52 protein-coding genes, 1 tRNA gene and 1 other RNA gene (2 of these 54 only partly in view) are annotated in these 57,071 nt (G+C 73.3%); 30 read left to right on the top strand and 24 right to left on the bottom strand.

Going from position 1 to position 57,071, the window contains the following annotated elements; genetic code table 11:
* Nucleotides 1-120: the final stretch of a response regulator gene (locus QI554_RS16930; RefSeq protein WP_425527998.1), read on the top strand. The gene continues 543 nt to the left of window position 1, outside the view; the window shows 120 of its 663 coding nt (coding positions 544-663); its start codon lies beyond the left edge, outside the window; it ends in the stop codon at nt 118-120.
* On the opposite strand, the gene QI554_RS16935 is transcribed toward QI554_RS16930, so the two are convergent.
* The gene (locus QI554_RS16935; protein WP_281470812.1) at nt 103-1,401 is read right to left on the bottom strand and encodes a sensor histidine kinase; all 1,299 of its coding nucleotides are present in this window, start codon (nt 1,399-1,401) and stop codon (nt 103-105) included. The two genes, QI554_RS16930 and QI554_RS16935, sit on opposite strands and share 18 nt — an antisense overlap.
* Nucleotides 1,394-2,731 (bottom strand): ABC transporter permease, encoded by a 1,338-nt coding sequence (locus tag QI554_RS16940; RefSeq protein ID WP_281470813.1) that lies wholly within the window; start codon nt 2,729-2,731, stop codon nt 1,394-1,396. Before QI554_RS16940 ends, QI554_RS16935 begins: the two co-directional genes overlap by 8 nt.
* A 300-nt stretch (nt 2,732-3,031) precedes the next feature.
* Here QI554_RS16940 and QI554_RS16945 point away from each other — a divergent pair, with 300 nt between their 5' ends.
* Nucleotides 3,032-3,586, top strand: coding sequence for a toxin-antitoxin system HicB family antitoxin (locus QI554_RS16945; protein WP_281470814.1), 555 nt, complete (start codon nt 3,032-3,034; stop codon nt 3,584-3,586).
* Nucleotides 3,587-3,782: 196 nt separating this feature from the next.
* Complete coding sequence (locus QI554_RS16950; RefSeq protein ID WP_281470815.1) at nt 3,783-4,625, top strand: DUF4097 family beta strand repeat-containing protein; 843 nt, start codon at nt 3,783-3,785, stop codon at nt 4,623-4,625.
* A gap of 12 nt (nt 4,626-4,637) precedes the next feature.
* Here the strand turns inward: QI554_RS16950 and QI554_RS16955 are convergent, their stop codons facing one another.
* Nucleotides 4,638-6,302, bottom strand: a complete 1,665-nt coding sequence (locus tag QI554_RS16955; RefSeq protein ID WP_281470816.1) for an MFS transporter — start codon at nt 6,300-6,302, stop codon at nt 4,638-4,640.
* Between the two features lie 187 nt (nt 6,303-6,489).
* Here QI554_RS16955 and QI554_RS16960 point away from each other — a divergent pair, with 187 nt between their 5' ends.
* From QI554_RS16960 to QI554_RS16970, 3 genes are all read left to right on the top strand, one after another.
* A complete protein-coding gene (locus QI554_RS16960; protein ID WP_281470817.1) occupies nt 6,490-7,395 on the top strand; it encodes a LysR family transcriptional regulator in 906 nt (301 codons plus the stop codon).
* Nucleotides 7,396-7,464: 69 nt separating this feature from the next.
* Nucleotides 7,465-8,337, top strand: a complete 873-nt coding sequence (locus QI554_RS16965; protein WP_281470818.1) for an SAM-dependent methyltransferase — start codon at nt 7,465-7,467, stop codon at nt 8,335-8,337.
* Between the two features lie 47 nt (nt 8,338-8,384).
* A complete protein-coding gene (locus QI554_RS16970; RefSeq protein ID WP_281470819.1) occupies nt 8,385-9,224 on the top strand; it encodes an alpha/beta fold hydrolase in 840 nt (279 codons plus the stop codon).
* Between the two features lie 98 nt (nt 9,225-9,322).
* Here the strand turns inward: QI554_RS16970 and QI554_RS16975 are convergent, their stop codons facing one another.
* A complete protein-coding gene (locus tag QI554_RS16975) occupies nt 9,323-12,988 on the bottom strand; it encodes an AfsR/SARP family transcriptional regulator (RefSeq protein ID WP_281470820.1) in 3,666 nt (1,221 codons plus the stop codon).
* 128 nt (nt 12,989-13,116) lie between these two features.
* Here QI554_RS16975 and QI554_RS16980 point away from each other — a divergent pair, with 128 nt between their 5' ends.
* From QI554_RS16980 to QI554_RS16990, 3 genes are all read left to right on the top strand, one after another.
* A complete protein-coding gene (locus QI554_RS16980) occupies nt 13,117-13,899 on the top strand; it encodes an SDR family NAD(P)-dependent oxidoreductase (RefSeq protein ID WP_281470821.1) in 783 nt (260 codons plus the stop codon).
* A gap of 139 nt (nt 13,900-14,038) precedes the next feature.
* On the top strand, nt 14,039-15,310 hold the full coding sequence (locus QI554_RS16985) for an MFS transporter (RefSeq protein WP_281470822.1): 1,272 nt from the start codon (nt 14,039-14,041) through the stop codon (nt 15,308-15,310).
* Entirely contained in the window at nt 15,307-16,440 is a 1,134-nt protein-coding gene (locus QI554_RS16990; RefSeq protein WP_281470823.1) for an alkene reductase, read from the top strand. Before QI554_RS16985 ends, QI554_RS16990 begins: the two co-directional genes overlap by 4 nt.
* A 77-nt stretch (nt 16,441-16,517) precedes the next feature.
* On the opposite strand, the gene QI554_RS16995 is transcribed toward QI554_RS16990, so the two are convergent.
* From QI554_RS16995 to QI554_RS17005, 3 genes are all read right to left on the bottom strand, one after another.
* Nucleotides 16,518-17,747 carry a cytochrome P450 gene (locus QI554_RS16995; RefSeq protein ID WP_281470824.1) on the bottom strand — a complete coding sequence of 410 codons (1,230 nt, stop codon included), beginning with the start codon at nt 17,745-17,747 and terminating at the stop codon, nt 16,518-16,520.
* The gene (locus tag QI554_RS17000) at nt 17,737-18,552 is read right to left on the bottom strand and encodes a cyclodityrosine synthase (protein ID WP_281470825.1); all 816 of its coding nucleotides are present in this window, start codon (nt 18,550-18,552) and stop codon (nt 17,737-17,739) included. The genes QI554_RS16995 and QI554_RS17000 overlap by 11 nt, the downstream gene beginning before the upstream one ends.
* Nucleotides 18,553-18,889: 337 nt before the next feature.
* A complete protein-coding gene (locus QI554_RS17005) occupies nt 18,890-19,210 on the bottom strand; it encodes an STAS domain-containing protein (RefSeq protein WP_281470826.1) in 321 nt (106 codons plus the stop codon).
* Nucleotides 19,211-19,571: 361 nt separating this feature from the next.
* Between QI554_RS17005 and QI554_RS17010 the strand changes: the two genes are divergently transcribed.
* Nucleotides 19,572-20,573, top strand: a complete 1,002-nt coding sequence (locus QI554_RS17010; RefSeq protein WP_281470827.1) for a tellurite resistance/C4-dicarboxylate transporter family protein — start codon at nt 19,572-19,574, stop codon at nt 20,571-20,573.
* Here the strand turns inward: QI554_RS17010 and QI554_RS17015 are convergent.
* From QI554_RS17015 to QI554_RS17030, 4 genes are all read right to left on the bottom strand, one after another.
* Nucleotides 20,494-21,174, bottom strand: coding sequence for a hypothetical protein (locus tag QI554_RS17015; RefSeq protein ID WP_281470828.1), 681 nt, complete (start codon nt 21,172-21,174; stop codon nt 20,494-20,496). The genes QI554_RS17010 and QI554_RS17015 overlap by 80 nt on opposite strands.
* Entirely contained in the window at nt 21,171-21,782 is a 612-nt protein-coding gene (locus QI554_RS17020; RefSeq protein ID WP_281470829.1) for an RNA polymerase sigma factor, read from the bottom strand. The genes QI554_RS17015 and QI554_RS17020 overlap by 4 nt, the downstream gene beginning before the upstream one ends.
* 78 nt (nt 21,783-21,860) lie before the next feature.
* On the bottom strand, nt 21,861-22,196 hold the full coding sequence (gene trxA / locus QI554_RS17025; RefSeq protein ID WP_281470830.1) for a thioredoxin: 336 nt from the start codon (nt 22,194-22,196) through the stop codon (nt 21,861-21,863).
* A gap of 128 nt (nt 22,197-22,324) precedes the next feature.
* On the bottom strand, nt 22,325-22,726 hold the full coding sequence (locus tag QI554_RS17030; protein WP_281470831.1) for a MerR family transcriptional regulator: 402 nt from the start codon (nt 22,724-22,726) through the stop codon (nt 22,325-22,327).
* Nucleotides 22,727-23,410: 684 nt separating this feature from the next.
* Here QI554_RS17030 and QI554_RS17035 point away from each other — a divergent pair.
* Nucleotides 23,411-24,307: a GNAT family N-acetyltransferase gene (locus tag QI554_RS17035; protein ID WP_281470832.1), complete on the top strand. Its 897-nt coding sequence runs from the start codon at nt 23,411-23,413 to the stop codon at nt 24,305-24,307.
* Nucleotides 24,308-24,343: 36 nt separating this feature from the next.
* Here the strand turns inward: QI554_RS17035 and QI554_RS17040 are convergent, their stop codons facing one another.
* On the bottom strand, nt 24,344-25,174 hold the full coding sequence (locus tag QI554_RS17040) for an NAD(P)-dependent oxidoreductase (RefSeq protein WP_281470878.1): 831 nt from the start codon (nt 25,172-25,174) through the stop codon (nt 24,344-24,346).
* A gap of 230 nt (nt 25,175-25,404) precedes the next feature.
* On the opposite strand from QI554_RS17040, the gene QI554_RS17045 reads away from it, so the two are divergent.
* Complete coding sequence (locus QI554_RS17045) at nt 25,405-25,770, top strand: winged helix-turn-helix transcriptional regulator (protein WP_281470833.1); 366 nt, start codon at nt 25,405-25,407, stop codon at nt 25,768-25,770.
* Nucleotides 25,771-25,780: 10 nt separating this feature from the next.
* On the opposite strand, the gene QI554_RS17050 is transcribed toward QI554_RS17045, so the two are convergent.
* Entirely contained in the window at nt 25,781-27,175 is a 1,395-nt protein-coding gene (locus tag QI554_RS17050; RefSeq protein ID WP_425527995.1) for an RNA polymerase sigma factor, read from the bottom strand.
* Complete coding sequence (locus QI554_RS17055) at nt 27,148-27,567, bottom strand: YciI family protein (protein ID WP_281470834.1); 420 nt, start codon at nt 27,565-27,567, stop codon at nt 27,148-27,150. Before QI554_RS17055 ends, QI554_RS17050 begins: the two co-directional genes overlap by 28 nt.
* 206 nt (nt 27,568-27,773) lie before the next feature.
* Here QI554_RS17055 and QI554_RS17060 point away from each other — a divergent pair, with 206 nt between their 5' ends.
* On the top strand, nt 27,774-31,151 hold the full coding sequence (locus QI554_RS17060) for a S8 family peptidase (RefSeq protein ID WP_281470835.1): 3,378 nt from the start codon (nt 27,774-27,776) through the stop codon (nt 31,149-31,151).
* Nucleotides 31,152-31,245: 94 nt separating this feature from the next.
* Here the strand turns inward: QI554_RS17060 and QI554_RS17065 are convergent, their stop codons facing one another.
* The 5 genes from QI554_RS17065 to QI554_RS17085 all read right to left on the bottom strand — a co-directional run bounded on the left by QI554_RS17065 (nt 31,246) and on the right by QI554_RS17085 (nt 34,121).
* Entirely contained in the window at nt 31,246-31,590 is a 345-nt protein-coding gene (locus QI554_RS17065; protein WP_281470836.1) for a nuclear transport factor 2 family protein, read from the bottom strand.
* 124 nt (nt 31,591-31,714) lie between these two features.
* Nucleotides 31,715-32,566, bottom strand: a complete 852-nt coding sequence (locus QI554_RS17070; RefSeq protein WP_281470837.1) for a class I SAM-dependent methyltransferase — start codon at nt 32,564-32,566, stop codon at nt 31,715-31,717.
* Nucleotides 32,559-32,918 carry a VOC family protein gene (locus QI554_RS17075; protein WP_281470838.1) on the bottom strand — a complete coding sequence of 120 codons (360 nt, stop codon included), beginning with the start codon at nt 32,916-32,918 and terminating at the stop codon, nt 32,559-32,561. Before QI554_RS17075 ends, QI554_RS17070 begins: the two co-directional genes overlap by 8 nt.
* Nucleotides 32,908-33,087, bottom strand: a complete 180-nt coding sequence (locus tag QI554_RS17080; RefSeq protein WP_281470839.1) for a ribbon-helix-helix protein, CopG family — start codon at nt 33,085-33,087, stop codon at nt 32,908-32,910. Before QI554_RS17080 ends, QI554_RS17075 begins: the two co-directional genes overlap by 11 nt.
* Before the next feature lie 56 nt (nt 33,088-33,143).
* Entirely contained in the window at nt 33,144-34,121 is a 978-nt protein-coding gene (locus tag QI554_RS17085; RefSeq protein ID WP_281470840.1) for a helix-turn-helix transcriptional regulator, read from the bottom strand.
* A 117-nt stretch (nt 34,122-34,238) separates the two neighbouring features.
* On the opposite strand from QI554_RS17085, the gene QI554_RS17090 reads away from it, so the two are divergent.
* On the top strand, nt 34,239-34,634 hold the full coding sequence (locus QI554_RS17090) for a RidA family protein (RefSeq protein ID WP_281470841.1): 396 nt from the start codon (nt 34,239-34,241) through the stop codon (nt 34,632-34,634).
* 57 nt (nt 34,635-34,691) lie between these two features.
* Here the strand turns inward: QI554_RS17090 and QI554_RS17095 are convergent, their stop codons facing one another.
* Entirely contained in the window at nt 34,692-35,651 is a 960-nt protein-coding gene (locus tag QI554_RS17095) for an Lrp/AsnC family transcriptional regulator (RefSeq protein WP_281470842.1), read from the bottom strand.
* A gap of 127 nt (nt 35,652-35,778) precedes the next feature.
* On the opposite strand from QI554_RS17095, the gene QI554_RS17100 reads away from it, so the two are divergent.
* On the top strand, nt 35,779-37,323 hold the full coding sequence (locus QI554_RS17100; RefSeq protein WP_281470843.1) for an MFS transporter: 1,545 nt from the start codon (nt 35,779-35,781) through the stop codon (nt 37,321-37,323).
* Between the two features lie 75 nt (nt 37,324-37,398).
* Here QI554_RS17100 and QI554_RS17105 read toward each other — a convergent pair.
* Nucleotides 37,399-37,486 (bottom strand) — tRNA-Ser (locus QI554_RS17105).
* A 108-nt stretch (nt 37,487-37,594) separates the two neighbouring features.
* On the opposite strand from QI554_RS17105, the gene ffs reads away from it, so the two are divergent.
* The 10 genes from ffs (at nt 37,595) to QI554_RS17155 (ending at nt 47,494) form a co-directional block, all read left to right on the top strand.
* Nucleotides 37,595-37,691: signal recognition particle sRNA small type (gene ffs / locus QI554_RS17110), an RNA gene on the top strand.
* A 41-nt stretch (nt 37,692-37,732) separates the two neighbouring features.
* Nucleotides 37,733-39,952, top strand: coding sequence for a DNA polymerase III subunit gamma and tau (locus tag QI554_RS17115; protein WP_281470844.1), 2,220 nt, complete (start codon nt 37,733-37,735; stop codon nt 39,950-39,952).
* 497 nt (nt 39,953-40,449) lie between these two features.
* Entirely contained in the window at nt 40,450-40,800 is a 351-nt protein-coding gene (locus QI554_RS17120) for a YbaB/EbfC family nucleoid-associated protein (RefSeq protein WP_281470845.1), read from the top strand.
* 53 nt (nt 40,801-40,853) lie between these two features.
* Nucleotides 40,854-41,453, top strand: a complete 600-nt coding sequence (recR, locus tag QI554_RS17125; protein WP_281470846.1) for a recombination mediator RecR — start codon at nt 40,854-40,856, stop codon at nt 41,451-41,453.
* Nucleotides 41,446-42,075 carry a DUF5063 domain-containing protein gene (locus QI554_RS17130; protein ID WP_281470847.1) on the top strand — a complete coding sequence of 210 codons (630 nt, stop codon included), beginning with the start codon at nt 41,446-41,448 and terminating at the stop codon, nt 42,073-42,075. The genes recR and QI554_RS17130 overlap by 8 nt, the downstream gene beginning before the upstream one ends.
* A 217-nt stretch (nt 42,076-42,292) precedes the next feature.
* Nucleotides 42,293-43,561, top strand: a complete 1,269-nt coding sequence (locus QI554_RS17135) for an aspartate kinase (protein ID WP_281470848.1) — start codon at nt 42,293-42,295, stop codon at nt 43,559-43,561.
* A complete protein-coding gene (locus QI554_RS17140) occupies nt 43,558-44,634 on the top strand; it encodes an aspartate-semialdehyde dehydrogenase (protein ID WP_281470849.1) in 1,077 nt (358 codons plus the stop codon). Before QI554_RS17135 ends, QI554_RS17140 begins: the two co-directional genes overlap by 4 nt.
* A 349-nt stretch (nt 44,635-44,983) precedes the next feature.
* Entirely contained in the window at nt 44,984-45,583 is a 600-nt protein-coding gene (locus QI554_RS17145; protein ID WP_425527999.1) for a SigE family RNA polymerase sigma factor, read from the top strand.
* Nucleotides 45,580-46,620, top strand: coding sequence for a hypothetical protein (locus tag QI554_RS17150; RefSeq protein ID WP_281470851.1), 1,041 nt, complete (start codon nt 45,580-45,582; stop codon nt 46,618-46,620). Before QI554_RS17145 ends, QI554_RS17150 begins: the two co-directional genes overlap by 4 nt.
* 46 nt (nt 46,621-46,666) lie before the next feature.
* A complete protein-coding gene (locus tag QI554_RS17155) occupies nt 46,667-47,494 on the top strand; it encodes an SURF1 family protein (RefSeq protein WP_281470852.1) in 828 nt (275 codons plus the stop codon).
* 80 nt (nt 47,495-47,574) lie between these two features.
* Here QI554_RS17155 and QI554_RS17160 read toward each other — a convergent pair whose 3' ends face one another.
* Nucleotides 47,575-49,461: a S9 family peptidase gene (locus QI554_RS17160; RefSeq protein WP_281470853.1), complete on the bottom strand. Its 1,887-nt coding sequence runs from the start codon at nt 49,459-49,461 to the stop codon at nt 47,575-47,577.
* 164 nt (nt 49,462-49,625) lie between these two features.
* Here QI554_RS17160 and QI554_RS17165 point away from each other — a divergent pair, with 164 nt between their 5' ends.
* Nucleotides 49,626-50,492, top strand: a complete 867-nt coding sequence (locus QI554_RS17165; protein ID WP_281470854.1) for a (2Fe-2S)-binding protein — start codon at nt 49,626-49,628, stop codon at nt 50,490-50,492.
* An 86-nt stretch (nt 50,493-50,578) separates the two neighbouring features.
* Here QI554_RS17165 and QI554_RS17170 read toward each other — a convergent pair whose 3' ends face one another.
* Together QI554_RS17170 and QI554_RS17175 are read right to left on the bottom strand one after the other, a co-directional pair.
* Nucleotides 50,579-51,235 carry a sigma-70 family RNA polymerase sigma factor gene (locus tag QI554_RS17170; protein WP_425527996.1) on the bottom strand — a complete coding sequence of 219 codons (657 nt, stop codon included), beginning with the start codon at nt 51,233-51,235 and terminating at the stop codon, nt 50,579-50,581.
* A 205-nt stretch (nt 51,236-51,440) separates the two neighbouring features.
* Nucleotides 51,441-52,238 (bottom strand): hypothetical protein, encoded by a 798-nt coding sequence (locus QI554_RS17175; RefSeq protein ID WP_281470856.1) that lies wholly within the window; start codon nt 52,236-52,238, stop codon nt 51,441-51,443.
* A 619-nt stretch (nt 52,239-52,857) separates the two neighbouring features.
* Here QI554_RS17175 and QI554_RS17180 point away from each other — a divergent pair.
* The 4 genes from QI554_RS17180 to QI554_RS17195 all read left to right on the top strand — a co-directional run.
* On the top strand, nt 52,858-53,055 hold the full coding sequence (locus QI554_RS17180; RefSeq protein WP_281470857.1) for a hypothetical protein: 198 nt from the start codon (nt 52,858-52,860) through the stop codon (nt 53,053-53,055).
* A 19-nt stretch (nt 53,056-53,074) separates the two neighbouring features.
* On the top strand, nt 53,075-53,974 hold the full coding sequence (locus QI554_RS17185) for a DsbA family protein (RefSeq protein ID WP_281470858.1): 900 nt from the start codon (nt 53,075-53,077) through the stop codon (nt 53,972-53,974).
* A gap of 55 nt (nt 53,975-54,029) precedes the next feature.
* Nucleotides 54,030-54,968, top strand: coding sequence for an isopenicillin N synthase family dioxygenase (locus QI554_RS17190; protein ID WP_281470859.1), 939 nt, complete (start codon nt 54,030-54,032; stop codon nt 54,966-54,968).
* A 122-nt stretch (nt 54,969-55,090) separates the two neighbouring features.
* On the top strand, nt 55,091-57,071 hold the 5' portion of the coding sequence (locus tag QI554_RS17195; protein ID WP_281470860.1) for a nitrate reductase subunit alpha. 1,721 nt of this gene lie beyond the right edge of the window; 1,981 of the gene's 3,702 nt are visible here — the first part of the coding sequence; the start codon lies at nt 55,091-55,093; the stop codon falls past the right edge of the window.

Below are 57,071 nucleotides of genomic sequence, written 5' to 3' on the forward strand. Positions count from 1 at the left end.
GTCGAGAAGCACGCGGCGGCGATCTTCATGAAGTTCGACCTGCCGCCGACCCCGCACGACAACCGCCGGGTGAAGGCGGTGCTGACCTACCTGACCGAGACCTCAGACGCGGGACGGTAGTTCGACGGTGACCACCGTCGGGCCGCCCGCCGGGCTGACGACGCGCAGCGTGCCGTCGACGGCGGCCAGACGCGCCGCGAGCCCGGCGAGGCCGGTGCCGGATCCGCGTTCCGGGGCGGGGCCGTCCGCCCCGCGTCCGCCGACGACCGCGCCCCCGTGCCCGTCGTCCCGCACCACGACGCGGACCCGGTCGGCGTCCGCCTCCACACCCACGGCCGCCTGCGTCGCGCCGCTGTGCTTGGCGATGTTGGTCAGCAGCTCCGCGACGCAGAAGTAGACGACGCGCTGCACGGACGGGTCGGGCGTCGCGTCCAGCAGGACCGCGACGTCGACCGGTACGCGGCAGCCGGCGGCGAGCGTCGTCACGGCGGTGTCGAGGCCGGCGTCCAGCGCGACCGGGTAGATGCCGCTGGTGATGCGGCGGAGCCCGGTGATCGCGCCGTTCGTCTGGTCGCGCGCGCGGTCGAGGAGCGCGCCGAGCCGGTCGTCGTCGCGGAGTTCGCGCGCGTCGGAGGCGAGCGCCAACGTGATGGCGATCGCGACGAGTTCGGCCTGCGTGCCGTCGTGCAGGTCGCGTTCGATCCAGCGCAGCCGCTCGGTGTTCTCGGCGGCGAGCGTGCTGCGCGCCTCGCTCAGCACCCGGACGCGGCGCTGCTCGGCGGTCGGCTCCAGCAGGTGTGCCAGCCAGCGGTTGACCGCGCTCATGCCCCGGACCGCGGCCGGCCACAACGCGAGCACCAAGGCGGACACGGGCACCGACGTCACGAACGACCACCACGGCGTGTCCTCGCCCATCAGGTGGACCCACAGCGGCAGTCCGCCGATCCAGAGCGCCGCGCCGGGCAGCGCGAGCGCGGCCAGGAACGTCAGCGCCGCGACCGGGAGCCGCGCGGCGAGGTACAGCAGCGTGCGCCAGCCGACCGGGTCGGTCAGGCCGACGCGTACCCAGGAGACCAGTCCTTGGGACGCCGCGAGCGGCGCCGGGGGTTCGAGCTCGGCACGCAGCAGGCGGGCGAGCAGCCACCGGTGGGCGGCGCCGATCCCGCGTGCGCCGCGCAGGCCGAGTGCCACGAGAGGGAGGCCGATCAACGTGATGGCGAGGATGGCGCCCGCGTACAGGAGCGCGGCCACATAAACGCCGCAGACCAGCGCCAAAGGCAGTCCGATCGCGGCGAACACGACGTCACCGGGCGGCAGCCGCAGCCAGGCCCGGAGGCGGCCCGCCGGAACGCCGGGGCCCTCGCCCGGCGTTGGGCGCGCGCTTGCCGTGGGGTCAGCCACCGGTCGCCACCTGGACCGGCGTTCCGGTCAGCGCGCGTACGCCCGCGGCGAGGACGCCGAGCGCGGTCAGCGCGCCCGCGACCGCCAGCACGACCAGATAGGCCCCGACCGGCACACTCGGCAGCGGCCCGCCCGGCAGCGTCACGCTGAACGCCGTGGCGGCGGCCAACGCGACGCCGGTTCCGACCGCGACCCCCAGCAGCGCTGTGAGGAGCGTCTCGACGGCGAGCATGCGGACGAGCTGCCCGCGGGTCGCGCCGACGAGCCGCAGCAGCGCGAACTCGCGGCGCCGGTCGGCGGTCAGCGCGGCCAGTGTGTTGACGGTCGCCACCCCTCCGAAGCAGGCCAGCAGCACCAGTTCGACCTGGCGCAGCCATACGTCGCCGGGGGAGTCCACGTCGGCCAACGCCGTGCCCGCGAGCGAAGCACGGCCCACCGTAGCGCCGATGAACAGGAAAGTGCCGGACAAACCGGTCAGCAGCGCGGCGGGGACGACGGCGGAGGACAGCCGGTACGCGTACCCGCGCAGGTTCGCGTCCGCCAACCACCCCACCCGCGGGGCGACCGCGCGCACCGGCACGCTCAGCAGCCCGGCGCCCTTCGCGAGCACCGGGCCCAGCAACGCGACCGCCATCATGAGCATGAGCGCCGCGAGCAACGCGCCCTGCCCGGCCTTCTCGGGCGCCTGTTGGCTGACGAACGCGCAGAACGTGCCCGCGCCGCCGAGCGCGAGCGTTCCCGCGCACGCTCGGACGGGGCTGAGGCCGCGTCCCGCCAGTGCCTCGACCGGCCTCGCGCGTGCGACCCGCCACACCGCGACGGCGGCGGCCACCGCGCCGATCAGCAGCGTGACCGCCGACCCGGCGAGCATGGCCGGCGGGGACGGGGGAACGGCGATGCCGGGTGCGGCGAGGCCGCGGTCAGCCAGCGACGCCACGAACCGTCGTGCGCCGTACGACCCGACGAGCCATCCCGGCGGGCTGACGACGGCGACGAGCAGCAGCACCTCGGCGCGCACCAGGCGCCGCACCTGGCGCGGCGTCGCGCCGACCGCGCGGAGCAGCGCCAGGTCGCGCTGTTGCTGCCGGACCGCGAAGCCCAGCGTGTTGGCGACGACGAACAGCGCGGCCAGCACGGCGATCTCGCCGAACGCGCCGCCGAGCAGCGCGAGGCTCGGGTGACCGCCCGGGGCGGGCGGCGCGTCGGTGGCGATCAGCGTGCCGAACAGCGTGACGGAGGCGACGGCGAGGAAGAACGCGGTCGCGGCGCCGAAGAAGGTCGCGGGACGCAGCCGCAGTTGGCCGAGCGCGAGCACAAGGGTGTGCGGCACCCGCGGCATGTGCCGCGCGGGCGGTGTGTCGTCTTCAGGGCGCCGCGCATGCATCTCTCGTGGCGGCCGTCGGCGGGCCGGTGTCTTGCGGGGCAGGGCGCGGGTCTCCATGCCCTCAGCCTCGCCGGACGCGACGCCGGTTCCGATCGTGCGGTCACCCGGAGCGGGGGTTCGGAAAACCGCCCGCTGTGGGGACTAGTGGGGACTGGCGCCATGGTGGCGCCACTTTCGGAGGCTTGGCGCATGAATGGCGCCACAATGCTGCTTGACGTGGCGCCATCATGGCGCCATGATGGTGTCATGAACCTCACGCAGTACGTCGACAACCTCCGCCACGAGCTCGCGGTGGCCGCCGAGACCGGCGGCGACCAGGCGCGGGCGCTGGCGGACCGCCTGACCGCGCCGCTCGAGTCGGCCATCCGGCTCACGCTGCTCGACGCGCTGACCGCGGCCGCCGACGAGATCACCCGCGATCTCGCGCCGGGCTCCGTCGATGTGCGGCTGCGCGGCCTCGAACCGAACTTCGTGGTCACGCTCCCGCCCATCGACAGCCTCCCGAACGAGGGCTTCCCGCACACACCGGTCGGCGCCCCGGCCCCTCCGCCGCCACCCCCGCCGCCGCTGCCCCCGGTGCCGCCGTCCCCGGAGGCCGAGGAGGGCGGGGTGGCACGGATCAACCTGCGCGTGCCGGGCCACCTCAAGGCCCGCATCGACGACGCCGCGGCGCAGGAGGGCCTGTCCGCCAACGCGTGGCTGGTCCGCGTCATCGGCGCCGCACTCGACCCGGGGGACCGCGGCGGCCGGCCCCGGCGCGGCCCGTTCGGCGGCCAGAGCTACACCGGCTGGGTCAGGTAGCGGCCGTCCGCGCCTGAACCGCGCACCGCACCGTCGAGCCACTCACCAACGAGCCACTCGCCACCGAGCCGCTCAGCGCCACCGAGGCTCTCCGTACCACCGCGCACTCGGCACCACCGGGCACTTCGCACCACCCGACATCCCGACCCCGCGCAGGCGTGCGACACGCCGGCGTTCGACGAGAGTTGATATCGCCATGCCTTCGTTCACCACCCCCAAGCCCATCCAGGCCGTCGTCAAGGTCGAGGCGGGCGACGTCCACATCGCCGCCGACGAGGAGCGCGCCGAGACGGTCGTCCACGTCCGCCCGAGCAACAGCGCCCGCGACGCCGACGTGAAGGCCGCCGAGCAGACCACGGTCGTTTATGAAGACGGCGTCCTGACCGTCCGCGCCCCCAAGCAGCGCGGCATGTTCGGCCGCACCGGCTCGGTCGAGGTCGACATCGCCGTCCCGGCCGGCTCGCAGCTCGACGCCTCCTCCGGCGCGGGCGAGTTCACCGGCACCGGCCGGCTCGACACCGTCCGGCTCAAGAGCGGCGCCGGGCACATCAAGCTGGAGCGCACCGGCCCGCTGTCGATCAGCACCGGCGCCGGGCACATCACCGTGGCCAGCGTCGCCGGGGCCGTCGACATCAGCACCGGCTCGGGCACCGTCGACCTGCACGACGTCACGGGCGACCTGGTCGTGAAGAACTCCAACGGCGACACCCGCATCGGCGAGGTCCTCGGCGGCGTCCGGGTCAAGGCCGCCAACGGCGACATCTCCATCGCCCGCGCCCACGCCGACGTCGACGCGAAGACCGCCAACGGCGGCATCCGCGTCGACGAGGTCACGCGCGGCTCGGTCCGCCTCGAGACCGCGGTGGGCCAGGTCTCGGTCGGCATCCGCGAGGGCAGCTCCGCGTGGCTCGACCTCAACACCACACTCGGCGGCGTCCGCAACTCGCTGACCGAGGCCGCCAGCCCGGAGAAGTCCGCGGAGACCGTCGAGGTCCGCGCCCGCACGCAGTTCGGCGACATCGTCATCTGGCGTGCCTGAGCGGTACTGCGGTCAGCCGCCCGCCGGCGCCTCGGCCGCGGACCGCCGGTCGGCGACCAGCCCGACCGCGTTCACGACCGCCGCGAGCAGCGCCGCGGCGAGCGGGACGAGCAGCGCGGCGCGGTAGCCGTCCAGCGGCCCGCCGGCCCCGTCGGCGAACGCCACGTCGACCGCCGCGGCGGCCGACAGCCCGAGTGCGGCACCGAACTGCAGCGACGTGTACAGCAGCCCGCCCGCCAGACCCTGCTCCTCCTCGGCGACGCCGTCGGTCGCCACGATCGTCAGCGGCCCGTAGACCAGCGCGAACGCCAGCCCGAGCAGCACCAGTCCGGGCAGCATCACCAGATACGACCAGTCCGCGCCGAGCGGTGCGAACACCGCGTACCCCGCGGCGGCGGACAGCAGCCCCGCGAAGATCGTCCTCGGGTTGCCGAAGCGCTCCACCAGCCTCGGCACCAGCGTCGGCGACAGGAACGCGTCGAGGCCGATCACGACCATCGCGAAGCTGGTCTGCACCGTCGACCAGCCGCGCAGCTCCCGCAGGTACAGCACGACGACGAACTGGAAGCCGAAGAACGCCCCCGCGAACAGCAGGGCCGTGACGTTCGCCCGCACCAGCCGGCCGCTCCGCAGGATGCCGAGCCGCAACAGCGGGGTGTCGCCCCGGCGTTCGGTCCGGTGCTCGACGGCGACGAACACCGCGAGCAGCACCGCCCCGGCGCCCACGGTGAGTGCTGTGGCCCAGGCGGAGGCGTGCGCGGCCCGCTCCACACCGAGTACCACCAGCACGTTCGCGCCCGTCACGGTGAGTCCCCCGAGCACGTCGACGCCCTGGCCGTTCCGCTCGGGGTGCGGAGCCTTGGGGACGAGGGCGAGCGCGCCGGCCAGGACCAGCGCGGACAGCACGACCGGCGCGAAGAACACCCAGCGCCAGCCGAGCGACGTCAGCAGGCCTCCGGCGACCAGCCCGATCGAGAACCCGCCGGCCGCGGTGCCCGAGTAGATCAGCAGCGCCCTGTTGCGCCGAGGTCCCTCGGGGAATCCGGTCGTGATGATCGACAGGCCGGCCGGGGTCATGAACGCAGCCGCGACGCCGGTGACGAACCGGGCCGCGATGAGCGTCCAGCCCTGGTCGGCCAGCCCGCCGAGGCCGGAGAACACCAGGAACACGGCGAGCCAGAACACGAACATCCGGCGCCGCCCGAACAGGTCGGCGGCGCGGCCGCCCACCAGCATGAATCCGCCGTAGCCGAGCACATATGCGCTCATCACCCACTGGAGCTGACCCGTGGACAAGCCCAAGTCCGCCCGGATGGACGGCAGTGCGACGTTGAGCATCGCCACGTCGATGCCTTCGAGGAAGATCGCACCGCACAGCACCAGGAGCACGCCCCACTCCCGGGCGCGGAACCCGGCGGGGGCGGCGGACTCGGACCCGGCGGGTCCGGGCGGGCCGGTCCGGGCGTGGTGTGTGTCGGCGGCGCCCCGGCCGTCGGCCGGCTCGGGCCCGGTCCGGCGGGCCGCCGTCGGCGGGGCCTGGTGGCCGGGTGGTGCGGCGGGCTGGCGGTGAGCGTCCCCGTCGGCGTCGAGGGGGTCGGACGCGGTGGTGGTCCTGAGCGGCCCGCCTACGGGGTCGCGGCCGTCGGGTCGTGGCGGGTCGGCGTGTGTCGTGCTCATATGGCGGCGTCCTCGCGGTCGTTCAGCGGTGGTTTCCGGTTCAACAACCCTCGCCGGGGGCGCCGCGCGGGAACAACGCCGAAGAACTGACCGTTCATGCAGCTCAGCTGCACGATCCGGAGCTTGCAGCGACGACCGCGGGCCGCCACCGGGCCGGGGCGGCGTGCGGCCGACGAAGGGAGCACCGGTGGAACGCGACGAGCTGGACTGCTTCCTGATCCTGGCCGAGGAACTGCACTTCGGCCGCACCGCCGAGCGCATGCGCCTGTCGCGCTCGCGCGTCAGCCAGCTCGTCCAGCGCCTGGAACGCCGCGTCGGCGCACCGCTGTTCGCCCGCACCAGCCGCCGCGTCGCGCTCACCGCCGTCGGCCGCGGTCTCCGCGACGACCTCGCGCCCCTGCGGCGCGCCCTCGACGACGCCGTCGACCGCGCCCGCGCGGTGGCACTCGGCTACGACGCGGTGCTGCACGTCGGCTTCTCCACACCGCTCGCCGGAGACATCGTGCTCAAGGCAGCCGACGCGCTGCGGGTCAGCCACCCGGGACTCGCCGTGGAGATCTGCGAGGTCCTGTTCACCGACCCCTACGGGCAGCTGCGCAGCGGAGAGTTCGACGTCCAGCTCGTCGAACTGTCCGCACCGGAGCCCGGCCTCGGCCAGGGACCGGTCCTGGCCCGGGACGCCCGTGTCCTCGCCGTCGCCGCCGGCCATCCCCTGGCCGGACGCGCCGAGGTGACGATGGAGGACCTGGCGGACGTCCCGCTGCTGGGCATCGCGGCCGACGTCCCCGCGCACTGGCGCGACGCGCACGCTCCCGACGCCACACCCTCGGGGCGCCCCATCGGCCGCGGCCCGGCCGTCACGAACATGCAGGAGGCGTTGATGATGGTCACCGCGGGCCGCGGCGCGCTCCTGACCGCCGCGCACACCGCCGACTACTACACCCGTCCCGGCGTCACCTATGTGTCCTTCGCCGATGTCGAGCCGATCGGCTACGGCCTGCTCTGGCGTGCCGCCGAACACACGCCCGCGATAGGCGCGTTCGCGCAGGCCGCGGGTGCGGCCGCCCGGGAGAGTGCGACCCTGATCGGGTAGCGTTCGCCACAGGCGGTGGTGGGGACGGCCGCCGGAGTCAGAGGTCTGGGAGTCCGGGAGGAAGACGGCATGTCCACCACGGGGGAACCGCGCGACATCTGGCAGCTGCCGCGCCTGGACGAGGTCGACAGCTACGTGCCGCCGGGCATCGACGTGACACGTCCGCACCCGGCCCGCATGTACAACTACTACCTCGGCGGCAAGGACAACTTCGCCGCCGACCGCGAGGCCGCCGAGCAGGTCATCGCCGCCGCGCCCAGCGCCCGCCCGTCGGCACGCGGCAACCGGCTCTTCCTCCGCCGCGCCGTGCGCTACCTGGCCCGGCGCGGCGTCCGCCAGTTCCTCGACGTCGGCACCGGCATCCCGACGGTCGGCAACACCCACGAGGCCGCCCAGGAACTCGCCCCCGACGCACGGGTCGTCTACGCCGACAACGATCCGATCGTCCTGGTCCACGCGCGGGCGCTGCTGCGCGGCACGCCCGAAGGCCGCACCTCGTACGTCGAGGCCGACGTCCGCAAGCCCGGCACGATCCTCGCCCACCCCCAGGTCCGCGGCGTCATCGACTTCGGCAAGCCGGTCGCCGTGCTACTGGTCGCGCTGCTCCACTTCGTCCGCGACGAGGAGGACCCGGCGGCGCTGGTCGCCGAACTGCGGGACGCGCTCGTGCCCGGCAGCTACCTCGTGCTGACGCACACCAGCGCCGACTTCGACGCCGAACGCGCCCGCGGCGGCGCCCAGATCTACAACCGGGCCACCGCGCCCGCCGTCCTGCGCGAACGCGCCGAGATCCTCCACCTGTTCGACGGCTTCGACCTGGTGGAGCCCGGTCTGGTGCCGCTCCCCGAATGGGACCCGGACGACGACCCGTACGACGGCGCCTACGGCGAGTACGACGAAAGCCTCGTGTGGCTGTACGGAGGAGTGGGCCGCAAGAACTGACCGGCCCGCGTCGCGCCGGCGGGGGCACGCAGATCGGAGGGAACGCTGTGGACGTCGTCGTGTCGGGTGGTGTCCGGATCTCCTACGACCGGGTCGGCGCCGGCCCACCCGTCGTGCTCTCCGGCGGCCTCGGAATGCCGCCCGGCGTCTGGGACTTCTGCGGGCTGCGTGACGCGCTCGTCGGCGCCGGGTTCGAGGTCGTGACGTACTCCGCGCGCGGGGTCGCGCCGTCCGACGCCCCGCCCGCGCCGTACGCGGTCGCGGACCTCGCGGGCGACCTCGCGGGCCTGATGGACGCGCTCGGGGTCACCGGCGCCACCGTGGTCGGCTACTCCCTCGGCAGCCTCACCACCGAACTCCTCGCCCGCACCCGGCCCGACCTGGTGCGCTCCCTCGTGCTGCTGGCCGGCGCGGGTCCGCTCAGCGGCGTCCTGGAGGCCACGCTGCGCGCCGAGGAGGAGCTCATCGCCCTGACCGGCGGCATCCCGCCCGCGTACGCGACGCTGACCGTGCTCACCAGCCTGCTCCCGCCCGACACGCTCACCCAGGACGACGCCCGGCTGCGCGAATGGCTGGCTCTGCTCGGCGAGCCGAGTGACGTGTGGACCTCGGCCGACGGCGAGATCGGCCAAACCGCGGCGGCCCGCGACTGGATGCGCGACGGCGACCGGATGGCGGCGCTCGCGGAGATCCGAGTGCCCGCGTTGGTGCTGGCGTTCGAACACGACACGTACTTCCCACCCGCGGGCGGAGAGGCGGCCGCGGCACTGCTGCCGCAGGGCGAGTTCGTGCGCGTGGCCGGGGGAGCGCACGGCGGGTTGTTGACGCATGCGAAGGCGACGGTGGAGCAGATCGTCGGGTTCGTCAGCCGGACGGGCGCTGCCTGACGCGGCACGGGTCGAGCAGCTTCCGGGAGCCCGAACCGCGTTCCTGAACAGGGCCGTTCGTCATGGCCCCGTTGCGGGAGCGTGCGTCGACCGGGGGGTCACCCAAGCCGCGTGCGTGCGAGCTGTGCGGCGTCCTCCGGCGTCAGCTTCGCGCCCTGCCGGAACGCCTCGTCGAACGCCTCCGCGCCCAGCACTTCGCGGGTGCGGGCGGTGATGCGGTCGACGTCGCCGCGTTCCGCGTCCGGCAGCGGGGCGCCCACGCCGCGCCGGGCGGCGTCGGCGGCGCCGAGCAGCTGGGCCGCTGTCGTCGCACCTTCGTCGTCCCGGGTGAGGGACGCCGCCCCGGCCAGGCCCTCCAGCGACAACGCGAACGCCCGCGGCTCGGCGAGGTCGAACGCGTACTTCAGGCCGCGCAGCTGGCGGGCGAGGGCGGTGGCACGGTCACCACGCAGTTCGGAGGTGAATCCGAGCTCGGCGTGCCGCAGGTGGTCGCCGGCCGGGGACACATACCGCTCGAGCATGCTCAGCAGGCGCGCCTCGGCCGCGTCGAGATCACCGGACCGGCGCGCGCCGAGAGCGAGGCCGGTCTCGGCCGCCGCCTCCCCGAAGCGGTAGCCCTGGGCGGCGGCCAAACGCCGTGCCCGCTCGTGGAGTGCGGCGGCCTGCGGCCAGTCTCCGGCCAGCAGCGCGAGGCGGCCGAGCCCGGACAGCCGTGCGGAGACCTCGGCGTGCAGACCGAGCTCCTCGGCGAACGCCAGCCCCTGCCGCTGGCGTCGTTCGGCCGTCGCGTAGTCGCCCATGATCTGGGCGTGCGCGGCCAGCGGGGAGACCGTCTGCAACTCACCCCAACGGTCTCCGAGTTCACGGAACGCATCGGCCGCGCGCAGCCCGTCGTGCTCGAGGGCGGTCAGGTCGCCGGTGAACAGCCCGTGCATCGCGCGCAGCGCATGGCCTGCGGCGACACCCCACCGATCCCCGGCCGCCGCGAACACGGCCACCGCCGCGTCGTTCAGCTCCGCGCTCGCGGCCATGTCGCTCGCGCTGAACTCCCCGTAGGCGCACAACCAGAGCGCGCGGCCGCGACGCGGCTGGTCGGCGACGGGCCGGTCGTCCTTGGCGGCGAGGGCGGGGCGTTCGCCGGTCATCAGGGCGAAGGCGCGTTGCAGAAGAGCGAGTTCGGGGTCGTCCGGGGACGCCGCCTGGGCCGCGTCCAGCCGCCGCCGGGCCTCGATGAGGCGGCCGCGCAGCAGCCACCACCAGCAGAGGGAGACGGTCAGCCCGGTCGCGGCGGCCGGGTCGGCACCCTCCAACGCCTCGTCCAACGCGGCGCGTAGGTTCGCCGCGTCGGCGTCGAGCCGGGCCAGCCACTCCTGTTGGCCGGCACCGCGCAGGTGGGGTTCGGCGGTCTGCGCGAGCTCTCGGTAATAGCGCAGGTGCCGGGCGCGGGTGTCCGTTTCGTCGGCCATCTCGTGCAGCCGTTCGAGTGCGTAGGCGGACACCGTCTCCAGCAGCCGGTAGCGCGGCCCGGCAGGTCCCTCGACGACCACCACCAGCGAACGTTCGACGAGCCGGGTCAACAGATCGAGGACGTCCACGTCGTCGACGCCGTCGCCCGCGCACACCGCCTCGGCGGCGTCGAGCGTGCAGCCGTCGCGGTGCACGGCCAGCCTCCGCAGGACGATGCGCTCGGGCGCGGCGAGCAACTCCCAGCTCCAGTCGATGACCGCCCGCAGCGTCCGCTGCCGTGCGGGCGCGTCGCGGCGTCCCGACGTCAGCAGCCTGAACCGGTCGCCGAGCCGGTCGGCCAGCCCGCGCACACCGAGCGCGCGCACCCTGGTCGCGGCGAGCTCCAACGCGAGGGGAATGCCGTCCAGGCGTCGGCAGATCTCCGCCACCGCGTCGTCCTCGGCCGTGAAGCCCGGCGCGACGGCGGCCGCCCGCGTCAGGAACAGGGCCTGTGCCTCGGCGGAGTCCAGCGGCTCCACGAGCACGACGGCCTCGCCCGCGACCGCGAGCGGCTCCTGACTGGTCGCCAGAATCCGGACGCCAGGCGCCGTGCGGAGCAGCAACGAGGCCAACTCCGCGGCGGCGTCGACGACGTGCTCGCAGTTGTCGAGGACGAGCAGGACGGAGCTGTCGCGCAGCGCCTGCGCGAGGCGGTCGGCGGGCGCGGTCGGCATGCCGATCCGGGGGACACCCGCCGGGGTGTCGTCGCGGAGCCCGACCGCGAACGCGATCTCCCCGGCGAGTTCGGCCGCGTCCCCGTGCCGCCCGGCGAACTCGACGAACCAGACCCCGTCGCGGAATCCGGGCATCGTGGGCGTGGGCCGGGCGGCGCCGCCAGGCGTGCCGCGCGGGTCTGTCGGACCGCCGAACTCCGCTGCCGCGACGAACGTGTCGAGCGCGGGGTCCGCCGAGTGCCGGAGTTCGGCGGCCGCGGTGTGCGCCGCCGTAGACCCGAGGGCGCGGTGGTGCGTGGTGACGGTGCCATCGGTCGTGCTGTGTGAGACCCGCTGAACGTCGGACTCCGCGTCGATGCCACCATGCGGCGCGCCGCCGGCCGACGGGCCTGGTCGGCCGCCCCCTACGGCCGACTCCGTGCCGGACGGGGAGGCCTGTCGAACGTCGGGCTCCGCGTCCGTGCCGCCGCGTGGCACGCCGTCCGCGGGCGGACCTGGACGGCCGTCCCCGACGGTCAACGACGCGCCGGACGCCAGCCGTTGTGCGGCCTCGAGCGCGAGCCGGGTCTTGCCCACGCCGCCGGGGCCGGTGAGCGTGACGAGCCGTGCTCCGGCCAGCACCCGCGTGACCTCGGCGAGCGCCGCGTCGCGGCCGACCAGCGGGGTCGACGTGGCCGGGAGGTTGGAGGGCGGACGGGCGGGCGCGGGAGGCGTAGGCGTGCTCGCGACTGCGGTCGCGCTCGCTGCGGCCGCGGAACCGGGAACGGAGCTGTGCACCCCCGTGGCCCCACCCCCGCTCGCCATGCCCGCAGTGGCTCCCCGCGCGGTCGGAGCGTCCAGCGCCGGGTCCTGCCGCAGGATCGCCTCGTGGAGGGCGGTCAGCTCGGGACCGGGGTCGAGGCCGAGCTCGTCGGCCAGCCTGTCGCGCAGATCCGCGTACGACGCCAGCGCCTCGCTCTGCCGTCCCGCCCGGTACAGCGCCCGCATCTGCACGGCGCGCAGCCGCTCGCGCAGCGGGTACCGGGCGACCAGGTCGGCGAGCTCACCGGTGAGGAGCACGTCGTCGCCGGCCTCCAGCCTGGCCTCGGCGTGCTCCTCGACCACCGCGAGCCGCTGTTCCTCGAGCCGGTGTGCGGAGGCGCGCACGAACTCCTCGTCGGCGAAGTCGGCGTAGGCGCGGCCACGCCACAGCGCGAGGGCCTCGCCGAGCCGCGCGGCCCGTGCGGCCGGGTCGGCGAGCGTACGGGCGTCGGCGGCCAGCACGCGGAAGCGCTCGGCGTCGACGCCGCCCTCGGACCCGTCGGCCGTCGGATCGACCACGAGCCGGTAGCCCGGCACCTGGCGCACCACCCGGTCGCGGCCCAGCACGCGCCGCAGCTGCGACACCTTGGCCTGCAAAGCGTTCGCGGGGTTGCCGGGCGGGTCGTCGCCCCACAGGTCGTCGATCAGCCGGTCGGTGGAAACCGTGCGGCCCTCGTGCGTCAGCAGGATCGCCAGGAGCGCGCGGACCTTCGCCTCGGGGACCGTGACCGGTACCCCGGCGGCGTCCCACACCGCCAGTGGACCAAGCACCCCGAACCGCATGCCTGCACGCTACACAGCCGCCCTGAGCGCACCGTCAGTGGATCATCAGCCGACCCGAAGCGCGTGCGAGCAGAGTCGTCCTCGTCGGAAAGAACACACCACGTCGGTGCGGCCGGAGGGAGCGGATCATGGCGAAGTACGCGGGCCGGAAGGCCGTCGTCGTCGGCGGTGCCACGGGCCTGGGGCTGGCGATCGCCAAGCGCCTCGTCGAGGGCGGCGCCCGGGTGCTGCTCACCGGCGGCGCGCCGGACGAGTTCGCGGACGCCGCCGCCCAGCTCGGTCCCACCGCGCGCATCACCGCGTGCGACCCGGCCGAGCCGGACGCCGCCGACGCGCTCGCCGGGGTCGTCGAAGGCGCCTTCGGGGCCCTCGACATGCTGTTCGTCACCACCGAGGCCGACCCCTCGGGCCAGGCCGCCGGGTCCGGCGACGTCCACGGCGACCGGCCGTTCGCCGTCGCCGCGAAACGCGCCTTCTACGCCGCCCGGGCGCTCGCGCCGCTGGTGGCCGACGACGGCGCGATCGTCTTCACCACGTCGGGCGCGGACGCCTGCCGGCCGGGAACGCCCGGCGCCGGCGTCCACGCGATGACGGCGTCGGCGACGCGCGCCCTCGCCCGGGTGCTCGCGGCCGAACTGGCGGACCGGGGCGTACGCGTCAACGCCGTCGCACCCGGCGCCATCGACACCGCGCGGGAGACCGAACCCGCCTCGTCCGGGGCGCGTGACGCCACGCGGAGCCGACGCGTCACGACCCCGCTGGGCCGCCGCGGCTCCGTCGAGGAGGTGGCCCGCGCCGCGCTGTTCCTGGCAGCCGACGCGACGTTCACCACCGGCACCGTGCTGGCGGTCGACGGCGGACTCGCCTCCTGCCCGGACCCCGACTTCGGGCCGTCAGCGGCCCTGGGCTGACCCGCCCGGGCCGAGCCGCATCCCCCGGTCCACACCTCCGCGAGGCGGCCGTGCCCGTCCGCCTGCGCTCACTCGCCACTCGCCACTCGCCACTCGCCCTCGCCACTCCCCGCCACCCGTGACCAAGGGACATCCCGCCATGTCTTCCACCGCGCACGCGTCCACCTCGAGCACCAAGGCCTCCGCGCCGGTCTCCCCCACCTCCTCGACACGCCCCGCGGCCCCGCCCCCGCCTGAACGCCGACGCCTTCCGCTGCCCGCGCTGCTGGCCCTCTCCACCGCGGTCTTCATCACGAGCCTCACCGAGACCCTGCCGGCCGGCCTGCTGCCCGCGATGAGCGGCGACCTCGGGGTCGGGGAGTCCGCGGCCGGGCAGACCGTGACCGTCTATGCCGTCGGCACCGCGCTGACCGCGATACCGCTGACCGCCGCCACCTCCGCGTGGCCGCGCAAGCGGCTGCTGCTGGCCGCGATGGCCGGCTTCGCCGCCGCGAACACCGTGACGGCGGTGTCCTCGTCCTACGCGGTCACCATGGGCGCCCGCTTCGTCGCGGGTGTCGCAGCGGGCCTGGCCTGGGCACTGCTCGCCGGATACGCACGGCATCTCGCGCCTCCGCACCTCCAGGGCCGGGCGGTCGCCGTCGCGATGGCTGGCATCCCGGTCGCGTTGTCCCTCGGTGTTCCGGCCGGGACGTTCCTCGGCGAAGCGGTCGACTGGCGTGCGGCGTTCCTGATCATGACCGGACTGACCCTCGGGCTGCTCGCCTGGATCGCGGCCCTGGTCCCCGACCAGCCCGGCCGTCCACACGCGGACGGCATGCCGATGCGGGCCGCGCTGCGGGTGCCCGGTGTCACGCCGGTCCTGGTCGTCACGCTCGTGTTCGTCCTCGCGCACACCCTGCTCTACACGTACATCGCCACGCTGCTGGACGAACTCGGCCTGGGCGGCGACACCGACGTCGTGCTGCTGGTGTTCGGCGCCGCGTCCCTGCTCGGGATCTGGCTGGTCGGTGTGTTCATCAACCGCAGGCTGCGCGCCCTGACCGTGGCCAGCACCGTGCTGGTCGCGGTGGCCGCCACCGCCCTCGCACTGTGGGCGGACAGCACCCCGGTGGTGTTCGCCGCGGCCGCGCTGTGGGGGCTCGGCTGGGGCGGCGTCCCGACACTGCTCCAGACCGCCGCCGGCGAGGCGGGCGGAGACGCCGCCGACGCCGCACAGGCCGCCCTGGTCTCCGTGTGGAACGCGGCGATGGCCGGCGGCGGACTCGCCGGAGGCCTGCTGCTCGACCAGTTCGGGTCCCGCTCGATCGCCTGGACCGCCCTCGTCCTCCTCGTCCCCGTCCTCGCCGTCGTCCTGGCGGCCCGCACCCACGGCTTCCCCGCCCGTCGTTCCGAAGGGACCGCGTCATGACCGCCAACGCCACCACCACCGACCTGTTCCAGCCCGCGCGTCTCGGCCGACTCACCCTCCCGAACCGGCTCGTGATGGCCCCGATGACCCGCAACCGGGCGGCCGCCGACGGCACTCCGGAGCCGATCATGGCCGAGTACTACGCACAGCGCGCCGACGCAGGCCTGATCATCGCCGAGGCCACCACCCCCAACGCGGTCGGCGCGACGTACCCCAACATCCCGGCCATCTACAGCGCTTCGCACGTCGCGGGCTGGCGCCAGGTCACCGGCGCGGTGGGCGGCGCGGGCGGCCGCATGTTCCTCCAGCTCCAGCACGGCGGACGCATCGGCCACCCCGCCACCAGCGGCCACCAGCCGCTCGCGCCGTCGTCGGTCCCGTTCCCCGACGCCATGCACACCCCGGAAGGCTCCCTTCCCGCCGTGCCGCCGCGCGCCATGACGGTCGACGAGATCCGTTCCACGGTCGCCGACTTCGCCCAGGCCGCCAGGAACGCGGTCGCCGCCGGGTTCGCCGGCGTCGAGGTGCACGCCGCGAACGGCTACCTGCTGCACCAGTTCCTCGGCCAGGACACCAACCGGCGCACCGACGCCTACGGCGGCCCTGTGGAGAACCGCATCCGGTTCACCGTCGAGGTCGTCCGAGCGGTCGTCGACGCGATCGGCGGCGAGCGGGTGGGCGTGCGCATCGCCCCCGGCGTCACCGCGAACGCCATGGCGGAAGGCGACACGGAGGCGATCTACCCCGCGCTGGTCACCGCGCTCGCCGGGATCGGCCCCGCGTACCTGCACATCGTGTTCGCCGATCCCGACCAGCAGCTGTTCCGCGACCTGCGGGCGGCGTGGCCGGGCACGCTGATCGCCAACCCGGTGCTCGGCTGGGGCGGCCCGCTGCCGGAAGACGGGGGGAAGGGCGCCGCCGAACGGCTGCTCGCCGCGGGCGCCGACCTGGTGGCGCTCGGGCGTCCGTTCCTGGCCAACCCGGACCTGGTCGAGCGGCTGCGCACCGGTGCCCCCGTCAACCAGGTCCGCGACCACGGCCTCATGTACACCGGCGGCGCGGACGGTTACACGGACTACCCGACGCTCACCGAGACCGCCGAAAACGAGGCCCTCGTCCCCGCGCTCTGAACGACATCCCCGCAACGCCGGAACCGGCCCGGACCCCACCCCAGGGTCCGGGCCGGCGGCATTGCGGGCGCGCCGAACTACCACATGACGTGCAGCCGTTCCGGCATGCGCTTCATGAACCCGGTGCGCCACACGATCTGTTCGACCGGCACCGCGAGCCGCAGCTCGGGCATCCGCTCGATCAGCGTCGCGACGGCGATCTCGGCGTGCTTCTTCCCGAGCGCGGTCGCCGGGCAGTAGTGCTGGCCGCCGCCGAACGACAGGTGGGTGCCGGCGTTCGCGCGCCGGATGTCGACGTGGTGCGGGTCCTCGAACTCGTCGGCGTCGAAGTTGGCGCCCTCCACCAGCACCAACACCAGTTCGCCCTTCCCGACCGTCACGTCGCCGAGCCGCACGTCCTCGAGCGCGAGCCGCGGCAGGCCGTCGCCGATCGACAGGTTGACGCGCAGGAGTTCGTCGAGCGCGGTCGGGATCAGTGCGGGGTCGTCCCGCAGTTCGCCCCACACCCGCGGGTTCTGGAGCAGCGAGAACACCGCCATGGTCAGGAACGCCGACGTCGAGATGACCCCGGCGCCGAAGAACGTCACGCCGACCGTGGCGAGCATCTCGTCGGTGAGGTGCGCGTAGTCGGGGTCGGCGCGCAGCGCGGCGATCTCGGCGACGAGCCCGGTGGTGGCCGGGTCGTCGAGCCGCTCGGCCATGTAGGCCATGTCGCGGTCCCAGTTGAGCTTCGCCGCGGTGACCGGGCAGGCCGAGTTCATGAACGCGATGTCCAGGCTCTCCGCGAGCCGCGGCCCGTCCGCCTGCGGGATGCCGAGGATGCGGCAGTGCAGCGCCTCCGAGTACGGGTTGGCGAACCGGGCGCGCAGGTCGACGGGTGCGCCGTGCGCCAGCATCCCCTCGACGAGTTCGGCGGCGTGCCCGCGCATCCAGTCCTCGAGGCCCTCGGACTTGGGGTTGATCGCCTTGAGCACCGCCTTGCGCAGCCCGACGCCGGTGATGTTGCCCATGTTGTTGACAACCTCGGGCGGGATCGTCAGCGCGTACTGCCGCGGCGCGCCGGGTGCCGAGGTGTCCTTGAGGCTGAACCTGCGGTCCTCGAGGACCTGCCTGCACAGCCGATACGAGGACACGAGCCACGCTTCGTCGCCGGCTATCGTGCGGACCTTCTTGACCGGCTCGTCACGCAACGCCCCGATGTCGTCGGGAAGTCGGTCGCCGCGCCAGGAGAACGGGAAGCCCGGCAGCGCGTCCACGCCCGCGGCGGGTTCGGCCGCCGCGCGGTAGGTCGTCGTGTCAGCGGCCATCGTGGTCTCCCTCTGCTTCTGCGGGCGTGACGATCGCGTGCCCCTGGTTGCGCGACGCGCGCAGGCCGGAACCGCGGGAGTACAACAGCTCGGCCATCGGCAGGAGCTGGTGGTAGCAGTTGAGCGAGCTCGGCACCCCGAGGATCGCGGGGGTGTCGAGGAACAGCGGCGCCTCCGCGCGGACGTACTCCAGGCACACCTCGCGCTGGCGGGCGGTGCCGGCCTTGCCGTCCAGCACCTTCGCGGTCAGGAACGCGTCGACGAGCGAGTCGCACACGGCGCGGAACTGCGGGTCGGAGGCGAGGAGTTCGCCCATGTGCTCATGGATCTCGCGATAGGCGGGGTTGCCCGTGAACGACGACATGGCGTGCGCGTGGATGCGCCCGTCGCCGGTGTCGACGGCCTCGACGGCGCCGTTCACCTTGGCGCGGACGCCGCGCAGGTTCTTGACCGCCTTGCGGCGGGCGTCGTCGGCCGGGTAGCCGAGCGCCTCGTACATCTCCGCGACGTGCAGGTCGGTGTACACGAGGTCGACCCGCGCGAACCGGGCCAGGCCCCAACGGGCCAGGTCGGTGACGCGGCGGGCGGAGAAGTAGCTGTTGCCGGGCGAGATCCCGATCACCGCGTGCTCGCCTTCGGCGTAGATCACCTGGCAGTGCGCGGTGTACGGGCGGACCGCGAACGCGGCTCCGGGGTCTGCGGTGTGGTCGGCCGCCAGGCCGGTCGTGGGCCCGGAACTCCCCGGTGGACCACCGGTTTCGGGCGGAGGGGGCGCGAGGGTCAAGACGTCGGTCGATGTCGTCAACGGATCGGTCCTTCGCGGCGCCGCTAGTCCCTGGGAGCCCCGTGCTCCCGGTGTGGCGGCGACGCGATCAGTCAACGAGCGACTGCGGAGCGTGTCAACGACGAGCAAATCCTGCGCCCGGACGCAAGGCGGCGGCGGTGCGAAAACCTCCAAGACCCCGCGCCCGACCCGGTGGTTGTCGGAAACCTCCTGGTCGGAGGCGAAACGGAAGACATGGTCCCGGTTCTCGTCATATCCGGTACACACGCGGGCCGGGTCCGCGACGCCGGGCGGGGCGCGCCCGCCCCTTCGCGGGCCCGAGGTTCGGAGGTTCCGCCAAGGCCACGCGGGGCCGTCGTCACCCAGGCCGCATGGCGGCGAGGAGTGTGGGCACCGGACGGAACACGCCCTGCAGCCCGGTGAGCCGGAACAGCCGCAGCACGCGCGGCTCCGCGCACACCACCGCGAGCCGGTCGCCGTGCACCTGGGTGCCGCTGCGTATGCGGATCAGCATGCGCAGCCCCGCGCAGTCGAGGAACGACACCCCCGACAGGTCGACGACGACCAGCCCGTGCGGGCGCGCCACCAGCTCGTCGAGCCGCGGCGCGCACCGGTTGACGACGGCGATGTCGACCTCGCCGCGCAGCTCGGCGACGGCGCAGCCGTCGGTGAGGCGCACGGTCAGGTGACCGCCGTCCGTGCGGGCGCCGTGGCACGGTCTCGACCGCGCGTGCGCCGGTTGCTGATGTGTTCGGAGGCGTCCGTGTGTGGCGAGCCAGACGTGCCGCGGCCCCATAGCGCTCATCCCTTTGGGTTCACCTGCGTCGACCTGGAGTCTCCGGAACCCAACTTAGGCGTCGCCCGGACGGCCGCACAGCCCGGATGCGGGATCACCCCGAGGAGTTCACTCCTTGGGGTGATTTGTGGTCAAGGCGATTGACGAGGTTCGTCGATTCCGCGTCGACGGGGGACCCGCGACGGCCCTCCGCCCGGGTCGCGCTCCGGTGGTGAGCTCGACCGGGCCGGGGTGGGATGGAGGGATGAGGGTAGCCGCGGCCCCGTGGTGGGGCGAGATCCCCCCGGCGTCGGGCAGCATCGTCATGGCCACCGGCATTGTGTCGGTCGGACTGCACCTCACCGGCCACGAGACGTTCTCCCGCGTCCTGCTCGGCCTGGCCGGTGCGGTCTGGGTGGTGCTCGCCGTCCAGTTCGTCGAACTCCTGCTGCACGACCGGGCCGGCTGGTCGACCCGCGCCGACAGCCCGCCCGCGCTGACCGGCGTCGCGGGCACCGCCGTCCTCGGCACCCGCCTGGCGGTGCTCGGCTGGACGGGCGTCGCCGCCGCGCTCCTCGTGGTCGCCGCCGCGGTGTGGCCCGTGCTGCTCGTCGGCGTCCTCAGGCACTGGTCCCGCCCCATGCCCGGCGCCGCGTTCCTGGTCTGCGTCGCCACCCAGGGACTCGCCGTGCTCGGCGCCACGCTCGCCGGCCTGGAGGACGCCACCTGGCTGATGTGGACCGCCCTGGTGCTGTTCCTGCTCGGCCTCGTGCTGTACGTCGAGGCGCTGGTCCGCTTCGACTTCCGCCAGGTCCTCACCGGCGCGGGCGACCACTGGATCGCGGCCGGCGCGCTGTCCATCTCGACCCTCGCCGGATCCAAACTGACCGCCTCGACGGAGTGGACCGGCACGGCGCACCAGGCTCTGCGCACGACCACGCTCGTGCTGCTCGGCCTCGCGCTCGCCTGGTACGCCGTACTCGCCGTCTGCGAACTCCTCCGCCCGCGACTGCGCTACGACATCCGCCGCTGGGCCACGGTCTTCCCCCTGGGCATGACCGCCGCCGCGTCGCTGTCCACGTCCACCGCGGCGGGCGTCGCCTGGCTCGACGACCTCGGACGGGCGCTGCTGTGGGTCGCCGTCATCGTGTGGGCGCTGGTCGCGTACGGACTGGCCGCCCGCCTCCTCAGAGCGGGGTCTTCAACTCGCGGCCCTGAGCGTCGAACCCCCGAACCTTCACGTTCGGGCCCCCGTTGTGGGCCTTGACCAGGAACGTAAACGCCCGCACCCCCGGCGCGACCTCCACCGGCCGGACCACGACCGGGGCCTTCGCGCCCGGCCAGCTGATCTCGAGGTGGTCCACGGCGGCACCCGCGCGACCGGTGCCCCACGCGTAGCCGTCGGTGGCGCCCTCGGTCATGCCCTGGATCCCGCCCCAGCCCCAGTAGCCCGGGTCGCCCGCCATCTGCGGCGTGACGGTCTCGCAGGACGTGCCGGCCTCCCTGATCAGGCCGCGTTCCTCGGTGTAGCAGATCCTCACCGGGCTCTCGACCGCCGCGCGGACCAGCCACGGGGCCCCGTCGAGCGAGCCCTTCGCGATGATCCCGGACCCGGGTTCCCCGGGGACGCCGACGTCCACCGCACGGATGTCGTTGGACATGCCGTTCTCGGACAGCACCGACGACGCCACCACTGTCGCCCCGCCGCCGACGACCACCAGACCTGCGGTGAGCGCCGCGACCTTGCGCCACGGCTGCCACGTGCGGAACCCCGATGCGGTTGTGCTCCGTGCCACCGTCGGCTCGGGCTCCCCGGCCACGACCTCCCGCAGCTCCGCCAACAGCCGGTCCTCGAATCGCGTGCTCATGCGTTGACCTCCGACGGGGTGATGCGGACGTGCGGGGCGGCTTCGGAGGCGACGGCCGGTGCGGCCGGCACAGCGGCGAGCGCCTTGCGGGCACGGTGCAGGCGTACGCGCGCCGTCACGGCCCTGATGCCGAGCGCCGTCGCGGCCTCGGTGACCGTGAGCCCGTCGATCGCGACGAGCTCGATGACCTCACGTTCGCCCTGGGGGAGTTCGTTGAGGCGGGTGTAGACGCGGCGGGCCTCGGACTCCGCCGCGAACCGTTCTTCGAAGCGCTGGATGTCGTCCTCGTCGAGGAGGCGGCGGCCCGCGACGCGGCGCCGGGCGTCGAGTTCGCGCAGCGCGCGGCGGCGGCTGTCCGCGACGACGTTCCGGGCGATGCCGTACAACCACGCGCGGTCGCCGCCGGGACCGCCCCGGTACGACGCCGCGCCGCGGATCGCCGCCATGAAAACGTCGGCCGTCAGGTCCGCGGCCGTGTGCGCGTCGTCGACGCGGCGGGCCACGAAGCGGCCCACCGCGTCGATGTGACGCCGGTAGAAGTCCTCGAGCGCGTCGGGGTCGTGCGCGATCCGGGCTATCGAGGCCCGGTCGGGTATCTCGTCCAACATGCTGCTCCGTGGGGCTCGGTGGTGGGGTGCGTACGCAGGCTTGTGGTCCACCGCCCCACGGACGTTACGGGCAGGTCCTCAGAGCGCGTCCGCGAGGTCGGCCAGCAGCCGGCGCTTCGGACGCGCACCGACCAGCGAACGCACCGGCTCCCCGGCGCGGAACAGCATCAGCGTCGGCATGCTCATGACCCCGTACGCGGCGCTGGTCGCGGGGTTCTCGTCGACGTCGAGCGACACGATGCGGAACCGGTCCTCCTCGGCGGCGAGTTCCGCGAGCACCGGCGCGATCATCCGGCAGGGCCCGCACCACGCGGCGGTGAAGTCGACGAGCACGGGCACGTCCGAGGCAAGCACCTCGTCGGCGAAGGTGGCGTCGGTGACGGCGGGCACGGCAGCCTTGGTGGAGATGGACATGGTTCTCGGTTCTCCTCACGGTTCGTTGACGGTTGCGCCCGCCGGGGGCGGTGGCGGGCAGGAGACATCGCCCGAGCGCGGCGGTCCGCGTCCGGATGCGTCAGGCCGCGGCTAGGCGGCGAACAGGATTACGACAGATGGCACTTCGGATCGGGCCCGCCGGGGATTCCGGCATCGGCCGCGACCTCGGCCCGCGCCAACTGTGCGGCCACCTCGGCACGGACGTCCTGCATGCGCGCGATACAGGCGTCGAGCTCGGCGAGCTTGGCGCGATAGACGTCCAACGACGCGGGACACGCGTCCCCCGCGTCGTGCCCGGCCCTCAGACAGTCCACGAACGGCCGGGTGTCCTCGAGGTCGAACCCGAAGTCCTGCAGCACCCGGATCTGCTCCAGCAGCCGCAGGTCGGCCTCGTCGTAGTCCCGGTATCCGTTGGCGCCTCGGCGTGCGGCGAGGAGGCCTCGGGACTCGTAGTAGCGCAGGGTGCGCGTGGTCGTGCCTGCGCGCTCCGCGAGCTCGCCGATCCGCATGTGGCTCCTTCCTCCGACCAGGCCTTCTCTCCGACGGTAGACCTTGACGTCTGCGTCAACGCCAGGCTTCTGGCCGCACCGTTCCTGACCTGGTTTTTGGTGGTGGCCTGACGCCCCTCCCGCTTTTTGATTTTCGCGCGGACGGCCCGCGCGTCAAGGCGCGTTGTCGCTGACGCGGGTCAGGTGACCTGTCTTGGCTTCGACGGGGCGCCTTGACCCGCGGGCCGTCCGCGCTGACTACCTCGCACCTGGCGGGAGGGGCGCGGGGTGTGGACGCACTTTGTTTGTTTTGGTCCGCCGGGCTGCGGTTTGCGTGTGGGGCGGCGCGGGTTTTGCTGCTTGGTTTTGTTGCGCTGCCGGGCTGCGGTTTCGCTTGGGGTGCGGGGCGGGTTTTGTTGCTGGGGTTCGTTGCGCTGCCGGGGTTCGTTCCAGCGTGGGGCGCGCGACCTCGGATCCCCCATCACTTTGCCGTCACGTATGCGAATCACCAGAACTCCCTCATCGGGGGGTGTTCGCGTCACACTCGCGTCACCGGACTCTGGTGTGGAGCTCGATGTCCGCTGCGCGCGGATCGTCCCCGTTCGACGCGACCCTCGCGTAGGGTCGGCGCACTCGGCCGCCTGGGCGTCGTGTCAGGTCTGTCGCGCGGATCGATCTGACGTCCCGTCTCACCGGAGTTCCGTCTTGCCTCTGCACCTCACCGCTCTCGCCGATCCTGACGAGAGCTCGTCCTCTCGGCGGCTTGCGTGGTTGGCCGCTGACGCCGGGGTTCCGGTCGGGACGGCTTTTCTGCGGCTGCTGCTCAAGGGCGGGCAGCGGCACCTGGCCGAGATCGACGTGCAGGTCCATCCCGCCGAGCGGCGTCGGGGTGCGGGGACCGCGCTGCTGGAGGCCGCGGCGGCGGCCGCGCGTGAGGACGGGCGGCGCAGTCTCGTCGCGCAGGCCGACGCCGGGACGCCGGGCGCCGCGTTCCTCGCCGCGCGAGGCTTCCGTGTCGCGTTGACGTTGACGTACGCGAGGTTGAGCCCCGCCGAGGCCGATCTCCCCGCGCTGTCGGCACTCGCCGGGACGCCGCACCCCGGGTACCGGCTGGTCGAGTGGGACGGCCTCGTGCCCGACGCGTTCGCCGACACCTACGTGGCGTCGCGCCGGGCGATGGACGACATGCCCATGGGCGCCGTCGACTACGGCGTCGTCGTGTGGGACCTCGACCGTGTGCGGTCCGCCGCCGGTGCCGTCGCCTCGCGGGGTGAACTGCTGTACACCGTCGCGGCCGTGGACGACGCGAGCGGCGCGGTCGTCGGCTTCACCGAGCTCGTCGTCCCCGGCGACGGGACGGGTGACGCCGTGCACTACGGCACCGCGGTGCTGCCTGAGCACCGGGGCCACGGCCTGGCCCGCTGGATGAAGGCCTTGTCGATCGTCCGCGCGTGCGAGCGCCACCCCGGGCTCGACGGGCTGGTGACCGACACGGCCGACAACAACCCGCACATGCAGCGCGTCAACGACCGCCTCGGCTACCGGCCGACGCACACCGCCCACGAGTTCCAGCTCGACCTGACGCCGACCGCGGACGCGTGACGCGGCGGCCCCGCACCTCACGGGCCGGCGCGTCGGTCAGCCGCGCAGCACGTCCACCAGCGCGGCGGTGTCCGCGCCGCCGCCCCCTTCCGCCGCATGACGCTGCATCAGGGCAAAGAAGGGCGCCAGGAGTTCGGTGCTCACGCCGTACTGCTCGGCGGTCCCGGTGAAGGTCGGCACGCCGGCCGCCTGCATGGCGAGGTTGGAGACCACGCCGGTGGTGTAGTCGCCGCTCTCCAGGCGGGCGGCGGTGGCGGGGATCACGTGCCCCATGGCGGCCACGTAGTCGGCGAGCAGGGGCGCGAACTCGGTCGGTTTGATGCCCTCTTCGCCGCGGATGAGCGCGAACGCGTGGGTGACCCCGGCGAACATCCCGTACATGCCGCTCAGCAGAGCGATGTCGTGAAGGCTCGCGAAGCCGGGGTCGGTGCCCACGAACTTCGTGCCCAGTGGCACGGCGAGCGTCTCGCGGTGCTCCTCGAACAACTCGGGGGAGCCGCTGTAGAACACATAGCCGCCCGCCTGCGGGACGTCGACCATCGTGGGGACGGCCATGATGCCGCCGTCGACGAACCGCGCGCCGCGCGCGTCCGCCCATGTGGCGCGGGCACGCGCGGAGGCCGGGGTGCCCGTGGTCAGGTCGACGAGGTCCTTGCCGGTCAGCTCGACCCCGTCCAACGCCTCCCGCACCGAGGCGTCGTCGAGCAGGATCGTGACGACGAGCCGGTTCGCCGCGACGGCTTCGGCGGCGCTCGACGCCACGGTGGCGCCCTCGTCGGCGAGCGCGGCGGCCTTGGAGGGCGTGCGGTTCCACACCGTCACGTCGTGGCCGGCGGCGAGCCAGGCGCGGGCGAAGGCGGTCCCCATGGCGCCGAGGCCGAGGAGTGTGAGGGAGCGGCGCGAACTCTCGTCGGCGGGGGTGTTCGTGCTGGTCAGGGCGTTGTTCAAGTCGTTCGTCGGCATGTCCACCACCTTCGCCGGGCGGCCGGACGCGCTCAAGTACGCACTTCGAAGTGACCGGTTACTCGAGGGGAAGCATCCAGGTCCGGGCGGGGTTGCCCGGAAGGATGGTTTCCGGCGAGGAGGGTTCGGCCCCGATGGCGAGCGAGCGGATGCGGCCCGGCCGCTACACCTGCGGCCTGGACGCCGCGATGGGCGTGGTCGGCGGCAAGTGGAAGGTCATGGTGATCTGGGCGCTCACCGCGCGGCCGGGGATCCGGTTCGGCGAGCTTCAGCGCGAGATTCCCGGGATCACGGTGAAGGTGCTGGCGTCGCACCTCAAGGAGTTGGAGGAGGACGGCATCGTGCGTCGCGTCGCGTACGCCGAAGTCCCGCCGCGGGTCGAGTACTTCCTGACCGACGCCGGGATCCGGCTGAACGCCGCCCTCGCGCCGCTCGGCGCCTGGGGCACCGAGCACATCCTGGGCGACACGCACGCCCCGCGGTCGGCCGGCGTGGGCTGAGGGCGCGGGCCTACTCGAGCGCGGCCGCCTTGCGCAGCAGCACCGTGCGTTCGCGGGCATTGCCGCACAGGCGTGCGGCGAACTCCAGTTCCTCACGCGCCTCGTCGGTGCGGCCCAGGCGGATCAGCAGCTCGCCGCGGACACTTGGCAGCAGGTACGAACCGGACAGCCGTCCGGCGGCCGCCAGTTCGTCCACCAGCGTGAGTGCCTCCCGTGGCGCGCCCGCCATCGCCACGGCGACCGCCCGGTTCAGCTCGACGACCGGTGACGGCGCCACCCGGCCGAGCGCCTCGTACAGCACCACCACGCGGTCCCAGTCGGTCTCGGCGACCGACGGCGCCGACGCGTGGCAGGCCGCGATCGCCGCCTGGAGGCCGTACGGTCCGAGCCCGCGCCCGGCCGCCGAGGCCCTGCCCAGCGCCGCCAGGCCGCGCCGTACCGCGGAGCGGTCCCACAGCCGCCGGTCCTGGTCCTCGAGCAGCACCGCCTCGCCGTCCGGCCCGGTGCGGGCCGGGAACCGCGCCGCGGTCAGCTCGAACAGCGCCAGCAGCCCGTGCACTTCGGGCTCGTCGGGCAGCAGCGCCGCCAGCATGCGGGCCAGCCGCACCGCCTCGTACGCGAGGTCGGTGCGCAGCAGCGTGTCCCCGCCGGTCGCCGTCGAACCCTCCGTGAACACGACGTACAGCACGCTGAGCACCCCGCCGAGCCGCTCGCGGCGCTCGTCGGCCGGTGGCAGCTCGAACGGCACGCCGGCCGCCGCGATCGTCTTCTTCGCCCGTGTGATCCGCGCCTGCACGGTCGGCACCGGCACCAGGAACGCCCGCGCGATCTCCTCGCTGGACAGGCCGCCGACCGCGCGCAGCGTCAGCGCCACCCGGGCCTCCGGCGACAGCACCGGGTGGCACGCCACGAACATGAGTGCCAGGACGTCGTCGTCGACCCGGTCCGGGTCCCACGGCAGGTCGCCCGGTGCGGCGTGCCCGGTGCCGCCGCCTGAGTCGGCCTCGCCCTCGGTGAGCGGCGCCGCGAGCAGCGCGTACCGCGCGTCCAACGCGGAACGCCGCCTGAAGCCGTCGACCGCGCGGCGGCGGGCGGTGGTCAGCAGCCAGCCCACCGGGTTGTCCGGTGTGCCGTCGCGGGTCCACGAGACGAGGGCCTCGGCGACGGCTTCCTGGGCGACGTCCTCCGCCAGCGCGAAGTCGCCGGTGTAGCGGGCCAGCGCGCCGACGATGCGCGCCGCCTCGATCCGCCACACCGCCTCGACGGCCCGCCGCGCGGCGGCGTCGGCCCGGAGGCCGGCGCCGGCGCCGCTGTCGGGCCCGGTGTCGTCACCGGGCCCGGTGCCGGGCTCGGGACCGGGCCCGGGTTCCGGCGTGCTCAGAGCTGGCCGGTCCGCTCGCGCCACGCGCGCTCCTTCACGATCCACTCGTTGTCCTGCGGGAACTCGTCGATGCCCGGCACCCGCCGGACCTCGCACTTGCTGCCCGGGAACGCCGGGAGCCGCCGGGCCCACTCGACCGCCTCCTCCTTGGAGGCCACGTCGATGAGGTAGAAGCCGCCGAACAGCTCCTTCGTCTCGCCGTACGGCCCGTCCGTGACGACCGGCGTCTCGCCGCTGAAGTCGACGACCACGCCCTGCGACGGATCGTCCAGCCCCTCGGCGGCCACGAGCACGCCGGCGCGGATCAGCTCCTCGTTGTACCGGCCGACCGTCTCGAGCATCTCCTCGAACGGGGTCTCCATCATCTTGGCCACGGACTCGTCCGAGCCTCGCATGATCAGCATGTACTTCGCCACGATCCGACTCCTTGCGGTGTAGGGGCGCCTTTCGACCCTCTCACTACACAGGTCGAACGGCGCGGACGCGGATCGACACCCCGGCCGGAAAACCTTTCCAGCTCCTCCGTGGGGCCGGGCAACCTCGCCGTGACGTCGCGTGGTCCTCCGTTCGAGAAGCCCGTGCCGACGCGCGGCACGCGAGCTCCGGAACGGGAGACCCGCCCATGCCCCTCCACGATCCACCGCGTCCGTCCGGGCGTCGGCCACGCCGCCTCGCCCTGCGTCCGCCGGTCGCGGCGGCGCTGGCCGCCGGCGTCGTCGCCGCCGCGGCGCTGCCCGCGTCGGCCGCGACGTCGCCGGGACCGGCCCCGTCCGGCGCCCGCCAGGGTGCCGTCGCGCACGCCACGGTCACGCTGCTGACCGGCGACACCGTCGCCGTCGACACGTTCTCGGACGGCAAACAGGCCGTCATGCCGCGGCCGGGACCCGGCCGGACCGGCGTGTCGTTCCTGACCCAGACCCGCGGCAAGGACGTCAGCGTCGTCCCGGAGGACGCGCTGGCCTTACTCACCAAGGGCGCCCTCGACCCGGCGCTGTTCGACGTGACGGGCCTGGTCCGGCAGGGCTTCGACGACCGCTCGACGCCCGTGCTGCCGCTGATCGTCCGCTACGACGGCGGCGCCTCGCTCGCGCCGAACGCCCGGGGCTCCGTCGCCAAGACCGCCGCAGCCGGACGCGACCTGCCCAGCATCAGCGCCCAGGCGGTCGGCGAACGCAAGGCCGACGCGGGCGAGTTCTGGCGCACCGTCGCCGCAGCGCCCGCCGGCTCGCGGCTCGCCCCCGGCACCGACGGCACCCTGGCGCCCGGTATCGCGCACATATGGCTCGACGGCCGCGTGGACGTGGTGCTCGACAAGAGCGTCCCGCAGATCGGCGCGCCCGACGCGTGGCGCGCCGGGTACACCGGGGCCGGCGTCCGCACCGCGGTCCTCGACACCGGCATCGACGCGACGCACCCCGACCTGGCCGACGCCGTCGCGGCGTCCGCCGACTTCACCGGCAACCCCAAGGGCGCCGTCGACGGGCACGGCCACGGCACGCACGTCGCGTCGATCATCACCGGCAGCGGTGCGGCGTCCGGCGGGCGCTACAAGGGCGTCGCGCCCGACACACAGCTGCTCGTCGGCAAGGTGCTCAGCGACCAAGGCCGCGGCTCGGACTCGGAGATCATCGCCGGGATGGAGTGGGCGGTCTCCCAGAAGGCCCGCGTCGTCAGCATGAGCCTCGGCGCCGGCCCGACGGACGGGACCGACCCGATGTCGCAGGCGGTGAACGCGCTCAGCGCCTCCTCGGGCGCGCTGTTCGTCATCGCGGCCGGCAACAACTCCGGCCCCGGCACGGTCAGCACGCCCGGTGTCGCCGACGCGGCGCTCACGGTCGGCGCGGTCGACGGCGACAACCACCGGGCGGTGTTCTCCAGCCAGGGCCCGCGGCTCCTCGACCACGAGGTGAAGCCGGAGATCACGGCTCCGGGCGTCGACATCACGGCGGCGCGCGCCGCGGGCACCTCGCTCGGCCAGCCCGTGGACGACCACTACACGCGCCTCAGCGGCACCTCGATGGCGACGCCGCACGTCGCGGGCTCGGCGGCGATCCTCGCGCAGCAGCACCCCGACTGGACCGGCGCGCAGCTCAAGGACGCGCTCATCGGGGCGGCCACGCCCGGCGACGCTGGGGTGTTCCAGCAGGGCACCGGGCGGGTCAACATCGCGGCGGCGGTCGCACACACGGCGTACGCCAGCCCGGGCGCGCTGTCGACGTACCTGCGCTGGCCGACGAACGGCCCGGTCACGCGCACCGTCACGTACCACAACGACGCCGACACCCCGCTGACGCTGGACCTCGCCGCCGTCCCCGACCCGGGCGGCACGCTGCCGGTGCGGCTCGGCGCGACCAAGGTCACCATGCCCGCGCACGGGACGGCCGACGCGACGGTCACCGCCGACCCGGCGGCCATCGGCGCGGGCACGTACGGGGGAGTGCTGACCGCCAGCGGGCCCGACGGAACCGTCCTCATACGCACGGCGATCGGTGTCTACGACGAGCCGGAGCTGTACGACCTGCGCGTCACCGCCTTCGACCGCGACGGCGGCCCGATGGTCGGCGGCGGCGCCTACGTGATCAACCTCGACACCGGTGTGGGCTTCCCGCTGCGCGTGGTCGACGGCGGCGCGCTGGCGGCCCGCCTCCCCAAGGGGCGGTACACCGTCAGCGCGATGATCCACACCGACGCGACCGCGGCGCACCCGCGCAGCTGGACCGCCGTCGCGCGGCCCGACGTCACCGTCTCCGGCGACACCGCGGTGACGCTCGACGCGCGTGCCGGACTGCCGGCCAAGGTCGACCTCGACCAGCGCGACACCACGGTCGACGGACGCAGGTTCGGCTTCCGCGAGGACATCGGCGGCGGCCGGACCGGGTTCGACGCCACGCTGTACGACCCGGCGACCGAGGCGTACGCGGTGCCCGTCGCGACGACGAGCCACCCGTTCTCGTACCGGATCGACGCGTACCTCAGCGGACCGGCCGCGAGCGGCTCACCCGCGTACAACCTCGCGCTGGCCCGCGACGGCGGCATCCCGGCCGACCCGACGCTGCACGTGAAGACCGCCGAACTCGCCGTCGCCGACGTGAGCGTGCACACCCAGGGCGGCACCGGCACTGCGACGGTCTCCCGGCTCGCCGGATGGCCCGGCGACCCGGCCTGGAGCGGCTGGTTCCACAGCGTGGCCGTGCCCGGCACCGCGAAGGAGTACTTCACCGTGGGGACCGGGCTGCGGTGGGTGGGCGTCTTCGGCAGCGACACCGCGATGGAAGAAGGGCCGCCGGTGGCCTACCCGTTGGGCCGTACCACGGCGGAGTCCTGGAACAGGGCGCCGGTCGGTCCCGTCGGGGGCATGGGGCGCTGCGGCGACACCGGGACGGTCGTGTTCTCGCCGTTCGGCTCCCCGGCCGCCGATCACAACGCCACGTGGTGGGGCAACACCACCGGCAAAATGACGCTTTCGAAGGACGGCAAGCTCGTCGCCTCGACGGACGCCTTCCAGTTCGGCGAACTGCCGGGCATGTCCGCGGACAAGGCCGACTACGCGCTCCACCTCGAGGCGCAACGCGACGACCCCGCAGGACAGTTGGGGAACAACATCGACGCGACGTGGACGTTCTCCTCGGCCCGCCCGGCCGACGGCGGGTGCACGGACGGCTCCGTGCCGCTCCCGATCGTCCGCGTGGAGGCCGATCTCGACATCAACAACGCGGCAGCGGCCGACCGGCCGCTGATCATGACCGCGACCGTCCAACGTCCGGACGGAAGCCGGCCGCGTATCAAGGAGTTCGGGATCGAGGCGTCCGTCGACGGCGGCCGCACCTGGCTCCGGCTGCCTGCCGTTCCGGTCGGCCACGGCCAGTACAAGGTCATCGCCCCGCCGCCGGGACCGTTCCGCGGCGACGGATACGTGGCGTTGCGCACGACCGTGCGCGACACCGACGGCAACGGGCTGAAGCAGACCGTCTCGCGCGCCTTCCGGGTGGCGGGCCGGTAGTCCGTCCGCGGCCGACGACGCGGCCGGGTCCCGTCTCCCCGGGGCCCGGCCGCGCTCTCGTTCGGGGTGTGCGCGTCGTTGCTTGGCGGCGAGGTCAACCCTTCACGTAGCCCATCGCCTCGACGATCAGCCCGTCCCGCAGCCGCATGAGGTTGACGCCGCGCACCGACTCGGCCTCCGTCGGACCCCAGCGCAGCCGCCACCGGATCACACCCCGGTCGCCCGACGCGGTGATCTCCTCGGGCTCGAACTCGGCGTCGCGGGAGCCCGCGATGCCCTTCCACAGGGCCAGCGACGCGGCCCGGCCCTCGTGCCGCTTCCCGTCGGTGTTCTCCACCGCGCAGTCCTCGGCGACCAGTTCGTCCAGCAGAGCGGGCTCGTGCCGCAGGAACGCGGCGTTGAAGCGGTTCAGGACATCGAGCGTCTGCGCGTCCGACACGGGACTCTCCTTCGACCACGGACCCGCCCGCGGAACGCTGTCCGCGGGCGGGTCCGAACGACCTTGACACCCTGATCCTCCGCCTGACCTGACCGCCCCTCAATTCCCAGCTGGGTATCGCGGACTACACCTCGGCCACGAGGAACTGCTCGGCACGCGGCGGGCGCAGGCCGTCCGCGCGGTCGGCGAAGTACCGCGCGGCCAGCTCGTCCGGCGAGACGTGGACGGCCTTCGCGAACCCCGCGTCGAGTGCCGCCTGGCGCATGTCGTCCGGCGAGTACAGGCTGATGAACGGCGTCCCCGCGGCGGCGGCGCCCCGCGTCGAGAACTCCTGCACCTGCCGCTGGTCGGGCTCCAGCATGTCCAGCGGCAGCAGGAACGTCGTCGCGAACACCGATCCCGGTGCGAGCGCCGCGACCTGGCGCATCGTCAGCGCGTTGGTCTCGCGCGTCAGGTACATGCTGACCCCGGTCGACGCCACCACGGTCGGCCGCGCCGGGTCGAACCCCTCGGCGGCCAGCCGGTCCCACCACGAGTCCCCGGCCTCGAAGTCGACCGGGACCAGCGTCAGCCAGGACGGCACGTCGTACCCGAGCTCCGCCAGCCGCCGCCGCTTCCACGCCTGCGTGCCGGGCTGGTCGACCTCGAACACCCGGATCCGCGAACCGAGTTCGGGGCGACGCTGCGCGAACGTGTCCAGGCCCGCGCCGAGGATCACGTACTGCGTCACACCGCCGTCCGCCCGCTCGGCGACCAGGTCCTCGACGAACCGCGCCCGGGCGACCATCGCGGCCCGCACCCCGGCGACGCCCGGCATCGTCATGTCCCCGCGCCGCCGCCAGCCCTCGCCGGGATCGGCGAGCTTCAGCCCGACCTCGTCCTCGAGCACGTGCGGCGGGGCGTCCTCCAACACGTGCAGCGCCCGCCACAGGGCGACGCGCACCGCGGTGTGGTCCGGCTCTGTGGGCTCACCCATGCTGCGACCCTCCCGGCAGCGGCGCCTCAAGCGCGACGATCCGGCCGTCGGGATCGCGGACCAGCGCCTGCTGCGTGCCCCAGTGCGTCCGCACGAAGCCCTGCACGAAGTCCGGTTCCCGCTCGGGCGCGAACGCCTCCGCGTCGGCCACCTTGAGCACCGGGTGCGTGCCGAGCTCGCGGTCGTGCTGCTCCACGATGAACACGTAGGGCCCGCCGCCCGGATGCGACCACTGCCCGGACCCGTGGTCCGTCTCCACCACGCTCCGGAACCCCAGCGACTTCCAGAACGCCGCCGTGGCCCCGTAGTTCCGCGTCTCGACGAGGAACCCCTCGATCCCCTCAGTCGCCATCAGCCCGCTCCTTCCCCTCGTCCGCGGCACGCCGCAGGTACTCCACCAGCGCCGCCTCGACGATCGCCGACAGCGACCGCTCGGTGTCGACGGCGTGGTGCTTGACCTCCCGGATGAGCTTCACCGGCAGGTACACGTTGAACTGCTTGACCTGTCTCTCCGTGGCCATGCATAGGATGCTAGCAACCTAACCCGACATGTGCCGGCGCGCACTCGACCTCGTGTTCAGACGCCCGCGGACGACCCGTAGCAGGCGGCGATCGCGGCGGCGCGGTCGCGCAGGGCGGCGCGCAGCGACTGCGGGGCCAGGGCCTCCGCGTCCGTGTCGAGCTGCCACAGCGCCCACTCGGCGTGGCGCGCGTCCTGGAACGTCACTTCGAGGCGGAGCCGGCCGTCGGCGTCGGGTTCCTCGGCGCGGACGGCCAACGCGGTGTTCAGCAGCTGCTCGCGCCGCTCCGGGTTCACCCGTACCAGCACGGTCATCTGGTCGTCGGAGAGGAACGCCGCGCAGCGTTCCCGCCAGATCCGGTCCAGGTCGACCCGGTCCGGGCGCTCGGCCGGCTCGGGGAGCTCCTCGGCGGCGAGTATCCGCGACAGCCGGTAGGTGCGGTCCGCGCCGGACCGCGTCGCCAGCAGATAGCCCCGGTCGCGTACGGTGACCAGCCCGATCGGGTCCACCGTGCGCCACTGCGGCGCCCGGTCCGCGGCCGCGTAATGGATGCGCAGCTTGCGCCCGGCGAGCACCGCGCGCCGGACCTCGACCATGGTGGTGCCGGGCACCTCCTCGGCGGCCGTCCGGCGCGAGAGCAGGTCGGTCTCCGGCTCGATGAGCAGGCGCTGGGCCGCGTCGCCAGCGGTGGCCTGATGGCCTTCGGGCAGCGCGTCCACCACCTTGCGCAACGCCGACGCGAGCGCCGAACCGAGCCCGAACGCCTGCTCCCCACGCCCCGACCCGGCGGCCAGCACGGCCAGCGCCTCGTCGTGGTTCAGCCCCGTGAGCTCCGTCCGGAAACCGGGCAGCAGCGCGAACCCGCCGTGCCGCCCGCGCTCGGCGTACACCGGAACGCCCGCCGTCGACAACGCCTCGATGTCGCGCAGCACGGTCCGGGTGGACACCTCCAACTCCCGCGCAAGCGCAGGCGCGGTCATCCGCCCGTGCCGGCGCAGCAACAGCACCAGCGAGACCAGCCGATCGGCGCGCATGCGAGCGAACGTACCGAAATACATGACCAAGGATGTCGTGATTACCGCCGAGGCTTGAACCACGACGTCAACGGACGCGCGTATTTCCCCCACCAAACGAACGGAGCCGAAGTGGCCATGCAGCGGACGGCAGTCAACCCGGTGACCTGGTCTGTCGAAATGGGCTTCAACCAGGGCGAGATCGTCTCCGGCGACACCCGGACCCTGTACTGCTCGGGACAGACCGCGATGAGCGCCGACGGCAAACCCCAACACGACGGCGACATGGCGGCCCAGCTCGTCCTCACCCTCGACAACCTGGAAGCCGTCCTCCACGAGGCCGACATGACCCTCGCGAACCTCGTCCGGCTCAACGTCTACACCACCGACGTCGACCTGCTCTTCCAGCACTACGGCGTCCTGGCCACCCGCCTCGCCACCGCCGCCGTCGCCCCGCCCACCACCATGCTCGGCGTCACCCGCCTGGCGATCCCGACCTTGCTGGTCGAACTGGAAGCCACCGCCGTGGCCTGACCCGCTCAACCCGCCGCCGGCCCCGACCGGTTTGTCCGGTCGGGGCTGAACGCATCGTCAAGGTATGGCCGGCGTCAGGCGTTTGACCTCGCGGAGCGTCGGCGCGGTCTCCATGGTCTGGATTCCGGGCAGGGGGCCGATGCACCGGTCGATGTAGTCGTACAGCTCGGCCGGGTCGCGGAAGACGCCGTTGGCGACGAGGTTGGACGTTCCCGTGACGGCCGCGGCGAAGGCGATCTGTGGGTGCGTGGCGAGCGCTTCGCCCACGGTGCGCAGGTGCGCGGGGGCGACGTTCATCCACAGGCGGGTGGCCATGTGGAAGCCGAGGATCCGCGGGTCGAAGTCGACGGCGAGGCTGAGCGCGCCTTCGGAGCGGAGCCGGTCGAGGTGGCGTTGGACGCTGGACGGGGACCGGCCGGTGGCGGCGGCGAGCTCCGGCAGCGGGACGCGGGCGTCGCGGGCGAGTTCGGTGAACAGGGCGCGGTCGGTGGCGTCCAGGCTGAGCGGCGTGGCGGCGGCCGCGCCGGAATCCACCGCGGGCGCGGCGGCTTGTGGCGCGAACCGGGTGCCGTGCCACGTGCTGGTCTCGCCGACGAAGATGCGCATCATGCAGTGCGCGCTGACGGACAGTACGTGCGGGTTGCGCGGGAGCTTGCGGAGCAGCAGCGCGTCGCGGTCCTCGGCGGTGCGGGCGTTGAGCGCGCAGTAGAGCTCGGTGCCGCCGGACGCGAGCGTGACCCAGCTGGTGTCCGGGCGGCGCGCGAGGGCGTCCGCGATGGTGCCGGCCGCGTCCGGTGTGCAGTGCATCCGCAGCAGCCAGCGGGTCAGGCCGAGCCGGGAGGGGACCGGCTGGCCGACGACCCGCAGTCCGTGCGCGCGCAGCCGCTGGTAGCGGCGGGCGACCGTGCGTTCGGAGACGCCCAGGTCGCGGGCGATGCGGCTGAACGGCGCGCGGCCGTCCGTCTGCAGAGCCTGGAGCAGGCTCTGGTCGAGCCCGTCCCGAGTGACGTGATCCACCGAAGTACCCCGTTCTCCCGCCGGATTCTCCCGCCGCGAAGCGTATGGCTTGGGTGCTCCTGGAGCCGCCCGGATAGTGACCGGGAGGTCGTCCGCCTGTGTCCGCCGAGTGTGGGAGTGGGAATTCATGCGCGTCTGGGGCCCGTTGGCCGCGGTCTGTCTGGGAACGTTCATGCTGCTCGTCGACGTCACGATCGTGCTGGTCGCGCTACCGGCGGTGTCGGAGTCACTGGACTCGTCGCTCTCGCAGTTGCAGTGGGTCGCCGACGGCTACGCGCTCGCGGTGGCCGCCGCGCTGCTGGGCTCCGGGACCCTCGCCGACCTGTACGGCCGACGCCGGATGTACGCGGCCGGGCTGGTCGTCTTCGCGTCGGCGTCGGTCGTGTGCGGGCTGGCCCCCAACATGGCCGTACTGATCACCGCCCGCATGGTGCAAGGCCTGGGTGCCGCAGCGATGTTCACCACCACGCTGTCCCTGATCGGCACGCTGTATTCCGGGCGCCGCCTGGGCGTTGCCTTCGGTGTGTGGGCGGCGGTGGCGTCGGCCGCCGCAGCACTGGGGCCGATCCTCGGCGGCCTGCTCACCCAAGTCCTCGACTGGCGCTGGATCTTCTACGTCAACGTCCCCGTCAGCGTGCTCGCCCTGACGATGACGTTCCGCTTCATCCCGAGGCCCACGTGGACCGAACGGGACACCGCACAGCGCCTGGACGTGCCCGGCCTACTGCTCTTCTCCCTCGGCGCGGGCGGGTTCGTGTACGCGCTGACCGAGGGGCACAGCCAGGGTTGGACGTCGCCGCGGACCCTGCTTCCGCTGGGCGCCGCGCTGGCCGCCTTCGCGGTGTTCGTGCCGGTGCAGGCGCGCAGTACGCACCCGCTGCTGGACCTGTCGCTGTTCCGTCGGCCTGCTTTCACCGCGGCGATGCTCACCATCGCGATCGGCGAGGGCACCGTGTACGGGATCCTCCCGTACACGTCGCTGTGGCTGCAGTCGGTCCAGCACCTCTCGCCGATCGGCGCCGGACTCGTCGTCCTGCCGCACGCTGTGGCCGCCGCCGTCGTGGCGGTCGTCTGCGGGCGGTGGCTGCCCAAGCCCTCGCCCCGCCTGGGCGCCTCGCTCGGCCTCGCGCTCGCCGGCCTGGGCGTCGGCGCGGAAGGGTTCCTGGGCCCCGACTCCGGCTGGCCCGTCCTGGTCGGCGGCCTCGCGCTGAGCGGAATCGGCATGGGCCTGGTCTTCCAGGTCGCGGCCGCCCTGGCCCTCGGCTCGGTTCCGGCCGCCCGCGCCGGCATGGCCGGCGGCGCCTACAGCACGTTCGAACAGCTCGGCTACGCCTTCGGAGTCGCCGCGTTCGGCAGCCTCGCGGTCGCCACCATGACGACGTCCCTCGACGGCGACGTCGCCGACCCCGCCGCCGCGGCGCGCACCCTGTCCGGCGGAGGCGCCGACGCCCTCCTCGCCGCGACCCCCGCCGACCACCGACCCGGCCTGGACCACGCCCTCCACGCGGCGTTCGCCACCGCGCACAACACCCTCGCCCTCACGGCCGGAGCACTCTCCCTGGCCGGCGCCGCCCTGGTCCTGCACCTGACCCGCCGCCCGCACCCCGGCCAACCCAAGGCCCAGCCGCCCCGGAACACCCACCCCGAGCCCGCCCCGGCCGCGGTCGACTAGACCTGAAGGCGCCCCAGTAACGCCGTCAGCCCCGACCGGCGGACCGGTCGGGGCTGACGTCTGCCTGTTGCAGGCTGGCGGAGGATACGAGATTCGAACTCGTGAGGGGTTGCCCCCAACACGCTTTCCAAGCGTGCGCCCTAGGCCACTAGGCGAATCCTCCGCCGGATAGCTTACCGGAGGGTTCGGGGTGGTCGCGCACGAGTATCCAGGTGAGGGTGGCGACGGGGTGGGCGGAGCGCGGAGCGGGTTCGGTCGGGTACTGTTGGGGCCGGACCCCCCGTGTGGCGGCATCCTGCTGAACCCCCCCAGGGCCGGAAGGCAGCAAGGGTAAGCGGGCTCTGTCGGGTGCGCGGGGGGTCTTCATGTTTCCGGGCGGCTCGTTGGCGCGGGTCCGGGGTGGCTCCGGATGTCCTTCGGCCCGGCTATCGTCGACGTCGTGTCGCTTGCGCTCTACCGTCGCTACCGCCCCGAGACCTATGCGGAGGTCATCGGGCAGGAGCACGTGACCGATCCGCTCCAGCAGGCCCTGCGCAACAACAGGGTGAACCACGCGTACCTGTTCAGCGGGCCGCGCGGCTGCGGGAAGACGACCAGCGCGCGGATCCTGGCGCGGTGCCTCAACTGTGAGCGCGGGCCTACGCCGACGCCGTGCGGTGAGTGCCGGTCGTGCCAGGACCTGGCGCGCGGCGGTCCCGGCAGCATCGACGTCATCGAGATCGACGCGGCGTCGCACGGTGGTGTGGACGACGCGCGCGACCTGCGCGAGAAGGCGTTCTTCGCGCCGGTCAACTCGCGCTACAAGATCTACATCATCGACGAGGCCCACATGGTCACGTCGGCGGGCTTCAACGCGCTGCTGAAGGTGGTCGAAGAGCCGCCGGAGCACCTGAAGTTCATCTTCGCCACGACCGAGCCCGAGAAGGTCATCGGGACGATCCGGTCGCGCACGCACCACTATCCGTTCCGGCTGGTGCCGCCGGGTGTCCTGCGGGACTACCTGGAGAAGGTGTGCACCGACGAGGGCGTCGCCGTCGAGAAGGCGGTGTTCCCGCTCGTCGTGCAGGCGGGCGCCGGCTCGGTGCGTGACTCGATGTCGGTGATGGACCAGCTGCTGGCCGGTGCCGACGAGCGGGGTGTGACGTACGCCATGGCGACGTCGCTGCTCGGCTTCACCGACCGCGCGCTGCTCGACGACGTCGCGGACGCGTTCGCGGCGCGGGACGGCGCGGCGGCGTTCCAGGTGGTCGACCGCGTCATCGAGGGCGGCTTCGACCCGCGCCGGTTCGTGGCGGACCTGCTCGGGCGGCTGCGCGACCTGGTGATCCTGGCCGCGGTGCCGGACGCCGCCGACAAGGGCCTGATCGACGTGCCCGGCGACCAGCTCGAGCGGATGGTGCAGCAGGCGCGGGCGTACGGCCAGGCCGAGCTCACGCGTGCCGCGGACATCGTCAACACCGGTCTGACCGAGATGCGCGGCGCGACGTCGCCGCGCCTGCAGCTCGAACTGATCTGCGCGCGCGTGCTGCTGCCCGGCGCCGGGTCGGGGGAGCAGGCGCTCGCGGCCCGGCTGGAGCGTCTGGAGCGGCGGGTCGAGCTGGGCGGCGGCTTCGCGGCCCCGGTCGCGGCCGGTGCGGGTGGCGGCGGTACGAATGTCGCCGCTCCGCGTGCGGCGGCCGTTCCGGCGTACGACGAGCCGGTCGCGGCGGCGCGGCCCGTGGCGGAGGCCCCGGCCCCGCCGTCCGTCCAGCAGGCCCCCGCGCAGGCCCCGGCCCCCGCGCAGGCCCCGGCGGCCGAGGTGCCGGGTGGGCGTACGCCCGGTGCGTGGCCCTCGACCTCACGCCCCCCGCAGCAGCAGGCCCCGACGCAGTACGCGGCTCCCGCCCAGCAGGCCCCGGCCCAGCAGGCTCCGGCCCCCGCGCCCGCCCCGCAGCAGGCCGCACCGCCGGCCGGCGGCGGCGACGTCAACCGGGTACGCGGGATGTGGCCGCAGGTCATAGAGGCCGTCGCACGCCGCAAGCGGGTGACGTGGATGATGCTGCAGCGCGCGGGCGTGGCCGGGTTCGACGGGCAGACGCTGCAGGTGTCGTTCGAGCACGCCGGAGCGCGTGACGGGTTCGTGAACAGCGGGCACGACGAGGTGCTGCGGCAGGCCTTGCGCGACTCGTTCGGCGTGGAGTGGCGCATCGAGTGCATCGTCGACCCGGGCGGCGCCGGCGGCGGCGCGGGTCCGGGCGGCGGCCAGGGCGGTCCCGGCGGGGGCCGAACGTACACGCAGCCGCCCGCCCCGTCGGGCGGGTTCGCGCCGGCTCCGCAGGTCCAGGCGCCGCCCCAGCCGTCCGCACCCGAACCGCCCGCCCCCGGCGCGTGGCCCTCGACCTCGCGCCCGCCGCAGGACGCGCCGCCGCCCGCCGAGCCCCCGATGCCCGAGCCCCCGGCCCCGCCCGTGAGCCAGGCCCCGCCGCCGGTCCCCGAGTACGTCCCGCCCGCGCCGCCCCCGGTGGCACCGGAAGACGACGTGGCGGCGGACGACGACGAGGACATCGAGGACGACGGCGTGACGAGCCACGAGCTGCTGGCCCGCGAGCTCGGCGCGACGGTGATCGAGGAGACCTCGAACAACGGCTGACCCGCGCCGCGCGGTGCCGCGACGTGACCGAGGCGGGGCCGGCTGGGGCGGTGCGGGCAGTACGACCATCCCACCGCCCCTGTGGACGGCCCGACGCACGCGCTGTCGACCTCCCGCTACACCCGGGTGTCCAGGGGGTCCGCGGAACCGGTCCGATCATCCGACCGCCCCTGTGAACAGCGCCCGCCCCGGTTCGCGGTTTCCCGCTATACCCCCGGAGTGGGGGCCTCCACTCCGGTGTGAACATCACACCTCACCCGTCCTACCTTCGGCGTGGCTCGCCGTGCCCCGACTCCCTCCGAGGCCGTAGTCTCAAGCCGTGGGCGCCGAGTGCGCGCCGGGGCCGGTTCGCCGGAACACCTGGGCCGCGCGGTTCGTCGTTCACATGAGGAGTGAGGCGAGGGATCGCGCCGCGTGGCCGCCCGGGGGCGGCCCATCGGGCACGGCCCCGCGCAGACCCGCCGACGCGTCGGCGACCAGCGACGAAGGGTGCGTCCGTGTTTCCCGGTGGTGGCCAGCCCGATATGCAGCAGCTGCTGCAGCAGGCGCAGAAGATGCAGCAGGACCTCATGGCCGCGCAGGAGGAGCTCGCGCGCACCCAGGTCAAGGGCTCGGCGGGCGGCGGCCTGGTGACCGCGACGGTCAGCGGCGCCGGTGAGCTGCTCGCTCTGGAGATCTCGCCCGAGGCGGTGGATCCTGAGGACACGGAGACGCTCGGCGATCTGATCGTCGCCGCCGTGCGGGACGCCAACCGGGCGGCCGCGGAGCTGGCGTCGAAGGCGATGGGCCCGCTGGCCCAGGGCCTCGGCGGCGGCGGGCTCGGCGGCCTCGGCCTGCCGGGCATGTAGGACCGCACGACACGAAAAAAGCAGACGACCGCACACACCAGAGGAGCCGGAAGGTGTACGAAGGCGCCGTACAGGACCTGATCGACGAGCTGGGCAGGCTGCCCGGCGTCGGTCCGAAGAGTGCGCAGCGCATCGCCTTCCACCTCCTCGCCGCCGACCCGGCCGACGTCCGCCGCCTTGTGAACGCGCTGGTCGAGGTGAAGGACAAGGTCCGGTTCTGCACCGTCTGCGGCAACGTGGCGGAGGCCGACCAGTGCCGCATCTGCCTCGATCCGCGCCGGGATCCGTCGGTGATCTGCGTGGTCGAGGAGTCGAAGGACGTCGTCGCCGTCGAGAAGACCCGCGAGTTCCGGGGCCGGTACCACGTGCTCGGCGGCGCGATCAGCCCGATCGAGGGGGTCGGCCCGGACGACCTGCGGATCCGCGAGCTGATGACGCGGCTCGCGGACGGCGAGGTCACCGAGCTGATCCTGGCGACCGACCCGAACCTGGAGGGAGAGGCGACCGCGACGTACCTGGCGCGGCTGTGCAAGCCCATGGGTCTGAAGGTGACCCGGCTCGCCAGCGGCCTGCCGGTGGGGGGCGACCTGGAGTACGCCGACGAGGTGACCCTCGGGCGTGCCTTTGAGGGGAGACGACTGCTCGATGTCTGACGACCTGACCGACTTCACCGCGGAGATCGCCGACCAGATCGAGAGCTTCGTGGTGGCCGTCACGGAGGTGGCGCGCGGCGAGGAGCCGGGCGCGGCCGTGTCGATGCTGCTGCTCGAGGTCTCGCAGCTGATGCTGGCGGGCGGCCGGCTCGGCGCGATCGCCGACGTGGTGCCCGAGGAGCGCTTCGAGCCCGACGCGGGCCCGGATCCCGACGTGGACGCGCTGCGTACGTCGCTGTCGGTGCTGCTCGAGCCGATCGACGTCTACTACGAGGTGTTCGACCCGTACGTCCCGCGCCCGAAGCCGGTGGCGTTCCGGATCTCGGACGACATGGCGGACGTCGTGACCGACCTCGTGCACGGCCTGGCACACCACCGCGCGGGCCGGACGACCGAGGCGCTGTGGTGGTGGCAGTTCTCCTACCTGGCGAACTGGGGCGCGACGGCGAGTGCGGTGCTGCGGGCGCTGCAGTCCGTCGTGGCGCACACCCGGCTGGACGCGGCGGTGACCGAAGTGGAGTCCGCTGTCGACGACGCGCTCGGCGACGAGCTGGCCGACGAGCTGGCGGAGCAGCTGGACGACGCGGTGGTCCTGGGCGGACCGCAGGCGCCGGCCTCCTGACCCCGTCCCTCCCGTCCCACCCCGTCCGCCCCGACCGCGTCCGGCGCCGCACCGCAGCTTTTCGCGCGGCGCCGGGCCCGTACGCCACTTTTCGCGGCTTTCGATCTGGCCTGTTCAAAAAGCGATACTTACGTCTCACTATGTGAATAGCGCTTGGGCCGCACGCCTGCCTCGTTAGACTGTCTCGACCGCAGCTAATACGAAACGAGGAGCGCACGTGGGCCTTGTCGTGCAGAAGTACGGAGGCTCCTCCGTGGCTGATGCCGAGGGCATCAAGCGCGTCGCCAAGCGGATCGTCGACACGAAGAAGCTCGGCCACGAGGTGGTCGTAGTGGTGTCCGCGATGGGTGACACGACGGACGAGCTCATCGATCTCGCCCAGCAGGTGAGCCCCATGCCTGCCGGCCGCGAGCTCGACATGCTGCTCACCTCCGGTGAGCGGATCTCGATGGCGCTGCTGGCGATGGCGATCAAAAACCTCGGTGTCGAGGCCAGGTCGTTCACCGGCAGCCAGGCGGGTGTGATCACCGACTCGGTCCACAACAAAGCGCGGATCATCGACGTGACGCCCGGCCGGATCCGCTCCGCCCTCGACGAGGACGCGGTCGCGATCGTCGCCGGCTTCCAGGGCGTGTCGCAGGACACCAAGGACATCACGACGCTCGGCCGCGGCGGGTCGGACACGACCGCCGTCGCGCTGGCCGCCGCCCTCGAGGCCGAGGTCTGCGAGATCTACACGGACGTGGACGGCGTGTTCACCGCCGACCCCCGTGTGGTCAAGAAGGCCCGCAAGATCGACGCCATCAGCTACCAGGAGATGCTGGAGCTGGCGGCGAGCGGTTCGAAGGTGCTGCACCTGCGCTGCGTCGAGTACGCGCGCCGTTACAACATGCCCGTCCACGTGCGCTCGTCCTTCTCGGGGCTGCAGGGCACGTGGGTACGAAGCGAGTCCGAAGGGGACGACGTGGAGCAGGCGATCATCTCCGGTGTCGCCCACGACACCAGTGAGGCCAAGGTCACCGTGGTCGGGGTCCCGGACAAGCCGGGCGAGGCCGCGAAGATCTTCCGCACGGTGGCGGACGCCGAGATCAACATCGACATGGTGGTGCAGAACGTCTCCGCCGCGAAGACGGGTCTCACCGACATCTCCTTCACGCTTCCGATGACGGACGGCCACCGGGCCATCGAGTCGCTCACCAAGGTGCAGGACGACATCGGCTTCGAGTCGCTGCGGTACGACGACCAGATCGGCAAGATCTCCCTCGTCGGCGCCGGCATGCGCTCGCACCCGGGGGTGACCGCCGAGTTCTTCGAGGCGCTGTCGAACGCGGGGGTCAACATCGAGCTGATCTCCACGTCGGAGATCCGCATCTCGGTGGTGTGCCGCGCCGACCAGGTGCCCACCGCCATCCAGGCCGTCCACACCGCTTTCGGTCTCGACGCCGAGACCGAAGAGGCCGTCGTCTACGGAGGTACCGGCCGATGAGTACCACCCGCAAGCCCACCCTCGCCCTCGTCGGCGCGACCGGCGCGGTCGGCACCGTCATGCTCGACCTGCTGTCGACGCGGCAGGACGTGTGGGGCGAGATCCGCCTGATCGCGTCCGCCCGCTCGGCCGGCAAGAAGCTCGTCGTGCGCGGCGAGGAGGTCGAGGTCCAGGCGCTGTCCGAGGAGTGCTTCGAGGGCGTCGACGTCGCGATGTTCGACGTGCCCGACGAGGTGTCCGCGCAGTGGGCGCCGATCGCCGCCGCGAAGGGCGCCGTCGCCGTCGACAACTCCGGCGCGTTCCGGATGGACCCGGACGTCCCGCTGGTCGTCCCCGAGGTCAACCCGCAGGCCGCCCGGATCCGTCCGCGCGGCATCATCGCCAACCCGAACTGCACGACGCTGACGATGGTCGTGGCGCTCGGCGCGCTGCACGCCGAGCTCGGCCTGCGCGAGCTGGTCGTGTCGTCGTACCAGGCGGCGTCGGGCGCCGGTCAGCCCGGCATCGACACGCTGCGCGAGCAGCTGGCGAAGGTCGCCGACTCGGCGACGCTGGGCACCCACCCGGGCGACGTGCGGCGCGCGGTGGGCGACTTCGGTCCCTTCCCGGCCCCGCTGGCGCTCAACGTCGTGCCGTTCGCGGGCTCGCTCAAGGAGGACGGCTGGTCCTCGGAGGAGCTGAAGGTCCGCAACGAGTCCCGCAAGATCCTCGGGCTGCCGGACCTGCGGGTCTCGGCGACCTGCGTGCGCGTCCCGGTCGTCACCACCCACTCGCTCGCCGTGCACGCGGTGTTCGAGAACGAGGTGTCGGTGGCCCGCGCGCACGAGATCCTCGCGGGCGCGCCCGGCGTCGTGCTGTGCGACGACCCGGCGAACGGCGAGTTCCCGACGCCCGCCGACGCGGTGGGCACCGACCCGACGTGGGTCGGCCGGGTGCGCCAGGCGTTCGACTTCCCGAACACGCTCGAGATGTTCATGTGCGGCGACAACCTGCGCAAGGGCGCCGCGCTGAACACCGCGCAGATCGCCGAGCTGGTCGCCGCCGAGCTGGCGGAGTCCGCGGCCGCCGAGTAACCGACGCGGTCGGCCCCGTCCCGGGGCCGCCACGCCGGATACCGGTACAAAGCACTGCCAAGCGCACACGACGCGGCCGGCCGAGTCCCCACGCGGGGACGCGGCCGGTCTGCTCGTGTGCGCCCAGGCGCGTCCGGAACATCACGAAGACCCTGTCTGACGACGCGTCAACCTATAGCGTGTCCCCAGGTCGACAGCCCGGTCTCCATGGATCGGCGCGGCCGGCGTGTTGGCGGCGCCGGCCCCGCAACCTTCCGGGGTGACCGGATGTCTAACGTTCGTGGCGGAGTTGGTGGGGGTGGAACCACGGGTGAAGCGGGGCGTCCGCCCGGCGCACCCGCCGGTCGATATGCCGGCGTCCCGGGCGAACATGCCCTGGGGCGCGATATCGGAGCCGGCCGCGGAGACGGTGCCCGACGCGGCCGAGACGACGGCGGGAGCTGCGGTGTCCGGTGGCGCGGGCGTGTCCGTCGACCTGCTCACCGAGACGTACCGCGCGCACTACGGCACGCTCATGCGGCTGGCCGCGCTGCTGCTCGACGACCCGCACTCGTGCGAGGACGTGGTGCAGGAGGCGTTCGTCCGCGTGCACGTGGCGCGCCACCGGCTGCGTGAGCCCGACAAGACGCTCGCGTACCTGCGGCAGACCGTGGTCAACCTGTCGCGCTCCACGCTGCGGCGGAGGCTGATGGCCATGCGGCTGATGCCTCGGCCCGTGCTGGACGAACCGGCCGCCGAGGAAGGCGCCCACGAGGTCCTGGAGCGCGACGCGCTCGTACGGGTGCTGCGCGACCTGCCGAGGCGCCAGCGGGAAGTGATCGTGCTGCGTTACTACGCCGATCTGACGGAGGTTCAGGTGGCTGACCTGCTTGGGCTGTCGGTCGGTTCGGTGAAGGCGTACGGCTCGCGAGGGCTGGACGCGCTGAGGGTCCGGATGGAGACGTCGTGACCGCGATGAACGAGGACCCGGGCAGGGACGGGCAGGTTCCCGACGACCTGTCCGAGGAAGTACGCCGCCGGCTGCACGAAGCGGTGTCCGGCATCCGGCCCGCGCCGGACGCCCTGGAACGCCTGCGCGAGGCCGTCCCCGCACGCCGCCGCCGACGCCGCGCGACCGCGCTCACCGCGGCGGCGACCGTCGTGGTACTGGCGATCGCGACCCCTATGGTGCGCACCGTGGTGCTCACCGACCAGAACTCGACCGGCTCGGAGAGCAACCCGGCGGCGAACGTCGACGGCAGCGGCGACCCCAGTGATCCGAACGGTGCGACCGCCAAGGCGACCGGCCGCTCGTCGTCCGTCGGCTCGACGGTCGGCGGTGCGGGCGGGGGCGGCCACAGCACGTCCGGCCCGGGTCAGGCGACGGTGTCACCGACCGCACTGCCCACCGCCGGCACCCTGCCGACCAGCCTCGCACCGCTGGCCCCGAGCGGCGGCGCGACGACCGCGACCGGCACCGTCGCCCCGACCGGCGCCCCCACCGCGCTGGCGCCGCCGCCCGCGTGCGGCGTGACCGACCTGGAGCAGGGGCTGGCGACCGGGCTGGAGCCCGGCGGTCCTGGCGCCGACGGACTGACCTACGGCACCGTCGCGATCCGCAACGCGTCCAAGCGGGACTGCTCCATCTCCGGGCCCGGCATCGTGCTCGTCGCGGCGCCGCCCGGCAACGCGCCGGTCCAGGTGTCGGTGAAGATGCACGTCACCGGCGACCCGGCGATGAAGCTCCCGGACATCCCGCCGTCGACCGGGCCGCTCGTGGTCCGGCCGGGTGCGACGTACGAGTTCAAGTTCGCGTGGGCGCCCACCCTGGGCACCGGCAAGGACGGCAGCTGCACTCCGGGCGACAACCCGGCCGGTCCGCCCCCGCCGGTCCCGTCGCTCGCGTACATGCTCGCGGACGGCGGCGTGAAGCTGGCCCAGGTGACGCTGTCCGCGGCGTGCGGCGGCATGGTCTACCGGACGGACGTGTACCCGACCGCCGGCTGACGACCCGACGGCCGGAGGCACCGCCCGGCCCGGTTACCGTGGTGGGGTGTACCGCTTCCTCCTGCAGCCGCGCTGGCTGGCCTTCCACGTCCTCGTGCTGGTCGCGGTGCCGGTGTGCGCGGCGCTCGGGCTGTGGCAGTTCCACCGCTACGGCGAGCACAAGGGCAGCGGCACGGTCGCCGAGGAGAAGGTCGCCGCCGACCCCGCGGTCGCGCTGAAGGACCGGCTCCGCGGCGGCACCGCCGTCGGCGGCGACGACCGGGGCCACACCGTCTTCGCGGACGGCCGCTACGACACGGCGCACCAACTGCTCGTCCCCGGGCGCGAGATCGACGGCCGCACCGGCTCGTACGTGCTCACCCCGCTGCAGCAGCCGGGCGGGGGACCCGCGCTGCTCGTGGTGCGCGGCTGGGTCCCCGGCACCCCGGACACGCCGCCCACCGCCCCCGCCGGTGACGTGCGGATCACCGGCCGCCTCGAACTGTCCGAGACCGAGCACGGCTCGGGCATCGACCGGATCACCGGCCTGCCCGCCGGCCAGGTGTCGCTCATCAGCACGCCCGAGCTGGTCAACGTGCTGCCGTACCCGCTGTACGACGGCTATGTGGCGCTCACCGCGCAGGAACCCGCCGCCGACCAGGGCCTGCTCGCGGTGCCGCCCGCCAAGGAGCAGACGAGCGGCGGCATGTCGGGCCGCGCCTGGCAGAACCTGGGCTACACCGCCCAGTGGTTCGTCTTCGCGGGCGCCGCGGTGTTCCTGTGGTGGCGCGTCGTCAAGCGCGAGCTCGAGGAACGCCGCGAGGCCGAGGAGGCCGAGGTGCTGCGCACCCTGGGACTCGCCCCGGCCGAGGACGGCCCGGCCGTCTCCGCCTGAGACCCCGGAACGCCGGAAACGCATCGACCCGGGGGCGTCCGCGGACACCACCGGGCCGATGCGTTCAGGAATCCGAACCCTCAGCGGGCGGGCAGCCCCAGGTGCCGGGCCACGAAGTCCAGCTCCTTGCGGACCTGCCGGATGCGCTCCTCGACGACCGCCGAGCCGTGCCCGGCCTCGTACCGGTACACCTCGTGCGCCGCGCCCAGGCCCTCCAGCCGCGTCACGTAGTTCTCGATCTGCCGGATCGGGCAGCGCGGGTCGTTGAGCCCGGCGCTGATGAAGACCGGCACGCGCACGTTGCCGATGTACGTGATCGGCGACGAGGCCGCGTACCGCTCGGGCACCTCCTCGGGCGTGCCGCCGACCAGCGTGCGGTCCATCGCCTTGAGGGCCTCCATCTCGTCCTCGTACGCCGCGACGTAGTCGGCGACCGGCACCGCGGCCAGGCCCAGCGACCAGTCGTCGGGCTGCACACCGAGGCCGAGCAGGGTCAGGTAGCCGCCCCACGAACCGCCGGACAGCACCAGGCGCTCCGGGTCGGCGAGCCCGGACCCGACCGCCCACGCGCGCACCGCCGCGATGTCCTCCAGCTCGATCAGGCCCACACGCTCGCGCAGCGCGTCGGTCCAGTCCTTGCCGTAGCCGGTCGAGCCGCGGTAGTTCACGCGGACCACCGCGAAGCCGTGGTCGATCCACACCGCGACACCCGGCGCGAAGTGGTCGCCGTCATGTGCGGTAGGACCGCCGTGCACCTCGAACACCGTCGGGTACGGGCCCTCGCCCGCCGCCGGCCGCGAGACCAGCGCGTGGATGAGCCCGCCGGGGCCCTCGACCCAGGCGTCCTCGACCGCCACCGAGCCGGGCGCCCGGTCGCCGGGCGGCACGAGCACCGTGCCGCCGCCGGTGGACCGCAGCTCGCTCGGCCGCTCACCGCTCGACCACAGGTACTCCACGGTGCCGTCGGGGCGCGCGGTAGCGCCGAGGACCGTCCCGGCCGGGGTGTCCAGCCGCTCGAGCCGGCCGGCCGCCAGGTCGTAGCGGTACAGCTCGGACCGGGCGTGGTGGTCGTGCTCGACCAGCAGCGCGCTCGCGTCCGGGTACCAGTCGACGCCCACGTCGCCCGGCAGGCCGAGGTCGATCTCCTGCTCCTCGCCCGTCAGCGGGTTCCAGATCATCGGCTCCCAGCGGCCGCGCCGCTGGTGCGACACCAGCACACGCGGGTCCCCGAACACCGGCGCGAAACCGGTGCACGACAGCCCGGACACCGGGGCCACGCCGGGCTCACCGTCGTGCAGCTCGGCGACGACCGAGCCGTCGAGGCGCACGGCGCGCAGCGAGGGGTGCATGGTGTCGCCGTGCTCGCTGTGCTCGATGACGACCAGTGTGTCGTCCTCGGACAGCGCCGAGACACCCGCGGACTCACGGTGCCGGTAGATCTCGACGGGCGCCGAGCCGGACCGGACCACGTGCACGGTCGAGCCGTCCTCGTCGGTCGAGCAGGCGATCACGGAGAGGCCGTCCGCGCCGATCGACAGGCCCGCCGGGTACGAGGGAGCCAGCCCCGGCGCCGCCGCCTCGTCGGGACCGCCGCCGAACGGCTGCCGCATCCACACGCCGAACTCGTCGCCGTCGGTGTCCGCGAACCACCAGATCCACTCGCCGGTCGGATCGATCGAGGCCATCGTCGTACCGTTGGCCCGCTCGGTGACCTGGCGCTGGGCGCCGGTGGCGCGGTCCCACGCGTAGATCTCATAGGTGCCCGACGCGTTCGACAGGAACACCGAGCGGTCGGGAGCGTGCTCGGCCCAGTCGGGCAGGCTGACACGCGGCGCCCGGAAGCGGCGCTCCCACGCGGGCTCGGGCTGGGACGTGGGCGGGTTCGTCTGGGGACCGCCGGGCGCGACGCTTTCGGGTGCCGGAGTGCCGGGACCTGCGGCGGTGGCCAGTGGCGCGGAGTCGGACATGCGGTCCATTGAACTACGCGGATGCCGCCCGCGGGCCGGTCCGCCCGGGTGGGCTTGTGGCCACGGGGACGGAGCGACCCTGGTGGGGCGGGGTGCGACGGTCCGACGGGCCCTGCCATCCTGGCCGACGAACCCGGGCCGGTAGGGAAGACGGGGGAGACGCCATGACGGGAAGCACGTCGCCGGACGCGGCCGCATCCGACCAACCGCAGCCAGCCGATCCCGACCTCACCCAAGCACTCGACGCCGTCTCCGCCGTGAACCCGTTCTTCGCCGTCGCGACCAGCACCCAGCCGCCGGCCGGAGCGCCGTTCCAACCCTTCACAACCGTGTACGCCGGCGCCGCAGGCGCGGCCGTCGAGCACGAGACCGCCGCGAAGCCGAAAGCGACCGAAGCCGACGCGGACGACCACCCGCTCACAGCGGCCACTCAGCGACTGGCCGAGCGCCTCCACACCCCCGAACCCCGGGTCGCAGCCTCGCTACTGCATCTCGGTCTCGCCGCCCGGCTGTGGTCGGTCGCGCTCGGGGCGGCGGTGCTGGGCGGCGTCGTCCCCGACCTCGACCCCGCACGCACCTACTGGCGGATGCCAGGACCCGGCCCTGTCGAGCTGTGGCTGCCGAACGCCAGGCCGCTCGGCAAAGCGGCGCGGCCCGGCGACGTGCCGCACCTGACCGACCTGCTGCACGAGGCCGTCGCAGTACGGAACCTCACCCCGCTCAACCGAGCGATCCGGACGGTCTCACCGCTCGCCGAAGGCCTGCTGTGGGGCAACGCCGCGTCCGCCCTGACCGGCACCGCGCGCATGCTGCACCAATGGTGTGGTGCCGATCGCCCCGACGAAGCCCGCACCGCCGTCGCAACGGCAGAACTCCTGCTCGCCACCCCGGAGCTGCAAGGCACCGGCACATGGGAGGCGTCGCCGCCAGACGGTTTCCGGCGCACCAGCTGCTGCCTGTACTACCGGACGCCAGAAGGCGGAACATGCGGCGACTGCGTCTTCGGCGACCACCCGCCGCGAAGCGCCTGAGCGCCGGCTCGCCCACGGGTTTCACCCGATCTTCCGAACGGCACTGCGGGGGCGGGCCGCCGAGGTGGCCGGCCCGCCCCCGCCGATCACGCTGCGCGCACCCCAGCCCCGGCCCCGCGCCCAGCCCGTTCACGCTCCACAGCCACGGGGCCTTCCTCGCCCGGCTGTTCGTCGGCCGCGCGCAACAACACCACGAGGTCGCCGCGGGCCCGGGCGACCCGGGAGCGCACGGTCCCGACGGGGCAGCCGATCACGCGCGCCGCCTCGCCGTACTCCAGCCCGGCAAGCTGCGTCAGGGCGAACGCCTCGCGCCGCTCAGGACGCAGCGCACGGCACAGGTCGACGAGCGCGACACCTTCGTCGAAGCCGGGCACGCCGACGTCCTGGCCGCGGTCCAAGGCGCCTTCCCAGTCCGGGTGGTCCACAGTGCGCGGCCGGCTCGCAGCCGCCCGGTAGCGGTCGACCGCGACCCGGCGCGCGATCGACATCAGCCACGTACGAGCGGACGCCGCACCGGTGAAGCGCGGCAGCGCCGTCCAGACGCGCAGGTAGGTCTCCTGGGTCAGGTCGTCGGCGCTCTGCGCATCGGTCAGATAGGCGAGGAAACGCCACACATCACGATGCGTCGCGCGCACGAACTCCTCAACAGCACCAGGCAGTCCAGCCCCAGCGGCGAGCGCGCAGCGGGTCACCGCCGCGTCGTCGACGGGACGCCGGGCAGGCAGCAGGTCGGTGGTCAACATCCACGTCCTCACATGGGCGTGTGGGCGCGCGGACACACCGCCCGAGGGCGGCCGCCCGCACGGAAATCCGACGGAGAGGGCGCCAGACCGCCGCCTCGCGTACAGCCCACCGTGGGAAACCAGCTCCCGGCAGGGCCGTTCGACCCGTGGCGCAGCACGGTCGGACGCGTACGGCCTCCCGGGTCGGACAGCGGACGGGAGGACGTCAGGCGGCGGCGAGCCCCGACGGCGGCCCACGGCGGGTGACCGGCCCGCCGACCCACCGAGCAGCAGGCAGCGGAACACGCCGCACCACCACACCAAGCCGAGGCCACGGCACCTCGGCGGCCCGCCGCACCCACGCCAACACCAGCGCCAACGCGGCCGCGAACACCCCCAAGGCAGCGGACGCCAACAGCGCCACCACCCGGTGCACGGCCTTCTCGCCACGCCGCAGCCACAACGCCGTCAAACACGCCGCCACAAGGTGCGCCGCCAACATGAGCAGGCCGGCCGAACCGCCCTCCCACGGCAGCGAATGCCCCGCCATCCCCTCAGGCATGGCGTGCCCGGCGTGCCCGGCCATGACCTGCCCGTCCGGCATCACATGCGACGCCCCGAGCACCGGCGGCCGCTCCGCCAAGACCGGATTCAACCCCATGTCGGCCAACAGCTCCGCCGCGTCCCCGCGATGCACACCGGGCCCAGGCGGCGACCCCTCGTTGCACAACAGGACCCGCAGCCACTGCGCCTCGACCTCGGCCCGGCTGGGCGTGATGGTGACCCCCGCCGCAGCCGGCCGGTGCGCCAACGCGAACACCACGTGCAGCACGGCCTGCGCCGCGACCAACGTCCCGCCGATCGCGACCAGCCCACGCTCCCGCGAGGCCCCGAACCACCCGACGACCACCAGTACAACGAACGCACAGAACGGCGCCCATGCCGCGACGGGCATGCCGGACACCATCGTGTGGCCGCCGAGCGCGAGCACAACGCACACGGCGGCGAACAACACGGCGCGCACAACGCGCAACGGTGACCGGGCAGACATGGTGCGGTAAATGCTGCCACCCCGGGTGAGCCACCGAGCCAACGGGAGGCGACGGAAGTGCGGTGACGCGAGTGTGACGCGGAGACCCCCCAATGAGGGAGTTCTGGTGATTCGCATACGTGACGGCAAAGTGATGGGGGGGTCGAGGCCGTGCCCCCGCCCAAGTCAGCAGGCGCGGCCCCACGCTGGAACGAAGCCCGGCAGCGCAACGAACCCGAGCAACAAAACCCGCCCGGAACCCCACGCAAACCGCAGCCCGGCGGAGCAAAGCAAATAAAGCGCGTCCACACCCCGCGCCCCTCCCGCCAGGTGCGAGGTAGTCAGCGCGGACGGCCCGCGGGTCAAGGCGCCTCCCGAACCCCGGGACAGGCGATCAGTTCCAAAGAGCTTCACCGCGCCTTGATGCGTGGGCCGTCCGCGCGAAAATCCAAAGGCGGGAGGGGCGTCAGGCCACCGACAACGAGCCAGGCCAGGAACGGCGCAGCCAAGCACCCCACCCCCGTCGGGAACTCGCCACGCCTTTGGTCCGACTACCTCGCTATGCCCCGCCGCGACCCCGCGCCGGGACCTCCGAGAAAGGACCGTCGAGACCATGTCCCCCCGCAGCCGGGTCGCCGCCTACACCGCGTTCCTGGTCTGGGCGTTCGTGACCGCGTTCGTCTTCGGACGGCTGGTCGGAGACGGCCGTCCCGGTTCCACCGGACCCGCGGCGCCCGGCACGAAGGTCGGGCACTCGCACGGTCTCGGCCCCTTCGCCCCCCAGCCCAAGCCGGCGACTTCGCAGATCTAACGTTCGAGAGGGGTGGGCCGTGAGCTCGGCCAAGACCAACAAGACCAACAAGACTGACACCAACAAGACCAACAATTCCAACAAAAACAACAACAGCCGGATATCCGACAACGGCAGCGGCACCGGAAAGCAGTCCGCACGCGAACGCATGGCCGCCGAGCGTCAGCGCCAAGCCCTAGCCGCCCGTCGCCGCCGCGCCGCGATCGTCTCCGCCGCAGTCGCCGGCGTTCTGGCCATCGCCGTAACCGTCGGAATCGTGGTCGGCAAGCACAACGCCAGCAGCTCCTCGTCGGACGACACCGCAGGCCGTCCCCTCGTCGCACCCCCCGGCTCGTCGGGCCCGAACCAAACAGTCCTCACCGACGGTCGCCCCGACGCCCCCGCCGTCCTCACCGTCTACGAGGACTTCCGCTGCCCGTACTGCCACAAGGTCGAGACCGAACTCGGCCCGACGATCCGCGAGCTGGTCGACGCAGGCCGGGTGCGCGTCGAGTACCACATCGCCTCGTTCCTGGACGACCGTCTGTCGGGCAGCGGGTCCCGCCGGGCCGCGAACGCCGCCGCCTGTGCGCAGGCCGCCGGCAAGTTCCGCCCGTTCCACGACACACTCTTCGCGAACCAACCGGACGACGAAGAAGACGACGCGTTCGGCGACCGCTCCCACCTCCTCGACCTCGCCGCGAAGGTCGACGGCCTGCGCTCGCCCGCGTTCGACGGCTGCGTCAACGACGCGACGTACGCACCGTGGGTGAAGGCCGTGCAAGCCGACTTCAACGCCCGCAAAATCGGCGGCACCCCGACCGTCCTCCTCAACGGCCGTCCACTCACCGTCCTGACGAACCGAGGCACCCCCATCCCTCCCGAGCAGTTGCGCGCCGCCATCCAACAGGCAGCCCCCGCCGCTCCGACCAAATCCTGAACCCAACCGGCCCAACCCGCTTGATCGCCGCCCCCACCGTCCGGAGAGTGGGCGTATGGGCATCCCCACGATCGACCTTGAGGGCTGGCGGTCGGGCGACGAGGCGGTTCGCCGCGACATCGCCGAGACCGTCGACGCGGCGTTGCGCACGGCGGGGTTCCTGTTGGTGACCGGCCACAACGTCGACCCCGCCGAGCGCGCCCGCATCAGGCAGGGCGCGCGCCGCTTCTTCCATCTCCCGGAGGACGTCAAGCGTCAATACGCGGTCAAGGTCGGCCAACGCGGCTGGCTGGCCCCCGGCGCCGAAGCGAACGCCTACGCGGAAGGCGCCGAGAGCCCGCCGGACCTCAAGGAGTCGTTCTCCTTCGCGTCGGACGAACCGACCGGCGACGCGATGATCGACGCCGAGTGGTTCCTGCCGAACACGTGGCCGACCGAGGTGCCGGAGCTGCGCCCCGAGGTGGAGTCCTATGTGGGCCGGATGCGTGAACTCTCGAACCGGATCCTGGAACTACTCGGGACCGCTCTCGGGACCGCACTCGGCGCCGGCGCCGGCCCGGACTTCTTCACCGCACACACGCGGCACCCCACATGGGGCTTCAACATCAACTGGTATCCGGGCGTCGAACGGGTCGGTCCCGCCGCTCCAGGCCAGTTCCGGATCGGCCCGCACACGGACTTCGGCACGGTGACGCTGCTGGACCGCGAGCCGGGGAGTGGCGGGCTGCAGGTGTTCACGGAGGAGCGCGGCTGGGAGGACGCCCCGTACGACCCGGCGGCGTTCACAGTGAACATCGGCGATCTCATGGCCCGTTGGACGGACGGCCGCTGGAGCTCAGGCCGGCACCGGGTGCTGCCCCCACCGGAGCACGCTCCGGACGAGGAGCTGGTCTCGCTCGTCTACTTCTACGACTGCGACCCGGGCACCGACGTACGCGGCATCGACTCACACACCTACCTGCGCGGCCAACTGGACGCCATCACCGTCGACTGAGCTGAGGCGCAGCCAAAGGCTCGGCGTGGCACGCCCCGACACCAGCCCCGTCCGGCCTATGCTCCCGCTTGTCGTCCTTAATCGTGCGTTTTGTGCGGTTTCATCATCTCAGAGGAGACCGCGTGCCAGAGCAGCCGACGACCGAGCCGGACGCGCTCCTCCTCAAGGCCGGCCGCTTCTTCCGCCCAGGCACCGCGTCCCCCGACCTGCACAGCGAGATCCGCACCGGCGGCCGCGCGGGCGACGTGTTCTACCGGGACCGTTGGAGCCACGACAAGGTCGTCCACTCCACCCACGGAGTGAACTGCACCGGCTCCTGCCGATGGAAGGTCTACGTCAAGAGCGGCATCATCACCTGGGAGACCCAGGCCACCGACTACCCCTCCGTCGGCCCGGACCGCCCCGAGTACGAGCCGCGCGGCTGTCCCCGCGGTGCCGCGTTCTCCTGGTACACCTACTCGCCCACCCGCGTCCGCTACCCCTACATCCGCGGCGTCCTCCTCGACATGTACCGCGAGGCGAAGGCAAGACTCGGCGACCCCGTGCTGGCCTGGGCCGACATCCAGAACGACCCCGAACGCCGGCGCCGTTACCAGCGGGCGCGCGGCAAGGGCGGCCTGGTCCGAGCAGGCTGGGACGAGGCCGTCGAGATCGTCGCCGCGGCGTACGTCCACACGATCAAGGAGCACGGCCCGGACCGCCTGGTCGGCTTCTCGCCGATCCCGGCGTTCTCGATGGCGTCGCACGCGGCCGGAACCCGGTTCCACTCGCTGATCGGCGCGCCGATGCTGTCGTTCTACGACTGGTACGCCGACCTGCCGGTGGCGTCCCCGCACGTGTTCGGCGACCAGACCGACGTGCCGGAGTCGGGCGACTGGTGGGACGCCGCCTACCTGATGATGTGGGGCTCGAACGTCCCGGTCACCCGCACACCCGACGCGCACTGGATGGCCGAGGCCCGCTACCGAGGCCAGAAGGTCGTGGTCGTCGCGCCCGACTACGCCGACAACGCCAAGTTCGCCGACGAATGGCTGCACCCGCACCCGGGCACCGACGCGGCACTCGCGATCGCCATGGGGCACGTGGTCCTCAAGGAGTGCTTCGTCGACCGGCAGGTGCCGTTCTTCACGGACTACGTCGCGAAGTACACCGACCTGCCGTTCCTGGTCACCCTCACCGAACGCGACGGGGCGTACGTACCGGACAAGTTCCTGCGCGCCACCGACCTCGGCGACACCAGCGAAGGCGCCGCGTGGAAGACCGTCGTCCTGAACGCGGCGACCGGCCTGCCCGCAGTTCCCAACGGCTCGCTCGGCTTCCGCTGGACCGAGTCGGGGGCCGGGAAGTGGAACCTCGACCTGGACGGCGTCACCCCGCACCTGTCCCTGTACGGGCAGGAGTTCGCGGCGCCGACCGAGGTGCTGCTGCCGCGCTTCGACACCGAGGGCGGCACGCACGGCCAGGGCCGCGGCGACGTGGTGCGCCGCGGCGTGCCCGCGACGCACCTCGGCGGCCACGAAGGACCGCTGGTCACCACGGTGTTCGACCTGCTGCTCGCGCAGTACGGCGTGGCTCGCGACGGACTGCCCGGCGCGTGGCCGGCCTCCTACGACGACGCCGAGACCCCCGGCACGCCCGCCTGGCAGGAGGCGCACACCTCGGTCCCCGCCGCCACCTGCACGCGCATCGCCCGCGAGTTCGCGCGCACCGCGGAGGAGAGCCGCGGCCGCTGCATGATCCTGATGGGCGCCGGCACGAACCACTGGTTCCACTCGGACATCATCTACCGTGCGTTCCTGGCCCTGCTGCAGCTCACGGGCTGCCAGGGCCGCAACGGCGGCGGCTGGGCGCACTACGTCGGCCAGGAGAAGTGCCGCCCCGTCACCGGCTGGCAGACCCTCGCGGGCGCGGCCGACTGGTCGCGGCCGCCGCGCCAGATGATCGGCACCGGCTACTTCTTCGTCAACACCGACCAGTGGCGCTACGACCGGTTCAGCGCCGACGTCCTCACCTCGCCGCTCGGCACCGGGCGGCTGGCCGGCATGACCGGCGCGGACTGTATGGCGGCGGCCGCGCGGATGGGCTGGATGCCGTCGTACCCCA

It is taken from the genome of Yinghuangia seranimata (genome assembly GCF_029953285.1).
Lineage (GTDB): Bacteria > Actinomycetota > Actinomycetes > Streptomycetales > Streptomycetaceae > Yinghuangia > Yinghuangia seranimata.

Bases quoted from the DNA above. Each gene is read 5' to 3' on its own strand.
- QI554_RS16975 (WP_281470820.1), bottom strand. From the start codon at position 12,988: ATGCGGTTCGGGGTGCTTGGTCCACTGGCGGTGTGGGACGCCGCCGGG.
- QI554_RS16990 (WP_281470823.1), top strand. From the start codon at position 15,307: ATGACCGCCAACGCCACCACCACCGACCTGTTCCAGCCCGCGCGTCTC.
- QI554_RS17085 (WP_281470840.1), bottom strand. From the start codon at position 34,121: ATGCGCGCCGATCGGCTGGTCTCGCTGGTGCTGTTGCTGCGCCGGCAC.
- QI554_RS17060 (WP_281470835.1), top strand. From the start codon at position 27,774: ATGCCCCTCCACGATCCACCGCGTCCGTCCGGGCGTCGGCCACGCCGC.
- trxA (WP_281470830.1), bottom strand. From the start codon at position 22,196: ATGTCCATCTCCACCAAGGCTGCCGTGCCCGCCGTCACCGACGCCACC.
- QI554_RS17040 (WP_281470878.1), bottom strand. From the start codon at position 25,174: ATGGGGACCGCCTTCGCCCGCGCCTGGCTCGCCGCCGGCCACGACGTG.
- QI554_RS16985 (WP_281470822.1), top strand. From the start codon at position 14,039: ATGTCTTCCACCGCGCACGCGTCCACCTCGAGCACCAAGGCCTCCGCG.
- QI554_RS17180 (WP_281470857.1), top strand. From the start codon at position 52,858: ATGTCCCCCCGCAGCCGGGTCGCCGCCTACACCGCGTTCCTGGTCTGG.
- QI554_RS17145 (WP_425527999.1), top strand. From the start codon at position 44,984: ATGCCGGCGTCCCGGGCGAACATGCCCTGGGGCGCGATATCGGAGCCG.
- QI554_RS16965 (WP_281470818.1), top strand. From the start codon at position 7,465: ATGTCCACCACGGGGGAACCGCGCGACATCTGGCAGCTGCCGCGCCTG.
- QI554_RS17075 (WP_281470838.1), bottom strand. From the start codon at position 32,918: ATGGCGACTGAGGGGATCGAGGGGTTCCTCGTCGAGACGCGGAACTAC.
- QI554_RS17130 (WP_281470847.1), top strand. From the start codon at position 41,446: ATGTCTGACGACCTGACCGACTTCACCGCGGAGATCGCCGACCAGATC.
- QI554_RS17010 (WP_281470827.1), top strand. From the start codon at position 19,572: ATGAGGGTAGCCGCGGCCCCGTGGTGGGGCGAGATCCCCCCGGCGTCG.
- QI554_RS16955 (WP_281470816.1), bottom strand. From the start codon at position 6,302: ATGAGCACGACACACGCCGACCCGCCACGACCCGACGGCCGCGACCCC.
- QI554_RS17090 (WP_281470841.1), top strand. From the start codon at position 34,239: ATGCAGCGGACGGCAGTCAACCCGGTGACCTGGTCTGTCGAAATGGGC.
- QI554_RS17170 (WP_425527996.1), bottom strand. From the start codon at position 51,235: ATGTTGACCACCGACCTGCTGCCTGCCCGGCGTCCCGTCGACGACGCG.
- QI554_RS17020 (WP_281470829.1), bottom strand. From the start codon at position 21,782: ATGTTGGACGAGATACCCGACCGGGCCTCGATAGCCCGGATCGCGCAC.
- QI554_RS16995 (WP_281470824.1), bottom strand. From the start codon at position 17,747: ATGGCCGCTGACACGACGACCTACCGCGCGGCGGCCGAACCCGCCGCG.
- QI554_RS17070 (WP_281470837.1), bottom strand. From the start codon at position 32,566: ATGGGTGAGCCCACAGAGCCGGACCACACCGCGGTGCGCGTCGCCCTG.
- QI554_RS16945 (WP_281470814.1), top strand. From the start codon at position 3,032: ATGAACCTCACGCAGTACGTCGACAACCTCCGCCACGAGCTCGCGGTG.
- QI554_RS17160 (WP_281470853.1), bottom strand. From the start codon at position 49,461: ATGTCCGACTCCGCGCCACTGGCCACCGCCGCAGGTCCCGGCACTCCG.
- QI554_RS17080 (WP_281470839.1), bottom strand. From the start codon at position 33,087: ATGGCCACGGAGAGACAGGTCAAGCAGTTCAACGTGTACCTGCCGGTG.
- QI554_RS17165 (WP_281470854.1), top strand. From the start codon at position 49,626: ATGACGGGAAGCACGTCGCCGGACGCGGCCGCATCCGACCAACCGCAG.
- QI554_RS17045 (WP_281470833.1), top strand. From the start codon at position 25,405: ATGGCGAGCGAGCGGATGCGGCCCGGCCGCTACACCTGCGGCCTGGAC.
- QI554_RS17115 (WP_281470844.1), top strand. From the start codon at position 37,733: ATGTCCTTCGGCCCGGCTATCGTCGACGTCGTGTCGCTTGCGCTCTAC.
- QI554_RS17190 (WP_281470859.1), top strand. From the start codon at position 54,030: ATGGGCATCCCCACGATCGACCTTGAGGGCTGGCGGTCGGGCGACGAG.
- QI554_RS17015 (WP_281470828.1), bottom strand. From the start codon at position 21,174: ATGAGCACGCGATTCGAGGACCGGCTGTTGGCGGAGCTGCGGGAGGTC.
- QI554_RS17140 (WP_281470849.1), top strand. From the start codon at position 43,558: ATGAGTACCACCCGCAAGCCCACCCTCGCCCTCGTCGGCGCGACCGGC.
- QI554_RS16950 (WP_281470815.1), top strand. From the start codon at position 3,783: ATGCCTTCGTTCACCACCCCCAAGCCCATCCAGGCCGTCGTCAAGGTC.
- QI554_RS17030 (WP_281470831.1), bottom strand. From the start codon at position 22,726: ATGCGGATCGGCGAGCTCGCGGAGCGCGCAGGCACGACCACGCGCACC.
- QI554_RS16980 (WP_281470821.1), top strand. From the start codon at position 13,117: ATGGCGAAGTACGCGGGCCGGAAGGCCGTCGTCGTCGGCGGTGCCACG.
- QI554_RS17100 (WP_281470843.1), top strand. From the start codon at position 35,779: ATGCGCGTCTGGGGCCCGTTGGCCGCGGTCTGTCTGGGAACGTTCATG.